Below are 55,567 nucleotides of genomic sequence, written 5' to 3'. Positions count from 1 at the left end.
GCCTTCGTGCTGGGCAATTCCATCGCCGGCGTGCTGATGCGCCATACGCGGGCGGCGATGCTGACGGCGCTCTCCCAGGACTATGTCCGCACCGCCCGCGCCAAGGGCCTGGCCGAGCGCGTCGTGGTGGCTAAGCACGCGCTGCGCAATGCCCTGATCCCCGTGGTCACGCTCGGCACCATCGAGTTCGGCCGGCTGCTGGCCGGCGCCGTGCTGACCGAGCAGATCTTCACCATCCCCGGCTTCGGCAAGCTGATCGTGGATGCCGTCTTCAACCGCGATTATCCGGTGGTGCAGGGCGTGGTGCTAGCGACGGCGCTGATCTTCGTGCTGCTGAGCCTCGTCGCCGATCTGCTCTACATGGCGATCAACCCGCGCCTGAGGACGGCATGAGCGCGACCACCCTGGCCGCGGCGGAGCGCGGCGAATCCCCGGCCCGCCGCGCGGTCCGGCGCTTCCTGCGGCACCGTCTCGCGGTCTTCGGGCTGGCGGTGGTGGTGCTCTTCGTCCTGGCCGCCATCCTCGCGCCGCTGCTGGCGCCGGCCGATCCGCTCGCCACCTCCTGGACCGCCATCCGCAAGGCGCCCTCGGCGGCGCACTGGTTCGGCACGGACGAGAACGGGCGGGACGTGCTGGCCCGCGTGCTCTACGGGGCGCGCGCCTCGCTGCTCGCGGGCGTGGTCTCGGTGCTGGTGGCCTTGCTGATCGGCGTGCCGGTCGGGCTGCTGGCGGGCCTCGCCGGCGGCTGGACGGACACGATCATCTCCCGCGTCGCGGATGCGATGCTCTCCGTGCCCTTCCTGATCCTGGCGATCGCGCTGGCCGCCTTCCTCGGCCCGGCGCTCGAGAATGCCATGCTCGCCATCGCCATCACGGCCTCGCCGGTCTTCGTGCGCCTGGCGCGCGGCATGGCGATGGAGGCGCGGGCGACCGACTGGGTGGAGGCGGCGCGCGCGCTCGGCAATCCGCCCTGGCGGCTCGGCCTGTTCCACGTCCTGCCGAACATCGTCCCGCCGCTGCTGGTGCAGGCGACGCTCGCCATCGCGGAGGCGATCATCGCCGAGGCCTCGCTTTCCTTCCTCGGCCTCGGCCAGCAGCCGCCGGCGCCGAGCTGGGGCAGCATGCTGAACAGCGCGCAGCGCTTCCTGACCCAGGCGCCCTGGCTGGCAATCTTCCCGGGCCTCGCAATCTTCCTGGTGGTGCTGGCCTTCAACCTGGTCGGCGACGGGCTGCGCGACGCGCTCGATCCGCGGAGCGACCGGCGGTAGCGGCTCAGCAGGCTTTCGCGGCTTGGGCCACACTTCGTGCGGCCCAACCCTTCGAAGCGAAAGCCTGCTTAGGGTCTTGTTGCAGCGCAAACCCCGAGGGGTTTGCTTAGGCCGCCATCCGGTCGATGCGGTCGCGCAGCTTGTACCACTCGCCGATGAAGGGCAGCACCCAGTTGGGGTTGCCGCGGTAGAAGGGCCGCGTCGGGAAGGGCAGCCCGTCCAGCGCGAAGCGGGCATTCGCGGCGCCCGCCAGCTTCAGCGCCACGTTGTGCCCGAGCCAGGTGGCCATGGCGACGCCGCTGCCCTGGCACCCCGCGGCATAGTGCACGCCGCGCTCCACGCCGATATGCGGGAGGTGGTCGAAGGTGAAGGCGACGTTGCCCGTCCAGGCGTGGGTGACCTTCACGTCGCGCAATTCCGGGAAGCAGGCCGTCATGTAGCCGTGCAGCGCCGGTGCGGACTGCTCCGCGGTCGCGGCGCGGAAGCTGGCGCGGCCGCCCCAGAGCACGCGCTTCCCGTCCGGCGAGGGGCGGAAGTAGTTCAGCACCCGCTTGCTGTCGGAGACCATGCGCCGCCCGGGGAAGAGCCGGTCGATCACCGCCTCGCCCAGTTCCTCCGTCGCGATGATGTAGCTGTTGAGCGGCACGAGGCGCCGCGCCAGCCAGGGCAGCGCCGTGCCGCGCCGGTCCAGCGAATAGCCATTGGTCGTGACCAGCACCGCATCGGCGCGCACCTCGCCCCGGTCGGTGGCGATGCGGAAGCCGTTGCCCTCCTCCCGGATCCCCTGCACGCGCACGCCATCCACCAGCCGCGCGCCGGCGCGCTCGGCCGCCGCCGCCAGGCCGCGGGCATACTTGCCGGGATGCAGGCTGCCGGTCGCCGCCACCAGCATGCCGCCGTGGTAGTGGTCGCTGCCCAGCGCCTCCCGCTGCCGCGCCTTGGGCAGCATGCTGGTCGGCAGGCCGGTGATCTCGGCCAGCGCCTCGGCGCGGCGCGCCATGGCGTCGTAATGCGCGGGCGACCAGGCGGCGGAGAAGCGGCCGCAGCGGAGATAGTCGCAGTCGATCCCCTCCCGCGCGATGGTCTCCTCGATGAAGGGCAGGCTGGCGGCAGCGGTGCGGGTGATGGCCTCCGCCTGTGCCTTGCCGAAGGCCTTCTCGAGCCCGGCGCCCGCCACCTTCAGCCCGCCCGAGACCATGCCGCCATTGCGCGAGGAAGCGCCCCAGCCGATCCGCTCCGCATCCAGCACCACCGCCTGATGCCCCAGGCGCTGCAGGGTCAGCGCCGCGGAGAGCCCGGCATAGCCGCCGCCGACGACGACCACGGGCGCGCGGCCCGGCAGGGTGTTGTCGCGCTGGGGCGGCTCGGCGGCCTCCCACCACCAGGGGCTGGTCTTGAAGCCGGCGGCAAGCAGCGGATGGGCCATGCAGGGTCTTTCCCGGTCGGGCTGGAATGGGCTTTGCTACGCAAGGGTCACGCCGGCGGCCGCCGACCGCAAGAGGGGACCGGAGATGCAGACATTCCAGCAGGATTGCGTGGCGCTGGCAGGGGAGCTGCACGCGCGCGGGCGCATCACGCGCCGCGGCCTGATGCAGGCCCTGGCGGCGCTGGGCGCGACCGGCGCGCTGGGCCGCGAGGCGCTGGCGCAGGCCGCGAAGCAGCTCGTCATGGTCAACTGGGGCGGCCTGGCGAACGAGGGCTTCGGCAAGTTCTACGGCGCGCCCTTCGCCGCCGAGACGCCGGGCGTGACGGTGGTGCAGGACAGCACCGGCCCCTCCACCGGCCGCATCCGCAGCATGGTCGAGAGCGGGCGCGTCACCTGGGACCTCTGCGACAGCTCGGCGAGCGGCGCCAACCTGCTGGGCAGGCTCGGCCTGGCGACGAAGCTCGACTACGCCATCCTGAACCGGGAGAACGTGATCGCCCCCGGATTCGCGCTGGACTACGGCGCGGCGCCCTATTCCTTCAGCAGCGTGCTGGTCTACGACAGCGCCAAATTCCCGACGCCGCCGACGGGCTGGGCGGATTTCTGGGACCTGAAGCGCTTCCCCGGCACGCGGCTGCTGCGGCGCGACGCCACCTGCACGCTGGAAGCCGCGCTCATGTCCATGGGCAAGCCGCCGGGCGCGCTCTACCCCATCGACATGCGCGCCGGCATCAAGCGCGTCGCCGAGCTGCGGCGCAACCTGGTGTTCTGGAACAACGGCTCGGAGAGCGAGCAGTTGATGCGCACGGGAGAGGCGGTCATGGGCCAGATCTGGCACACCCGCGCCTCGGTGCTGGAGCGCGAGACCAAGGGCCGCATCAAGTTCATCTGGAACCAGGGCGTCCTGCAGCCCGGCATCTTCGTCATCCCGAAGGGCAATCCGGGCGGCGAGCTGGCGCAGCGCCTGCTGGCGAGCATGCTGGCCAAGCCCGAGCCGCAGGTCGGCCTGCTCGGCCTGCTGGGCAATGGCCCGACCAACCCGAAGGCGGCCGCCATGGTCCCGGCGGAGCTGAAGCGCTTCAACCCGACGGATCCGGAGAACGAAAAGCAGCAGGTGATGATCGATGGTGGCTGGTGGGGCGAGCGCTACCAGGAGATCAACCAGGAGTTCCTGGACGCGGTGACGGGCTAGGCCTCCGCGCCCGTGCTGCTGGCCCGCTTCCTGCTAGACTGCGGCGCATGAGGTACGCATGACCGATCGCCGCGTGATGGCCGTGAAGTCGGGCGGGCGGGAAGGCTTCGCCGAATGGCAGGCCTGCTTCGCCAGGCTCGATCCGACGCTGGAACTGGTCTACTGGGAGGAGGCGCTGCAGCGCCCCGACTCCATCGACTACGCCCTGGTCTGGGACCCGGATCCGGGATGCCTCGCCCGCATGGCGCGGCTGCGCGTCATCTTCGGCTCCGGCGCCGGGGTGGACGGCATCCTACTCGACCCCGACCTGCCGCGGCACGTCCCGCTGGTGCGCATGGCGATCCCCGAGGCGACGCAGCGCATGGGCGAGTTCTGCTGCTGGGCGGTGCTGTCGCTGCTGAAGGACGCCCGCCGCATGGCCATCGCCCAGGCGGCGCGGGACTGGGACTATTTCGAGGCGCCGGGCCGCGCCGACCTGACGACCGTCGGCATCATGGGCCTCGGCACCATGGGCGCGCGCAGTGCCGCCATGCTGCAGGGCATCGGCTTCCGCACCATCGGCTGGTCGCGCCGGCGGAAGGACCTGCCGGGCGTCGAAAGCTACGCGGGCGAGGCGGAACTCCCGGCCTTCCTCGCCCGCACGGATATCCTGGTCTGCCTGCTGCCGGCGACGCCGGAGACGCGGCGGATCATTCGCGCGGAAACGCTGGCGCTGCTGCCGCGCGGCGCGGGCTATGTCGGGGTCGGCCGCGGGATGCATCACGACCTCGGCGACATCCTCGCCGCCCTCGACAGCGGCCAGCTTTCCGGCGCCATGCTGGACGTCTTCGAGACGGAGCCGCTCCCCGCCGACCATCCGCTCTGGGCGCATCCCCGGGCGACGATCACCCCCCATGTCGCCAGCCTGCCGACGCGCCTGGAGCGCGCCGGCTATGTCGCCCGCAGCATCGCCGGTTTCGAGCGCGGCGAGGCATTGCCCAACCTCTACGACCCAGCGCGAGGCTACTGACATGCCCTTGCCGCCTCCCCCGAAGCGCCCCGATCCCGACCATGTCCCGACCGAGCAGGAACTGCGCGAGGACCTGGCCGCGGCCTACCGGCTGATCGCCCTGTATGGCATGACCGACCTGGTCTTCACCCATCTCTCCGCCCGCCTGCCCGGAGAGGGGCACCGCTTCCTGGTCAATCCCTACGGCCTGCTCTTCGAGGAGATCACGGCGTCCAGCCTGGTGGTGGTGGATGCCGAGGGCGAGCCGGCCCAGCCGACGGCCTGGCCGGTGAACCCGGCGGGCTTCGTCATCCATTCCGCCGTGCATATCGGCCGCGCCGATGCGCAATGCGTCATGCATACCCACACCCTGGCGGGCATGGCGGTCGCGGCGCAGCAGGGCAGCATCCTGCCGCTGAACCAGATGTCGATGGAGTTCGACGGCCGCGTCGCCATCCACGACTACGAGGGCGTGGCGGCGGACGACAACATGTCCGAGCGCGAGCGGCTGGTGAAGGACCTGGGCGATGCGCCCTGCATGATCCTGCGCCACCACGGGCTGCTGACCGTCGGCCGCACGGTGGCCGAGGCCTTCTACTGGATGTGGTACCTCGAGCAGTCCTGCCGCATCCAGCTCGCGGCGCAGGCGGGCGGCGTGCCGCTGGCCATCCCGTCGCGCGGCACGGTGGAACGCACGCGGGCGCAGTTCAGCACCGGGCCGACCAAGGGCTGGCTGCCCTGGCAGGCGCTCAAGCGGAAGCTCGACCGCGAGCAGCCGGACTACAAGGCGTGACGGTCGTCTCGCGCCCCGGCGCGCTGGCGCCCGATACGGCGGTCGGCACGGCGGCGCATGCGCTGGAGCTGCGGGACATCACCAAGCGCTACGGCGCCTTCACCGCGGTGGACGGCGTCTCGCTGCGAGTGGATCGCGGGCAGTTCCTGACGCTGCTCGGCCCCTCCGGCAGCGGCAAGACCACGATCCTGATGGCCATCGCCGGCTTCGTCGCGCCGAGCGCGGGCGCCGTGCTGCTGGACGGCCGCGACATCACCGGCCTGCCGCCGGAGCGGCGCGACTTCGGCATGGTCTTCCAGGGCTATGCCCTCTTCCCGCACATGACGGTGGCGGAGAACGTCGCCTTCCCGCTGCGGGTGCGCGGCCTGTCGCGCGCGGCGCGCGAGGAGAAGGTGCGCGCGGCCCTTGACCTCGTGCAGCTCTCCCGCTTCGCCGGGCGGCGGCCGGCGCAGCTCTCCGGCGGGCAGCAGCAGCGCGTGGCGCTGGCCCGCGCGCTGGTCTTCGACCCGGACCTGCTGCTGCTGGACGAGCCGCTCTCGGCGCTCGACAAGAAGCTGCGGGCGGAGCTGCAGGAGGAGCTGAAGGCGCTGCACCGCCGCATCGGCCGCACCTTCGTCAACGTCACGCATGACCAGGAGGAGGCGCTCTCGCTCTCCGACCAGGTCGCCATCCTGAACCATGGGAAGCTCGTGCAGGTCGGCCCGCCCGAGGCGCTGTATGAGCGGCCGCGCACCCGCTTCGTCGCCGACTTCCTCGGCAAGTCGAACTTCCTGCACGGCATGGTGCGGGAAGTGCGGCCGGACCATATCGCGCTGCAGGCCGGCGGCACGCGCCTGGTGCAGGCGATGCGCGAGGGGCATCCGGCGCCCGGCATGCCCGCGCTGCTGTCGCTGCGGCCGGAGAAGATCGCCCTGCTCGGCGAGGAGGACGGGGCGGAGAACGAGGTGACGGGCCGCATCGCCGCCTGGGCCTATCTCGGCGCCGGCTATGGCCTGACGGTCGCGACCGCCGATCTCGGCGAGATCCGCGTCGCCCTGCCCGCCTGGCGCGCGCCGATCGCGCCGCGCGAGGGGCTGCCGGTCCGGCTGGGCTGGTCGGCCGATGCCGCGGTGCCGGTGCTGGAGGATGCCGATGGCGGCTGAGGCGACGGCCCTTGCGGCCGCCGGGCCGCGCGCCGGCCTCGCCCTGCCCCGCGATGCCGGCTGGTATGCGCTGCTGCTGCCGGCCTTCCTGCTGATGACGGTGCTCTATGTCGCGCCGATCCTGCAGGTGCTGGCGATCTCGGTGACCGAGCCGGCGCCCGGCCTCGGCAATTACGAGCGGCTGCTGACCAATCCCGGCGTCCAGCGCGTCATCGGGACGACGCTGCGCATCTGCGTCATCACGACGGCGGTCTCGCTGCTGCTCGGCTATGCGCTCTCCTATGTCGTCACCCTCGCCTCGCCGCGGGCGCAGCGCTGGTGGCTGCTGGGCGTGCTGGTGCCGCTCTGGATCTCCGTCCTGGTCCGCGCCTTCGCCTGGGTCACGCTGCTGCGCCGCCAGGGGCTGGTGAACGAGGGGCTGCAATCCCTCGGCGTGATCGATGAGCCGCTGCGCCTGGTCTGGAACGAGTTCGGCATCGTCGTCGGCATGGTGCACTACATGGTGCCCTATGCCGTGCTGCCGATGCTGGCGGCGATGCGGGAGATCGACCCGCGGCTGCTCGCCGCCGCGCGCAGCCTCGGCGCCTCGCGCCTCGTCGCCTTCCGCCGCGTCTTCCTGCCGCTCTCCATGCCCGGGCTGGTCGCAGCGGGCGTGCTGGTCTTCATCGTCTCGCTCGGCTTCTACATCACCCCGGCGATCCTCGGCGGCGGCAAGACGCTGATGGCGGCCGAGTGGATCAAGCTGCAGATCCTCGACCTCGTGCGCTGGGGCATGGGGGCCATGCTGGCGACCGTGCTGGTGGCGGCGATCCTGGCGACGCTCGCGGTCTTCTCCCGCGTGGTGGATCTGCGGCGCATGTTCGGGGGCGGGCGGTGATGCGCGGCCATGGCGCCGGCCCCCTCGCCCGCACCATCGCCTGGGCGACGGTGATCTACCTGCTCCTGCCCATCAGCATCGTCGTGCCGGTCTCGCTGACCGACCGGCGCTACCTCTCCCTGCCGGCCGAATCGCTCAGCCTCCGCCACTACGCCAACCTGCTGGGCTCCGAGGCCTGGCTCGGCGCCATCTGGCAGAGCTTCTGGATCGCGACCGCCTCCACCCTGCTCGCCGTCGTCGCCGGCACGCTCTGCGCCATCGGCTGCTGGCGGCTCGCCCGCCGCAGCACCGAGGTCGTGCGGGCGCTGATGCTGCTGCCGCTGATCATCCCCTCCATCGTCTATGCCGTCGGCCTCTATCGCTGGTTCGGCAGGCTGGACCTGCTGGACCGCTTCCTCGGCGTGGTGCTGGCGCATGGCGTGACCGGCATCCCCTATGTCGTCATCACCGTCTCCACCGCCCTCGCGGCCTTCGACCCGCGGCTGGAGCAGGCGGCGCGCGGCATGGGCGCGAGCCTGCCGCAGACGCTGCGCTGGGTGATCCTGCCGCGGATCCTGCCCGGCATCGCCTCCGGCGCCATCTTCGCCTTCATCCATTCCTGGGACGAGCTGGTGCTGGTGCTCTTCATCGCCAGCCGCAACGTCTTCACCCTGCCCCGCAAGATCTGGGACGGCATCAACGAGAACCTCGACCCCACCATGGCGGCGGTCGCGGTGCTGCTGATCCTCTTCACCCTGCTGCTGCTGCTGCTCGACGGCGCGCTGCGGGCGCGGCGCGACCGCTAGGCGCCGCGCCGCCGGCGCGGCGGCGCGGCGGGCCGCACCCATCGGCGGCCCGATAATCCACTATAAGTTGAATATTCGGCGCGATCCTCCTCGCACGCGTTCTGCCAGGTCGCGTCATGGATAATGCACGCTCCGGTTTACGATCCGGTCACCTGTCCCCGGCACGGTCCAGTCATCGGACGCGGAGTCATCCTCTGCGGGACCGTTTTATTGATCTTGTATTTGCACATGGCGCGGCTCGTCGGCGGCATTACTGCCGCCTCGGCTGGCCACTGCGCAACCGGCTGACGGAGTGTCGAGCGACGTGGCCTTCCCTGGCATTCCCTCCCTGATGCCGTCGGAGCCGGCGCGATGAGCGCCGCCCAGTCCGCCATCCTGTCGGCCAGCGCCGAGGGGCATCGCGGCCGCATCGAGGCGGTCGAGATCGGCACGCGCTTCCTGCTGGTCAGCGGCTGGGTCGCCGGCCCGCAGGGCGGCGCGCCGGGCGTCGCCATCGCCCTCGACCTGCCCGATGGCAGCACGCGCCCGATCACCCGCTTCCTCCGCCGCAAGGACCTGGCGCAGCGCGGCATCGCCACCGAGCCCTGCGGCTTCCTGCTCGACCTGCCGCGGCCCGAGGGCGATGCGGAGGCGATCGCCCTGACGCTCCGCGCCGGCGAGGCGCCGCTGCTCTCGCAGCGCATCGCCGAGCTCGCCCCGCGGCATTTCCGCCCGCGCGGCCATCTCGACCATGTCTCGCCGGAGCGCCTGGCGGGCTGGGTCTTCGACCCCGCGCAGTGGCACGGGCCGGAGGAGGAGGCGCTGCTCGAGCTGGTGGTCGACGGCACAGAGCGCATCACCCTCCCCCTGAACGCCACCCGCCCGGACCTGCCCTTCAGCGGCGCCGCCGCCGGCCGCAGGCTCGGCTTCGAGCTCGGCCTGCAGGAGGTCGCGCGGCTGGTGCATGCGGCGGGGCTGGAACGCACGCTGCTCGAGGGCGAGCACGAATACGCGCTGCTCGCCGGTGGCCAGCGCATCGGCCTGCTGCAGGGCAGCAGCGCGCGGCGCGGCCGCATCATCCCGCGCGGCACGCGCCCGGCCGAGGCGCCGGCCCCGGCACCCGTGCAGACGGCGCCGGGCAAGCCCGAGCCCGACGGCTTCGTCGACTGGCACGGCTATTCCAAGGCGCTCGGCGGCTGGTTCTTCGGCGGCTGGGTGCGGGGCGAGACGCTGAAGGGCGTCGAGACCTGCCGCGCCGTCGCGCGCTTCGAGGATGCCGCAATCGAGGTCGAGGCCCCGGTCAGCGGCTATCCGCGCCCGGATGTCGAGAGCATCGGCATCGGCTACATCGCCTTCGTGCCCAGCGCCTCCGGCGATCCCGGGCTGCTGCAGGGGCTCGAGCTCAGCCTCGAGGCAGAGCGGAAGATCAGCCCCTCCCTCGGCACCGGACGGATGAAGGAGGCCGAGCTGCTGGCGCTGGTGCGCACGCTGCTCGGCGCCGAGACCCGCAAGCCGCGCACGCCGCTGCTGAAGGTGCTGGCCCAGCCCTCCTACCAGGGCGAGGACACGCTGGCGAAGCTGCCGGTGCCGGTGCATCTCGAGGTGGACGCGGTGCTCGCGGCACCCGGCGCCGGGCTGGTGCTGCAGGGCTGGTGCCTCGATCCGAACCGCGCCATCGCGGCGATCCGGCTGCGCGCGCGCGGCTTCCTCTCCGCCCCGCTGGCCGAGCGCTGGATCGCGACGGACCGGCCGGACATCCGCGACGCCTTCGCCGACCGCTACACCCTCGACCACGCGCGCCACGGCTACCTCGCCTACGTCGAGGCATCGACGCTCGAGTCGGGCGAGATGCATCTCGAGATCGAGCTCGAGAGCGGCGAGACCGGCTTCAAGCCGCTGCCGGCGCCGGGCGGCGGCGGCGCGGCGGCGATCCGCAAGCTGCTCGGCGGCATCCAGCTCGCGCCCGACGAGGTGGTGGACCGCTGCGACCGCGTGCTCGGCCCGCCGGTCGTCGCGCTGAACCGCCAGCGGCTGGCGACGGCCGGCCGGCCCTCGGTGGTCGAGGTCGGCACGCTGCCGGAGCGGCCGCGCTGCTCCATCATCATCCCGCTCTATGGCCGCATCGACTACCTGATGTACCAGTGCGCCCTGCTCTCCGAGCATGGGCTGGCGGCGGACGAGCTGGTCTATGTGCTGGACGATCCGCCGAAGAAGCAGGCGCTGATGGACCTGGCGCAGTCGGCCTACCGACGCTTCGGCATCCCGATGAAGCTGGTGCTGCTGCCGGAGAACCGCGGCTATGCGCCGGCGAACAATGCCGGCCTCGCGGAATGCCGGGGCGAGTACATCTGCTACCTGAACTCGGACGTCATGCCGCAGGAGCCGCGCTGGCTCGACCTGCTGATCGGCGCGCTCGAGGAGGATGCGACGCTCGGCATCACCGGCGGCTTCCTCACCTTCGAGGACGGCACGATCCAGCATGCCGGCATGACCTTCAAGCGCCTGCCGCAGCTCGGCAACTTCCCCTATGCCATGCATCCGGGGAAGGGCCGCAAGCGCGCGCCGTCGCGCGGGCTCAAGCGGGCGGAGGCGGTGACGGGCGCCTGCATGGTGCTGCGGCGCGACCTCGCGGCCGAGCTCGGCGGCTTCGACACCGACTACGTCATCGGCGACTTCGAAGATGCCGATCTCTGCCTGCGCATCCGCGCCAAGGGCCTGGACTGCGCGGTGCACGAGGATGCCGTGCTCTGGCATCTCGAGCGGCAGTCGCAGGGCACGCCGGGCAATTTCTGGCGGCACAACCTGACCCTCATCAACGGCTGGACCTTCGCCCGCCGCTGGGGCCACTGCTTCCCGGCGGCCTCGGCGGACACGACGGTCCTCCGCCTCGCATGACCCGCAAACCCCTGGAGGATGGCGCCGCGATGATCCGTGCCGCCCTGCGGAGCCGCCCGCGGCCCGCCGCCCTGCCGCCGGCAGGGCCCGAGTCCCGCACGCCGCCGGCGCCGCGGCGCACGCCGCTGCGCGTGCTGGTGATGTCGCACATGGACCCGCGCGTCTCCCGCGGCGGGGCCGAGATCGCGGCCTTCCAGCTCTACGAGTACCTGAAGGCGCAGTCCAACGTCACCGCCTGGTTCCTCGCCGCCGCGCCGGGCAAGATCGGCGAGCGGCTCGGCGTGCGCCTCATCCAGCCCTTCGGGCCGGACGACTATGCCTATGTCGGGCACGGCTTCGACCACTTCATCCATTCGAACTCCGACCCGGAATTCCCGCCGGAGTTCATCACCCTGCTGCGTGACCTGCAGCCGGACGTGGTGCACCTGCACCACTACACGAATTTCGGCATGGAGGCGCTGCTGCAGATCCGGCGCGCCCTGCCGGATGTGCGCATCGTCCTGACGCTGCACGAGTACCTCGCCATCTGCAACCACTTCGGGCAGATGGTGAAGCGGCCGAGCTTCTCGCTCTGCGACCGCTCGAGCCCGCGCGACTGCCACAAGTGCTTCCCCGAGATCTCCGAGCAGGACTTCTTCCTGCGCGAGCTCTTCATGAAGCGCTTCTTCCGGCTGGTGGACCACTTCGTCTCGCCCAGCCACTTCCTGATCGACCGCTATGTCCGCTGGGGCCTGCCGGCCGCGAAGCTCTCGATGATCGAGAACGGCATGCCGATCCGGCCGCAGGAGGACCGCCCGAACCGCTACCCGGACCTGAAGGACGGCCTGGTCGTCGGCTTCTTCGGGCAGATCTCGGGCCTCAAGGGCATCAATGTCCTGATCGAGGCAGCCGAGATGCTGCACGAGCAGGGCGTGACCAATGTCCGCATCGACGTCCATGGCGACCATTCCGGCCAGCCTGAACCCTTCCGCAAGGAATTCGAGGCCAGGCTCGCCAAGGCGCCGCCGAACTTCTCCTTCCGCGGCCCCTACGAGAACCGCCGCGTCGATGCGCTCATGCGCTCGGTCCACGCCGTGCTCGTACCCTCCATCTGGTGGGAGAACTCGCCCCTGGTGATCCAGGAGGCGCTGCTGAACCGCCGCCCCGTCATCTGCTCCGATATCGGCGGCATGGCGGAGAAGGTCCGCTACGGGCTGGACGGCTTCCACTTCCAGGCCGGCAGCGCCTTCTCCCTCGCCAACCTGCTGCGCAACCTCGCGGCGGAGCCGCAGCGCCTGCTCGCGCTGCAGGACACGATGGCGGTGCCGCCGACCATCGCCGAGACCGGCGCCGCCATGCTCGACCTCTACGACGCCACGCTGCGTCGGACAGCCAAGGAACAGGCCGCATGACCATTCGCGGATCCATCGACGCCCTCACGCCGCTCGACGCCACCGGCTGGTGCCATGACGACCGCCGGTCGGAGCCGCAGCTCGTCCAGGCCATGATCAATGGCGCGGTGATCGGCGAGGCGATCGCCGACCTGTCGCGGCCCGACCTCGCCGCGGCCGGCCTCGGCGACGGGCGCTGCGGCTTCCGGATCGAGTTCGGCGCCGCCATCGACCCGGCGCAGCTCGCCTTCGTCGTGGTCAAGCCGGACCATGGCGATGTCGAGCTGCCGCGGACCAACCTGACCGGCTTCGTCGATGCCTTCCGCGCCATGCGCGCGCGGCATCCGGGCGTCGGCTGGACGCGCAGCCTCTTCGGCGGCCTCTGGACCGACCGCGTCGATGCGCGCCGGCGCCTCGCCGGCCGGGTGGCGATCGGCGCCGTCTCGCCTCAGGCCGCCGGCCCGCTCGGCCGCTATATCGAGGCCGGGCATGTGGTGCTGCGCGACGCGCTGGCGCCGGTCGGGCTGGACGCGCGCACGGAGGAAGCGGTGGCCCGGCTGCCGGCCGGCGCGCTCTCCCCGCGCGGCAGCCTGGATGCGGCCGACGTGCTGACCGCCCTGCCGGGCGTGCTGTTCCGCGACGCCGCGCTCGGCCTGCTGCGCGGCGCCTTCGACGACAACCCGCTGGTCTGCCGTGCCGAGCTGGCGCGCGGCACCACCGATTTCGCGCAGCCGAGCACGGCGGAGCCGCTCCCCTCCCCGACCGAATGCGCCGCCATCGTCATGGGCATCGGCGAGGGCAGGCTGATGCTGGACGTGGTGCGCGACAGCCACGCCCTGCCGGAATTCACCACGGATGGCGTCTCCCGCTGGCTGGCCGGCGGCGTCGCCACCCTGGCGCTGGCCACCGCGACCGCGGCCTCGCTCGATACCGAACTGCTCGGCATGACCGACATGGCGGTCATCGCGCCGGGCACGCTCTACCGGCTGCGCGTGCCGGCGGGGATGACGGCGGTGGTGGCGCTGGCCACCCCGAACCGCCAGACCCCGCTGCGCTTCCTGACCGGCGAGTTCGGCGACTTCACGCTGCGGCACCCCTCCGGGGCCGTGCTGTCCCTGTGACGCGATCCGGCGGCCTGCCGCGCGGCTCCGGCCAGGCCGCCGGCTTCGGGGACGGCGTGCGGCCGCGCCGGCGCACTTCCACCGGCGGGCGGCACCGCCTAATTACACATCACCTCGACAGGCAGGGCCGCACCGCATCGGCCCGGCCGGCCGGACCTGCCCCGCTCCACGGCGCGCCCATGGCCATTGTTCAGTTCCTCAACCGGAAGGCGGAGGCCCGGTCCAGCCGGACCCGGTCCCGATAAGCGATGTCGAACAGAAAACCTGTCCTGGCTCCCTCCCCCGTCGTCGCGGCCGGCAAGGTCCGCTTCGCCAATGACGCGCCGATCGCCCTCATCGCCGGCCCCTGCCAGATGGAGAGCCGCGAGCACGCGCTCGAGATGGCGGAGGCGCTGAAGGGCATCTCCGAGCGGCTCGGCATCGGCCTGGTCTTCAAGGCCTCCTACGACAAGGCGAACCGCACCAGCCTCGGCGGCGCGCGCGGCATCGGCATGGCCGGCGCCATGGCGGTCTTCGCCGAGATCAAGGAGCGCTTCGGCCTGCCGGTGCTGACCGACGTGCACGAGCCCGGCCATTGCGGGCCGGCCGCGGAGGTGGTCGACATCCTGCAGATCCCGGCCTTCCTCTGCCGCCAGACCGACCTGCTGATCGCCGCCGCCGAGACCGGCCGCGTGGTGAACATCAAGAAGGGCCAATTCCTCGCGCCCTGGGACATGAAGAACGTCATCGCCAAGGTCACCGGCTCGGGCAATCCGAACGTGCTGGCGACCGAGCGCGGCACGAGCTTCGGCTACAATACCCTGGTCACCGACATGCGCGGCCTGCCGCAGATGGCGGCGATGGGTGCGCCGGTGGTGTTCGACGCCACGCATTCGGTGCAGCAGCCGGGCGGGCTCGGCGGCGCCTCGGGCGGGCAGCGGGAATTCGTCCCCGTGCTGGCGCGCGCCGCGGTCGCGGTCGGCGTCGCCGGCGTCTTCATCGAGACGCACGAGGCGCCGGAGCGCGCGCCGTCGGACGGGCCGAACATGATCGCGCTGCGCGACTTCCCGGCGCTCGTCCAGGACCTGATGGCCTTCGACCAGGTGGCCAAGGCCCGGCGGATCGTGCTGCCGGCATGAACCCGCTCGTCCTCATCCCGGCCCGACTGGCGAGCACGCGGCTGCCGGGCAAGCCGCTGCTCGACATCCACGGCCTGCCCATGATCGTGCATGTCCTGCGCCGCGCGCAGGAGGCCGATGTGGGCGCGGTCGCGGTCGCCACCGACACCCCGGCGATCGCCGAGGCGGTGCGCGACCATGGCGGCACGGCGGTGATGACGGGCGAGCACCACGCCTCCGGCTCCGACCGCATCTTCGAGGCGCTGCAGCGGCTGGACGCCGACGGCCGGCACGACGTGCTGGTGAACGTGCAGGGCGACCTGCCGACGATCTCCGCCGCGGCGATCTGCGCCTCGCTCGTGCCGATGGCGGAGCCGGAGGTCGCGCTTTCGACGCTGATCGCCGAGATTCACGAGGAGGCGGACCGCACCGCCTCCCAGGTCGTGAAGTTCATCGGCACCGCGCTCGGCGGGGGTCGGCACCGCGCGCTGTACTTCACCCGCGCGACCGCGCCCTGGGGCGAGGGGCCGCTCTGGCACCATATCGGCCTCTATGCCTGGCGGCGCACGGCGCTCTCGCGCTTCGTCGCGCTGCCGCCCTCCCCGCTCGAACAGCGGGAGAAGCTGGAGCAGCTTCGCGCGCTCGAGGCCGGGATGCGCATCGACGCCATGGAAGTCAACGGGGTCCCGCTCGGCGTCGACACGCCGGCGGACCTGGAGAAGGCGCGCCGTATGCTCGCGCCGCAGACGGGAATGTCAGCATGAACGCCCATATCGCCAATGCCGCGCTCCGCCGCAGCCCGGCCGATGCCAAGGCCATCCGAGCGGCGGGCCTGCGCACCCTCGAGATCGAGACCGCCGGCCTCGGCGTGCTGCAGCAGGCGATGCGCGGTCCGCTCGGCGATGCCTTCGTGCGCGCGGTGGAGACGATCCACGGCGCCGAGGGGCGGCTGATCGTCACCGGCATGGGCAAGAGTGGCCATGTCGGCAACAAGATCACCGCGACGCTGGCTTCCACCGGCACGCCCTGCTTCTTCCTGCACCCGGCCGAGGCGAGCCATGGCGACCTCGGCATGGTCACCCAGGGCGACGTCATCCTGGCGCTGTCCTGGTCGGGCGAGACCGCGGAGCTGCGCGACATCATCCACTACTCGCGCCGCCACCGCGTGCCGCTGATCGCCATCACCTCCGGCGCCGCCAGCGCGCTCGGCAAGGCGGCGGATATCCCGCTGATCCTGCCGAAGGTGGAGGAGGCCTGCCCGCACGGCCTGGCGCCCACCACCTCCACCACCCTCCAGCTCGCCCTCGGCGATGCCATCGCCGTGGCGCTGCTGGAGAAGCGCGGCTTCACCCCGGCCAATTTTCACCAGTTCCACCCCGGCGGGAAGCTCGGCGCGCAACTCCTGACGGTCGGCGATCTGATGAAGAAGGCGCCCGACCTGCCGCTGGTGCGCCAGGACATGGACATGGGCGCCGTCATCGTGGCGATGACCGGCCACAGCCTGGGCTGTGCCATCGTGGTGGACGAGGCCGGGGCGCTGGCCGGCATCATCACCGACGGTGACCTGCGCCGCCACATGGCGCCCGACATCATGCAGCGGAAGGCGACGGAGCTGATGACCCGCTCCCCGACCACGGTGGTGCCTGAGATGCTGGCGAGCGCGGCGCTGAAGGAGATGAACGACCGCAAGATCTCGGTCCTCGTCGCCCTCGACGGCAGCAAGCCGGTCGGCGCGCTGCACATGCATGCGCTGCTGCAGGCCGGCGTGGCCTGACGCGACGCCCGCAGACAAGACAGGTGGATTTCAGCATGACGGAACCGGCCGCCAAGGGCGCCGAATTGCGGTGGCGCGACCGCATCGTCCCGATCGCGGCGCTCCCGCCCGCGGGATGCGTGGAGCAGGTGAGGCTCGGCCTCGGCAGCTTCACCCTGTCCGGCTGGGTGCCGGCCCAGCCGGACGACCCTCTCCTGCCGCAGATCCTGGTGGTGCGCGCCGGCGTCGTGCGGGCGGAATGCCGCGCCGAACGCGCGGCGGGGGGGCGGCACGGCTTCGAGCTGCGCCTGCCGCTGGAGGTGGTCGCGGCGCCGATGGTCTTCGACTTCACCGTCTATGCCCTGCGGGCCGATGGCGCCGCGGTGCGGCTGCAGGCGGAGGGGCGCGCGGCGGCGGCGCTCGGATTGAAGCTCGCCTCGGTGCATGACTTCTATCGGCAGATCCAGACGCCCTCGACCCGGACCAGCGACCCGGAGATCCTGCTCTACGCCTCGGTCTATGCTTTCGAGCGCTTCGCCGGCGATTATCCGCTGAATGCCGGGGCGCTCTGCGTCCTCGGCTACCGGCTGCTGGACGCGCCCGGCCAGGAGCCGGAGCTGATGGCGCTCTTCGACGTGCAGAAGGAGCGGCTGCTCGGCCTCACGCCGACGCTGCCGGAGGGGCTGTTCCTCCGCTGGCACACCTCGATCCGCCTGGTCGCGGGCTACCTCGCCTATCAGCGCGGCCGCATCGCCGAGGCGATCGGGCATTTCGAGGCGATCGCGCATTTTGCCGGCGACCTGCCGAAATGGCCGACCGCCATGACCAATGTGCTGCTGGGCGGCTTCATCGCGGGCTACCTGCACTGGGAGCAGGGCGATGCGGCACGCGCCATCGCCTGCTGGTCGCAGGCGCCGGACATCCTGCGGCTGGGCGCGGGCCAGGCGCCGCTGCAGAATTTCTACGCCTATGGCGAGATCGCCAATGCCATCCGCGTGGCGCAGGAGAGCTTCGTCGCCCGCCGCATGGCGGAGGCGGGCGGTCCCATCGCCGATGCGGCCATCGGCCCGCCCGGCCGTCGGATCGAGCTGGAGAACCTGCCCTCCCCCATCGGGCGGCTGGTCCGGCAGCGCGCGGCGATTCGCAGCGCGGCCTGAGGGGCGCGAGGCCGACCCGGGACCGACCGGCCCCGGGTCATGCGCCATGCTACAGGGCGTAGCCGAGCCGGAGGCCGAGGCTGTTCAGCCCCTGGTTCCGGCGCGCGGTGCCGCCATTCGAGTCGTGGTCCACGAAGAAGGACACCGACCAGGTGCGGTCGATCTGATAGCCAAGCTCGCCGCCGACATGGAACAGCAGGTTGCCGCCGAGATCCTTGCGGTCCGGCAGGCGCCGGTCGTGCAGGCCGTCGTTGATCGAGCCGCCGAACAGGAAGTCGAACCGGATGCCGTCGCCGCGCCGGAACACGTCGCGCGCGAGCATGGTCGTCCAGGTCAGGCCGAAATAGCCCTTGCTGGTCTTGCCGTCGGTGTTCGCGGTGAAGCCGACATGCGGCCGCGGCTCCAGGACCCAGCGATAGAGCGGGTCCATCCCGGCGGTCCAGCGGGCCGGGACGGGGCTGGCGAAGAGCAACTCGCCGTTCACGGCGAAGCTGTCCTCCTTGGCACTCGGGTCGTGCCAGATGGCACCGCCGCGTATTTCGCTGAACAGCCCGCCCAGGCCCGCACCCGCATGGATTCGCGGCCCGGCCTCCTGCGCCAGGGCCACACCCGGCAGCCATAGGCCTGCCATGACCACGATAGCCGATCGCCGCACCGCCTTCTCCCCTGCAAGCATCATCATGAGCCTAGGGGAGCATGCCCCAGCGACCAATCAAGCACCAGCGAGGCGGTGCAACCGCTCGGGCGTCAGACGTGGAAGCTCTCGCCGCAGCCGCAGCGGCCCTTCTCGTTCGGATTGCTGAAGGTGAAGCCGGCGGACATCGCCTTCACCTCGTAATCCATGACGGTGCCGATGAGGAAGAGGCTGGCCTTGCTGTCCACCAGCACGGTCACGCCCTTGTCGGTCACCTGCTCGTCGCCCTTCTGCGGCCCGTCCACCCAGGACAGGTCGTAGGAGAGGCCGGAGCAGCCCTTGGTCTTGACCGAGATGCGCAGCAGCCGGCCTTCCTCGCCCGCGGCATAGAGCTTGCGCAGGCGCTCGGCCGCGCCCTCGGTCAGCGACATCAGCGGCGGCAGCGCCCGCTTCGGCCGGGCGGGCGGCGTGGTCGTGGTGCTCATGGCTCTGCGGCCCCCGTCAGTACATGTTGAGCGCGAGGCGGGCATCCTCGCTCATCCGGCCCTGGTCCCAGGGCGGATCCCAGACCACCTCGACCGCGACATCGGTCACGCCCGGGACCATGCGGATCGCCTCCTCCACCTGGCTCGGCAATTCCTGGGCCGAGGGGCAGGAGGGCGTGGTCAGCGTCATCTCGACCTTGACCTTGCCGTCATCGGCGATCTCGACGGCGTAGATCAGGCCGAGCTCGTAGATGTCGACCGGGATCTCCGGGTCGAAGACGGTCTTCAGCATGGTGATGACGGCATCCTCCTCCACCTTGGGGGTGGCGGGCGGCGTCTCGCCTTCCGGCGTCCAGGACCCGTGCGTCGCGGGCGTGGTGGTGGTGTCCTCACTCACTGCTCGCCTCCTTCGCCCCTTCGAGGGCGGCGTTCAGGGTGTGCCAGGCCAGCGTCGCGCATTTCACCCGGCTGGGAAACTCGTGCACGCCCGAGAGGGGCTGCAGCCGCTCCATCTCCTCCGACAGGTCGGCGCCGCAATCCGGGCAGGTGCCGGTCATGGCGAGTTCCCGGAAGCGGTCGGAGAGGGCATGCGCCTGCGCCGCCGTCTTGCCCTTCACCGTCTCCGTCAGGAGCGAGGCGCTGGCGGTCGAGATGGCGCAGCCGCGGCCCTGGAAGGCGGCATCGGCGATGGCGCCATCGGGCCCGAGCTTGAGGTAAAGCTCCAGCCGGTCGCCGCACATCGGGTTGTCGCCGCGCGCGGTGCGGTCCGCATCCTCGAGCCGACGGAAATTCCGTGGCTTGCGGCCGTGGTCGAGGATGACTTCCTGGTAGAGGTCGCGCAGGTCGTCGAACATCAGCAATCCTCCGACGGCCGATTCGCGGCGCCGGGCCACCCGGCCCTCCGCCGATCGGACGTCATGCAAAGAACTCCCGGGCCTTGGTCAGGGCCTCGGCGAGATAGTCGATCTCGCCCTCGGTCGTGTACAGGCCGAAGCTGGCGCGCACCGTCCCGCCCTCCACGCCGAAGCGCTGATGCAGCGGCTCCGCGCAGTGGCGGCCGGCGCGCACGGCGATCCCGGCGCGGTCCAGCAGCGTCGCCAGGTCGTGCGCATGCGCGTTGTCGAGCGAGAAGCTGAAGACGCCGCCGCGGTCCTGCGCCCGGCCGAGCAGGCCGAGCCCCTCGATATCCGAGAGGCGCCGCATGGCATGGTCCACCAGCGCCCGCTCATGCGCCTCGACCGCCGGCATGCCGATGGCGGAGACGTAGTCGATGGCGGCATGCAGCCCGATTGCTTCCACGATCGGCGGCGTGCCAGCCTCGAACTTGGCGGGCGGCGGGGCCCATTCAACCCGGTCCAGCGTGACCATGGAGATCATGTCGCCGCCGCCCATGAAGGGCGGCATGCGCTCCTGGTGCTCGAGCCGCGCCCAGAGCACGCCGATGCCCGTCGGACCATAGAGCTTGTGGCCGGTGAAGGCGTAGAAATCCGCGCCCAGGGCCTGCATGTCGACGCGCCGGTGCACCGCGGCCTGCGACCCGTCGAACAGGATCTTCGCGCCCGCGTCATGCGCCATGCGCACCAGCCGCTCGGCCGGCGTCACCGTGCCCAGCACGTTGGACATGTGGGTGATGGCGACCAGCCCGACCTTGCCGTCCGCCAGCTTGGTCGCGACGTCCTCGAGGTCCAGCTCGCCCGCATCGGTGACGCGGGCGATGCGCAGCTCGATGCCCCTGCCTTCATCCCGCAGCATCTGCCAGGGCACCATATTGGCATGGTGCTCCATCTCGCTGATCAGCACGGCCTGGCCGGGCCGCAGGACGCCACGGCCCCAGCTATGGGCGACCAGGTTGATCGCCGCGGTGCTGTTGCCGGTGAAGATCACCTCGCGCGGGTCGGCCGCATTGATGAAGCGCGCCACGGCGCCGCGCGCCGCCTCGTAGGCCTCGGTCGCCGCCTCGCTCAGGAAATAGGCGCCGCGATGGACATTGGCGTAGCGCTCCTCCATGCAGCGGACCATGGCATCGATCACCGCGCGGGGCTTCTGCGCGGAGGCGCCGCTGTCGAGGAAGACCAGCGGCTTGCCGCGGATCTTCTGCGAGAGGATCGGGAAGTCCTGGCGGACCCGTTCGACGTTGAAGCTCACGCGGCCGCCTCCTGCTCGCGGTCCCACCAGCCGGTCACGGCGGCGTCCAGCGCCGCGCGGGCGGCCTCGTCCTGCACGCCCTCGATCGCCTCGCGCAGGAAGGCCTCGACCAGCATGGCGCGGGCGCGTGCCTCCGGGATGCCGCGGGCGCGGAGGTAGAAGAGCTGGTCCGCATCGATCTCGCCGACCGTCGCGCCGTGGCTGCACTTCACGTCGTCGGCATAGATCTCGAGCTGCGGCTTGCTGTCGATCTCCGCCTCCGGGCTGAGCAGCAGCGCCTGGTTCATCTGGTAGCCATCGGTCCGCTGCGCGACCTGGTGGACATGGATCTTGCCCTGGAAGACACCGCGCGACCTGCCCATCAGCACGGTCTTGTAGGTCTGCCGGCTGGCGCAATCGGGCGCCGCATGGTCCAGCACCGTCGTGGTGTCGGCATGCTGGCCGTCGCGCAGAAGCTGCGCGCCGTTCATGTGGCAGGCGGCCTTGGGCCCGGCGAGGACGGCGTGGATCTCGTTGCGGACAAGCTTCCCCCCGGCATTTAGGGTGAAGTTGTCATAGGTGCCGCCCTCGGCGACGCGGGCATAGACGGTCGAGAGCTGGAAGGCCCTGGTGCCCTCCTGCTGCAGCCGCGCATGCGTCAGGGTCGCGCCCGCCCCGACCTCGATCTCGTAGACCGGGTTGTGCAGGTAGCGCGCGCCCTCGGGGCCGGTCGCGGTCTCGATGATGGTCAGGCTCGCGCCCGCCTCCAGCCGGATCAGGTGGCGCGGGTGGAAGGCTTCCGGCCGCTCCGACGCGGTGCCGACGGAGACCAGGTCCAGCACGCCGGCGGCGATACCAGCGGGCACGGTCACCACCAGCCCGTCTTCGAAGAGCATCGTGTTCAGCGCCGCCATGGGCTGCGCCTCGACCCGCGCGAGCGTCCCGATCCGCCCGTCGAGGCCGGGCAGCGCCGCCGCCAGGCTCTCGACCGAATAGCCGATGCCATCCAGCACCGAGAGGTCCGGCCGCACCCGGCCATCGACGAAGACCACGCGCGCAGCGCCATGTGCCGGCGGCAGGTCCGGCGCGCTGTCCACCGCGGTCAGCGCCTCGTCGAAGCCGGCATCGGTGACGGGGCGGAGGTCGGTGTATTTCCAGGCCTCGACGCGGCGCGTCGGAAAGCCCTGGGCACGGAAGGCCTCGGCCGCCTGCTCGCGCAGGCGCTCAACGAAGGGGATGCGCACACCGGGCAGGCGCGCCCGCAGCCCTTCGAAGCGATGGAGGAAGCCGGCCGCGCCGGCGGGATGCGCCGTCATGCCGCCGCCTGCACCGAGGCGTAGCCCGATTCCTCGAGTTGCTTCGCCAGCTCCGGCCCGCCGGTCTGCACGATGCGGCCGTTCATCAGGACGTGGACCTTGTCCGGCACGATATAGTCCAGCAGGCGCTGGTAGTGGGTGATGACCAGCGCCGAGAAGCCCGGCGCCCGGAGGGCGTTCACCCCGTCCGAGACGATCTTCAGCGCATCGATGTCAAGGCCGCTGTCGGTCTCGTCCAGGATGGCGAGCTTCGGCTGCAGCAGCGCCATCTGCAGCACCTCGTTGCGCTTCTTCTCGCCGCCGGAGAAGCCGACATTGACGCCGCGCTTCAGCATGTCCTCGTTGATGTGCAGGGCCTTCAGCCGCTCCCGCGCCACCTTCAGGAACTGCATGGCGTCCAGCTCCGGCTCGCCGCGCGCCTTGCGCACGGCGTTGAGCGCGGTGCGCAGGAAGAGCGCATTGCCGACGCCGGGCAGTTCCACCGGGTACTGGAAGGCGAGGAAGAGGCCGGAGGCGGCGCGCTCCTCCGGTTCCATGGCCAGCAGGTCCACGCCGTTGAAGGTCACGGCGCCGCCGGTGATCTCGTAGCCCTCGCGGCCCGAGAGGACGTAGGAGAGCGTGCTCTTGCCCGAGCCGTTCGGGCCCATGATGGCATGCACCTCGCCGGCCGGCACCTCGAGGTCGATCCCCTTCAGGATCTGCTTGCCCTCGACCTCGGCGGTCAGTCCTTCGATACGCAGCATATCAACCAACGCTCCCTTCGAGCGAAATCTGCAGCAGCTTCTGCGCCTCGACCGCGAACTCCATCGGGAGCTCCTTCAGCACCTCGCGGCAGAAGCCGTTGACGATGAGGCCGACCGCGTCCTCCTCCGACAGGCCGCGCTGGCGGCAGTAGAAGAGCTGGTCCTCGGCGATGCGGCTGGTGGTCGCCTCGTGCTCGACCTTCGCCGTCATGCAGCGATTCTCGATATAGGGCACAGTATGCGCGCCGCACTGGTCGCCGATCAGCAGCGAGTCGCACTGCGTGAAGTTGCGCGCGCTGCTCGCGGTCGGCGCCACGCGGACCAGGCCGCGATAGGTGTTCTGGCCACGGCCGGCCGAGATGCCCTTGGAGACGATGGTCGAGGTCGTCCGCTTGCCGACATGGATCATCTTGGTGCCGGTATCGGCCTGCTGGCGGTTGTTGGTGATGGCGACCGAGTAGAACTCGCCCACCGAATCATCGCCGAGCAGCACGCAGGACGGGTACTTCCAGGTGATGGCGGACCCCGTCTCCACCTGCGTCCAGCTCACCTTGCTGCGCTTGCCGCGGCACTGGGCGCGCTTGGTGACGAAGTTGTAGATGCCGCCCCGGCCCTCGGCATCGCCGGGATACCAGTTCTGCACCGTGCTGTACTTGATGCTGGCATCGTCCAGCGCGACCAGTTCCACGACGGCAGCGTGAAGCTGGTTCTCGTCGCGCATCGGGGCGGTGCAGCCCTCGAGGTAGGAGACGGTACTGCCCTCATCGGCGATGATCAGCGTGCGCTCGAACTGGCCCGTGCTCTTGGCATTGATGCGGAAATAGGTGGAGAGCTCCATCGGGCAGCGCACCCCCTTCGGGATGTAGACGAAGCTGCCGTCGGTGAAGACCGCGCTGTTCAGCGCGGCGTAGAAATTGTCGCCCTGCGGCACGACGGTGCCGAGGTACTGCCGCACTAGGTCGGGATGGTTCTGCACCGCCTCGGAGATGGCGCAGAAGATGATCCCCTCCTTCTCCAGCCGCGCCTTGAAGGTGGTGGCGACGCTGACGCTGTCGAAGACCGCGTCGATGGCGATCGGCATGCGGCCGGCATCGGCCGGCGACTCGCCGGCGCCCTCGACGCCCGCCAGGATCGCCTGCTCCTTCAGCGGGATGCCCAGCTTTGCATAGGTCTTCAGCAGTTCCGGGTCGACCTCGTCCAAAGACTTCGCCTTCGCCGTCTGCTTGGGCGCGGCGTAGTAATAGGCATCCTGGTAGTCGATCGGCGGATAGGTCACCGCGGGCCAGCGCGGCTCCTCCATCTTCTGCCACATGGCAAAGGCCTTCAGCCGCCACTCCAGCAGCCACTCCGGCTCGTTCTTCTTCTTCGAGATGAAGCGGACGATGTCCTCGTTCAGCCCCTTCGGGGCGAATTCCATCTCGATCTCCGTCTCGAAGCCCCACTTGTAGGTGCCCTCGGTGACGGACTGGACGGTGTCGATCGTCTCGGTAACGGCGGGCATGCGGCGTCCCTATACGGCAGCGATGGAGGCGTAGGCGGCGGAGACCCGGGCAGCCGGGCAATGACAGGGGCCGGCCAGGTCGGCGACGGTGATCCCGTTGAGCGCGTTGCGGATGGCTTCGTTCACCGGGTCCCAGCGGCCGCGGACGGCGCAGACGCCCTCCGCCTCGCAGGTGCCCAGCGTGCCGTCCACGCAGGCGGTGAGGGCGATCGGGCCGTCCACGGCAGCGATGACCTCGGCCAGCGGCACCGCCGGCAGCGGTCGGGTCAGGCGGTAGCCGCCGCGGGCGCCGCGGACGCCCTCGACCAGGCCGGCCTGGCCGAGGATCTTCAGGACCTTGGCGACGGTCGGCTCGGCGATGCCGGTGGCAGTGGCGAGCCCCGGCGCGGTCTGCACCCGGCCATTCGGCCCCGCGCCATCCAGCGCGAGCCGGGCCAGGACGACCACGGCATAATCGGTCAGCTTCGACAGCCTCAGCACGGCATCCGTCCCTTTCGCTGCCGACAAATAGGACCGATTGGGTCCTCTTTGAAGGCATATCCTGTTCGCGAAGCCATGCAAATCGCTCGGGGCCGCCTTCCCGCCCCCGCGGCCCCCGCCTAGCCTGCGCCGGGACAGGCGGGAGAGCGGCCGATGCCGGTGGTCACGACGGATGACGGGGTGGACCTGCACTACGAGGAGGCGGGCAGCGGCACGCCCATCGTCTTCGTCCATGAATTCGCGGGCGATGCGCGGAGCTGGGAGCCGCAGCTCCGCTTCTTCGCCCGGCGCTACCGCTGCATCGCCTTCAATGCCCGGGGCTATCCGCCCTCCGCCGTGCCGCATGAGGCCGCGGCCTATTCGCAGGACCGGGCGACGGACGACATCGCGGCGGTCATCACCAAGCTCGGGTTGGGGCCGGCGCATGTGGTCGGCCTCTCCATGGGCGCCTTCGCCACGCTGCATCTCGGCCTCCGGCATCCGCAGCTCGCGCGCAGCCTGACCGCGGCCGGGGTCGGCTATGGCGCGGCGCCGGGCAAGCGCGACCAGTTCCGCGCCGAGGTGGATGCGACCGCCGACCGTATCGCCCAGGAGGGCATGTGGAAGATGGCGAAGACCTATGGCCGCGGCCCGACCCGCCTGGTCTTCGAGGAGAAGGATGCCCGGGGCTATGCCGAGTTCCTCTCCCAATTGTCGGAGCACGACACGGACGGCGCCGTGCTGACGATGCGGGGGGTGCAGCGCGAGCGGCCGAGCCTCTTCGAGCTCGAGGACCGCTTCCGCCAGCTCAAGCTGCCGACCTTCATCATCTGCGGCGACGAGGACGACCCGACCCTGGAGCTGGGCCTCTTCCTGAAGCGGACCATCTCCACCAGCGCGCTGCTGGTCATGCCGCGCTGCGGCCATGCCATGAACATCGAGGACCCGGACGCCTTCAACCGCGCCGTGCTCGACTTCCTCACCTGGGTCGATGCCGGCCGCTGGTGGGAGCGGAACCCGGAGACCCTGTCGGGCGGCATCATCGCCGGCAAGCCGAAGGGCTGAGCGGACCCGCGACCAGAGCCGGGCTCAGAAGGCGAGCTGTACCTTCATCGCCCGGCTGCGGTCGCCAGCCAGCTCGAAGGCGGCGACCGCCTCCTCCAGCGGCAGGCGCGCGGTCAGCAGCGGCATCGGGTCGATGGCGCCGCGCGCGAGGAGTTCCACCGCCAGCGGGAATTCCTCCTGGAAGCGGAAGGTGCCGCGCAGCGCGATCTCCTTCGCCACCAGCGCCGAGAGCGGCAGGGCGGCGTCGCCGCCGAGGCCGAGCTGGACGATGGTCGCGCCCGGCCGCGCCACCTCGATCGCCGTCCGGAGCGCGGCGGCGCTGCCGCTCGCCTCGAACACCACGTCGAAATGGCCCTTGTCCAGGGCATAGCCGCGCAGCGCGTCCGGATCCTCGGCGACCGCGACGGTGCGGTCGGCGCCCATGCGCCGGGCGGTCAGCAAGGGGGCGGAGAGCAGGTCGGTCACCACGATCTCCCGCGCCCCGGCATGCCGCGCGACGGCGACCGCCAGCGTGCCGATCGGCCCGGCGCCGGTGACCAGCACCCGCGCGCCCATCAGCGGCCCGGCCTGCTTCGCCGCATGCAGGCAGACCGAGAGCGGCTCGGCGAAGGCGGCGAGCGTGGTGTCCATGCCCTCCGGCAGCGGCACGGCGCGCGCCGCCTCGCAGACCAGGGTCTCGGAGAAGCCGCCCTGCACATGCGGCAGCCGCATGGCGCTGCCGTAGAAGCGCATGTCGAGGCAGTGGTTCGGCCGGCCGGCCAGGCAGTAGCGGCAGGCGCCGCAGGGCAGGCTGGGGTTCACCGCGACCGCGACGCCGGGGGCGAGGTCCGCGACGCCCTCGCCCAGCGCCTCCACCTCCCCCGCGACCTCATGGCCCAGCACCATGGGCTCGCGCAGCCGGACGGCGCCGAAGCCGCCATGCTGGTAGTAGTGCAGGTCGGAGCCGCAGATGCCGCCGGCGCGGATGCGGATGCGCACCTGGCCCGGCCCGGGCTCGGCCGGCGCGCGCGCCTCGACCCTGAGGTCCTTCGCGGCATGGATGACGACCGCGCGCATCACTTCACCTCCGTCGGCAGCGGGCGGCCGGCGAAGAAGGCATCCAGGTTGTCGCGCATCAGCCGGCCCATGGCCTGGCGCGTCTCCACCGTGCCGCTCGCGGCATGCGGCGCCAGCACGACATTGGGGAAGCCGGCGAATTCCGGCGCGATGGCCGGCTCGTTCCAGAAGACATCGAGGCCGGCCAGGGCGATGCGGCCGCTGCGGAGGGCCTCCAGCAGCGCCGCCTCGTCGCAGCAGGAACCGCGGGAGACGTTGACGAAGATCGCGCCGGGCCGCAGGGCCTCGAAGGCCGCGCGGTCGATCAGCCCCTGGGTGGTCGGGCCGCCCATGGCGCAGCAGACCAGGATGTCCACCTCCGGCGCCAGCGCGGCCGGGGTCGGGTAATGCGGATAAGGCAGATGCGGCTTCGGCGCGCGGCCGCTATAGGCGATGGACATCCCGAAGCCCTCCGCGCGCCGCGCCACCGCCTGGCCGATCCGGCCGAGGCCCACGATGCCCATGCGCTTGCCCCAGACCCGGGTGGTCAGCGGCATCGAGCCTTCCCGCGCCCAGGTGCCGTGGCGCACCCAGGCATCGGCGCGCGGGATCTCCCGCGCCGCGGCCAGGAGCAGGGCGAAGGCCATGTCGGCCACGTCCTCGGTCAGCACGTCCGGCGTATTGGTGACGGGGATGCCGTGGGCAGCGCACCAGCCCCTATCGATCGCATCGATCCCGACGCCGTAGCAGGCGACCAGGCCGAGCTTCGGCAGGCGTTCCATCAGCGCGGCGGAGGCGCCGATCTCGCCCTTGGTGACGATGGCCCGGATATCGGCGGCATGCGCGGCGAGGAAGGCCTCCGGGTCCGGCGCCTCGTAGAGCAGGCGCAGGGTGTAGCGCTCGGCCATCGGCGCCAGGTCCCAGTCCGGCAGGACACCCATCACCAGAAGCTCCGGCTTGTCCATGCCCGCATCCCCTGCTTGTCTCGGCGGCCTGTAGGGGATGGACGCATGTCGCTCAAGCTCTTCGACCTCTCCGGCCGCCGCGCCCTGGTCACCGGCTCCAGCCAGGGGATCGGCCTGGCGCTCGCCCGTGGCGTCGGGCTGGCGGGCGCCAGCGTGGTCCTGAACGGCCGCGACCTGGCGAAGCTGGAGAAGGCCGCCGCAGGCCTGCGGGCCGACGGCGTCGTGCAGGTGGACATCGCCGGTTTCGACGTCACCGACAGCGCGGCGGTCGAGGCCGGGGTGGCGCGGATCGAATCCGGGCTCGGCCCGGTCGACATCCTCTTCAACAATGCCGGGGTGAACCTGCGCGGCGCGCTGGACGCCATGCCGGACGAGACCTGGCACGCGGTGATCGCCACCAACCTGCACAGCGCCTTCTACTGCGCCCGCGCCGTGGCGAAGGGGATGATCGCGCGCGGCCGCGGCAAGATCATCAATACCTGCAGCGTGATGAGCATGCTCGGCCGCCCGACGACCGGGCCCTATACCGCGTCGAAGGGCGCGATCGGCATGCTGACCAAGGCCATGTGCGCCGACTGGGCGAAGCACGGCATCCAGTGCAACGGCATCGCGCCGGGCTATTTCAGCACGGAGCTGACGGCGCCGCTGCGGGCGAATGCCGAGTTCAACGACTGGCTCTGCAAGCGCACGCCGGCGGGCCGCTGGGGCGAGCTGCCGGAGCTGGTGGGGGCCGCGGTGTTCCTGGCCTCGGATGCGTCCAGCTATGTCAACGGCCACCTCCTCTATGTGGATGGCGGGCTGACCAGCGTGGTCTGACCGGCCCCGAAGGCCACGGCAGGGCCCGCCTGCCCCCGATTGTTGGCCACCTCGCCCCCTCGCCGGGACCCGCGGCGTGCCCGGCCGCACCATGTTGACGTTCCCGGAGCCGCATGGTCAGAGGCACCGGAAGACCTCCGGGAGGAAACCGATGATCTCGCGCAAGCACCTGTTCCGCGGCGCCGCGCTGCTGCCCGGCCTCGCCTTCCTGGCGACGGAGGCCAAGGCGCAGCAGGCCGGCCCGATCACCACCGCCGACATCGTCAAGCGCGGCAAGGTCCGCATCGGCGTCGTGACCGGAGCGCCGCCCTTCGGCATGGTGGATGCACAGGGCAATGCCGTGGGCTACGACCTCGACGTCGCCGCCCGCCTGGCCTTCTACCTCGGCGTCCCGGCGGAGGTCTCCCCCCTCACCCCGCCCTCGCGCATCCCGGCGCTCGAGGCCGGGCGGGTGGACTTTCTCTGCGCGACGCTCGGCGCGACGCCGGAGCGGGCGCGGACGGTGATGTTCACCATGCCCTACAGCGCCTTCCGCATGATGATCATGTCGAAGAAGGACAGCCCGATCGCGAAGATCGAGGACCTCGCTGGGAAGCGCGTCGGCGTCCCCCGCGGCACGCCGCAGGAGCAGGCGCTGGTCCGCAAGGCGCCGAAATCGACGCAGGTCGTCCGCTTCGAGGATGACGCGACCTCCGCCCAGGCGCTGATCGTCGGGCAGGTGGACGCGGTCGGCATCCCCGACACCATCGGCGCCGACATCGCCAAGACCCGGCCGGAAGCCGGCCTCGAGAACAAGTTCCTGCTGTTCAACCAGCCGAACTGCATGACCGTCCGCAAGGACCAGTTCGAGCTGAAGCAGTGGCTGCAGAACACCATCTACTACATGAAGACCAATGGCGAGCTGGACGACATCGCCACCAAATGGACCGGCAGCCCGCTGCCCGCCGACCTGCCGGTGTTCTGAGGGAGCATGGGCTTCCAGTTCCAGTTCCAGCCCGTCCTGGCGCGCATGGACGCGCTGCTGGACGGGCTGTGGCTGACCCTGCAGCTCGCCGGGACGGGCATCCTGCTCGGCGCGCTGCTCGGCATCCTGCTCGCCATGCTGCGGGGCCTGTCGCCGCGGCCGGTGCGCCTGCTGGTCGACAGCTATGTCGAGCTGGTGCGCAACACGCCCTTCCTGGTGCAGCTCCTCATCGTCTTCTTCGGCGTCCCCTCCCTCGGCCTGCGGCTCTCGGCCGAGCAGGCGGCGCTGGCCGCCATCATCCTCAACCTCGGCGCCTATGCGACGGAGATCGTGCGCGCGGGCATCGAGAGCGTGCACAAGAGCCAGATCGAGGCGGGCCTCTCGCTCGCCATGACCCGCTGGCAGGTCTTCCGCCACGTGGTCCTCGCCCCGGCGCTCGCGCGGGTCTGGCCGGCGCTGTCCAGCCAGTTCGTGCTGATGATGCTCTCGACCTCGGTCTGCTCCTTCATCTCGGTGCAGGAGCTCTCGGCCCAGGCGGCCAATGTCGAGTCCGAGACTTTTCGCAGCTTCGAGGTCTATATCCTCGTCACGGCGATCTATCTTGGCCTCGCCCTGGTGTTGCGGGGGGTGCTGGCCGGGCTCGGCCTCATTCTCTTCCCGCCGGGCTCGGGCCTCGGGCGGCTGCGGGGGCAGGCCGGCCGATGATCCGGACCTTCACCCAGTCCGAGTTCCTCTTCATCCTGGCCTCGGTGCGCTGGACGCTGCTGCTGACGCTCATGGCCATGCTGCTGGGCGGGCTGCTCGGCTTCCTCGTCGCCATTGCCCGCACCTCGCAATTCGCACCGCTCAGGACGCTCGCCGCCGGCTGGATCGGGGTGATCCAGGGCGTGCCGGTGCTGATGCTGCTCTTCCTCTCCTATTACGGACTCTCGCTGGCCGGCTTCGACCTGCCGCCGCTGATCGCGGCGACGGTCTCGATGGCGCTTTATGCCAGCGGCTTCCTCGGCGAGATCTGGCGCGGCTGCATCCAGGCGGTGCCCTGGCAGCAATGGGAGGCCTCGGCCGCCCTCGCCTTCTCCCGGGCGCAGCAATACCGCTACATCATCCTGCCGCAGGCCATGCGGATCGCCATCCCGCCGACCGTCGGCTTCCTGGTGCAGCTGGTGAAGAACACCTCCATCGTCTCGATCATCGGGGTGGTGGAACTCGCCCGTGCCGGCAACCTCGTCAACAACGCCACCTTCTCCCCCTTCAAGGTCTTCGGGACGGTGGCGGCCATTTACTTCATCATCTGCTGGCCGATTTCGCTGCTGGCACGGCGTCTGGAAGGGAAGCTGCATGCCCGTCGTGCAGGTTGAGGGCGTCCACAAGCGCTTCGACGCGGTGGAGGTGCTGAAGGGCATCGACCTCAAGGTCGAGCGCGGCGAGGTCTTCGCCGTCATCGGCCGCAGCGGCTCCGGCAAGTCCACGCTGCTCCGCTGCATCAACGGGCTCGAGCCGATCCAGGCCGGGCGGATCGAGGTCTCGGGGCATGTCCTCGACGCCTCGGGCAAGGGCTTGCGCGACCTGCGCAAGGATGTCGGGATCGTCTTCCAGAGCTACAACCTCTTCCCCCACCTCCGCGTCGGCGAGAACATCATGCTCGCGCCGCGCGTCGTCCTCGGCGTCTCGAAGGCCGAGGCGCAGTCGCGGGCGCAGGAGACGCTGGCGGAGGTCGGCCTGGCCGAGCGCTTCGAGGCCTGGCCGGACAACCTCTCGGGCGGGCAGCAGCAGCGCGTGGCGATCGCCCGGTCGCTGGCCATGCGGCCGAAGGTCATGCTGTTCGACGAGGTGACCAGCGCCCTCGACCCCGAACTGACCGGCGAGGTGCTGGCGACCATGGAGCGGCTGGCCGAGCACGGCATGACCATGCTGCTGGTCACGCATGAGATGGCCTTTGCCCGGCGCGTGGCGACGACCACGGTCTTCATGCACCAGGGCAAGGTATGGGAGATGGGGCCTTCGGAGCGGATCTTCGGCGACCCGCAGACGCCGGAGCTCCGGCAATTCCTCGGCAGCGGGCTGAAATAGCCCGCCCCCGCTTGACGCCGAGGCGGGCCGGGGGAAACCTTGCCCGCGTATAGATAGCCTGCGAACCAAGGGAGGGCCGCGACGCCCATGAGCATCAACGGCAAGGCCTATATCGCCGGGGTCTATGAGCACCCGACGCGGAAGGCCGACGACAAGTCTGTGGCGCAACTGCATGCGGAGGTCGCCTATGGCGCCCTGCAGGATGCCGGCCTGACCAAGGACGACATCGACGGGTATTTCTGCACCGGCGCCGCGCCCGGCCTCGGCCCGCTGAACATGGCGGACTATCTCGGCCTGACGAAGCTGCGGCACCTCGACAGCACGGATGTCGGCGGCTCCTCCTACGTGCTGCATGTGGGGCATGCGGCGGAGGCGATCGCGCTCGGCCTCTGCAACGTCGCGCTGGTCACGCTGGCCGGGCGGCCGCGGGCGGAGGCGATGGCGACCGGCACGGCGCCGCGGTCCTGGGGCGTGAACGTCCCGGACGACCCCTTCGAGATCCCCTATGGCCGCACCGTCGCCAATGCCTATGCGATGTGCGCCATGCGCCACATGTACGAGTTCGGCACGACCTCCGAGCAGCTCGCCTGGATCAAGGTCGCGGCCAGCCACCATGCGCAGTGGAACGAGCATGCGATGCTGCGCAAGGTCGTGACCGTGGAGGAGGTGGTGAACTCCCCCATGATCTCCGACCCACTCCACCGGCTGGACTGCTGCGTCATCTCGGATGGCGGCGGCGCGCTGATCATCACCCGGCCGGAGATCGCCAAGTCGCTGAAGCGTCCGCTGGTCAAGGTGAAGGGCCATGGCGAGGCGACCAAGAACCAGAATGCCGGCTATACCGACCTGACCTATTCGGGTGCGCGCTTCTCCGGCCCCCGCGCCTTCGAGGAAGCGGGCGTGACCCCGAAGGACATCCAGTATGCCTCGATCTACGACAGCTTCACCATCACGGTGCTGATGCAGCTCGAGGATCTCGGCTTCTGCGAGAAGGGCCAGGGCGGCAAGTTCGTCGCCGACGGCAACCTGATCTCGGGCGTCGGCAAGCTGCCCTTCAACACGGATGGCGGCGGGCTCTGCAACAACCACCCGGCCAATCGCGGCGGCATGACCAAGGTGATCGAGGCGGTGCGGCAGCTCCGCGGCGAGGCGCATCCGAAGGTCCAGGTGCCGGGCTGCACCCTGGCGCTGGCGCATGGCACCGGCGGCCTGCTCGGCACGCGGCATGGCAGTGCGACCGTGATCCTGGAGAGGGAGTGATCACCATGGCGACCCCGGCATCCAACCGCCAGCTTCCCGCCATCCAGGTGGACCCGACCAACAAGCCCTATTTCGACGCGGCGCGCGAGGGGCGGCTGCTGATCGGCCTCTGCAAGGACACCGGCAAGCATTTCTGGTACCCGCGCGGCTGCTCGCCCTTCACCCTGTCCAACAATGTGGAGCTGGTGGAGGCGAAGGGGACCGGCAGCATCTACACCTATACGGTGATGCGGACGAAGGAGCCCTACTGCGTCGCCTATGTCGAGCTGGACGAGGGCGTGCGCATCTTCACCAACATCGTCGATTGCGACCTGGACAGCCTGAAGATCGGGCAGAAGGTCAAGGTCGTCTTCAAGCCGACCCAGGGCGATGCGCCGCCGGCGACGATGTTCACGCCGGCCTAAGCCCGAGGCTATAAGACTCGGAGAAATAGAAGGGGGTGCGGGGGAATACCTTCCCCCGCACTTCTTCGTTCCGGAGGTCCCGATGTCCGTGCCGAACACTCCCGCGGTCCTCCGCGCCGACGAAGGCGCCGTCGCCGTCCTCACGCTGAACCGCCCCGCCGCCCGCAACAGCCTCTCCCGCGTCATGATTGCGGCACTGCAAGAGACGCTGGACGGCATCGCGGCCGATGATGCCATCCGCTGCCTCATCATCACGGCCGAAGGCCCCGCCTTCTCCGCCGGCCACGACCTGAAGGAAATCACCGCCCATCGCGCGGACCCGGACGGCGGCCGCGGCTTCTTCGCCGAAACCATGCAGGCCTGCGCCGCCGTCATGCAGTCGGTCGTCACCCTGCCGCAGCCCGTCATCGCCGCGGTGGAGGGCGTCGCCACCGCCGCCGGCTGCCAGCTTGCCGCAAGCTGCGACCTGGTCGTCGCCGCGGAGGGCGCGAAGTTCTGCACGCCCGGCGTGGATATCGGCCTGTTCTGCACCACGCCCGGTGTCGCCCTCGCCCGCGCGGTGCCGCGCAAGGCGGCCATGGAGATGCTGCTGCTGGGCGAGATGATCCCGGCCGCCGAGGCGCACCGCATGGGCCTGGTCAACCGCGTCGTCCCGCGCGGCCAAGCCCTGGAGGAGGCGCTGGCCCTGGCGCGGCGCGTCGCCGCCCGGTCCGCGGTCGCGCTGCGGATGGGCAAGCGCGGCTTCAATCAGCAGTCCGCCCTGCCTCTGGCGGAAGCCTATGCCGCAGCCGGTACGGTCATGGTAGAGAACCTGCTGGCCGGGGACGCCGCCGAGGGGATCGGCGCCTTCCTCGGCAAGCGCACGCCGGAATGGCGGCATCGGTAGGATTCGACATGGCCGATTTCGAGACCGGGCTCGCCCGCACCCCCGCCAACCACCAGCCGCTGACGCCGCTGCTGTTCCTGGAACGCGCGGCGCAGGTCTTCCCGGAGCATCTCGCCATCGTCCATGGCGCGCTGCGCCGGAACTACCGGGAGTTGCGGGAGCGCTGCGTGCGCCTGGCCTCGGCGCTGGCGGCGCGCGGCATCGGCCGCGGCGACACCGTGGCGGCGCTGCTGCCCAACATCCCCGAGATGCTGGAATGCCATTACGGCGTGCCCATGGCCGGCGCCGTTCTGAACACGCTGAACACCCGCCTCGATGCGGCGACCATCGCCTATATCCTCGACCATGGCGAGGCGAAGGCGATCGTCGTGGACCGGGAATTGGTCCCCCTGCTCCGCGTCGCGCTGGCCCAGTGCCGGTCGCAGCCCCTGGTGATCGAGGTGGACGACCCGGAGGCGGGCGAGCAGGCCCGCGCCAATACCCTCGGCGCCCTGGACTACGAGGCGCTGCTGGCCAAGGGCGACCCCGGCTTCGCCTGGCTGCTGCCGCGGGACGAATGGGACGCGATCACGCTCAACTATACCTCCGGCACCACCGGCAAGCCGAAGGGCGTCGTCTATCACCACCGCGGCGCGCAGCTCCTCGCCACCGGCAACGTGCTCTCGGCCAGCATGGCGCGGCACCCGGTCTATCTCTGGACCCTGCCGATGTTCCACTGCAACGGCTGGTGCTTCCCCTGGACGGTCACCGCCGTCGCCGGCACGCATGTCTGCCTGCGGGCCGTGCGTGGCGCGGCCATGTGGTCGCTGATGGCGGAGCATGGCGTGACGCATATGTGCGGCGCGCCGGTCGTCATGGCGACGCTGCTGGACACGCCGGCGGCGCAGAAGCGTGACCTCAAGGGTCAGGTGCAGTTCGTCGTCGCCGGCGCCCCGCCGCCGGAAGCGGTGCTCGCCGCCATGCGCGCCGCCGGCTTCGCCGTGCTGCATGTCTATGGCCTGACGGAATGCTACGGCCCCGCCGTGGTCAACGAGTGGAACAGCGCCTGGGACGCCCGGCCGGCGCCCGAGCAGGCGAAGCTCATGGCCCGCCAGGGCGTGCGCTACCAGGCGCTCGAGGCGCTCGACGTCATGGACCCGCTGACCATGCAGCCCGTCCCGCCGGACGGCGCGACCATGGGCGAGGTCATGATGCGCGGCAACGTCGTCATGAAGGGCTACCTGAAGGACGCGAAGGCGACCGACACCGCCTTCGCCGGCGGCTGGTTCCACACCGGCGACCTCGCGGTGAAATACCCGGACGGCTATATCCAGCTCAAGGACCGCTCCAAGGACATCATCATCTCGGGCGGCGAGAACATCTCCTCCATCGAGGTGGAGGACGCACTCTACAAGCACCCCGCCGTCGCGCTGGCCGCCGTCGTCGCCAAGCCCGACGACAAATGGGGCGAAGTGCCCTGCGCCTTCGTCGAACTGAAGCCCGAAGCCAGCGCGACCGAGGCCGAGCTGATCGCGCATTGCCGCCAGCACATGGCGCCCTTCAAGGCGCCGAAGCAGATCATCTTCTCGGAACTGCCGAGGACCAGCACGGGGAAGATCCAGAAGCACATGCTGCGGGGACAGGTGCGCGCGTAAGAGCAGGGGGCGCTGCCCCCTGCAACCCCCGCCGGGGGGCGGAGCCGCCCCCCGGACCCCGGCCTGAGTCAGCGGGCCAGCAGACGGCGCGCCAGCAGGCCGAGCAGGCCGCACACTGCAATGAGAGCGGCCATGGGCAGGGCCGTGCCGTTGTGCAGCGCGCCGACCAGTGCGCCAGTGATCGCGCCCAACCCGAATTGCAGCGTGCCGATCAGCGCGGAAGCGCTGCCCGCCGCCCGCCCCTGCGGCGCCATGGCCAGGGTCGTCGCCAGCGGCATCACCGCGCCGATGCAGGCGATGAAGCAGAAGAGCAGCGCAACCATCGCCCAGAAGCCGCCGAGGCCGCTCGCCACCACCGCCAGCAGCAGCACCCCCGCCGCGGCCATCCAGACCTGCACCCAGGCCAGCAGCCGCTCCGCCGCCACGTGTCGTGCCAGCCGGGCATTCACCTGCCCCACCAGGATCAGGCCCAGCGCATTCAGCCCGAAGAACCGCGCATAACCGCCCGGCGAGACATGGAAGAGCTCCATGTAGACGAAGGGCGAGCCGGCGATATAGGCGAACATGCCCGCCGTCGGCAGCGCGCCGGCCAGGGCATGGCCCAGGAACTGCCGGTTCCGCAGCAGCCGCGCATAGGTCAGCAGGATGCCGGCCAACCCCTCCCGCCGCCGCCGCTCGGCCTCCAGCGTCTCCGGCAGCAGCAGCACGACCAGCACTGCGAGACCGGCGCTGTAGGCCGCCAGCACCCAGAAGATCGCCCGCCACTCCGCCACCGACAGCAGCGCCCCGCCGAGCGAGGGCGCCAGGATCGGCGCGAGGCCCATGACCAGCATGAGTTGCGACATCAGCCGGATCGAGCCCGCCCCCTCCGACACGTCCCGCACGATGGCCCGCGCGACCACCATGCCGGCGCAGCCGCCCAGGCCCTGGCCGAGCCGCAGCCAGATCAGCGTGTCGATGCTGCGCGTCAGCGCGCAGCCGATGGAGGCCAGGGCGAAGACGAGGAGGCCCAGCAGCAGCGCCGGCTTCCGCCCGACGCGGTCGGCCAGCGGCCCGTAGCCGAGTTGCCCGATCGCCGTGCCGGCGAAGAAGGTGGCGAGCGTCACCTGCACCGCGGCAGGATCGGCCGGCAGGCCGGCGGCGATGGCCGGGAAGGCCGGCAGGTACATGTCGGTCGCCAGCGGCCCGAAGGCCGCGATGGCGCCGAGGATCAGGGGCAGGAACCAGGGAAGCGACGGCATCCCGGGGGATTACCACCCCATGCTGCACCGCACCATGCGGCGGATCAGAAAACCATGCCCTCCTCCCGCAACCGGTCCTGCACCAGCCGCTTCGGGATCTTGCCGTAGCCGGACTTCGGCAGCGCGTCCCAGACCACGACGCGGAGCGGCTGCTTGTAGCGCGCCAGCCGGTCCTGCAGATGCGCGAGCACCTCCGGCTCGGTCACCGCCAGGCCGGGGCGGGGCACCACGGCGGCGACGCCGCTCTCGCCCCAGCGCGGATGCGGCATGCCGACCACGGCGCATTCTAGCACCGCCGGATGCGTCAGGATCGCCTCCTCCACCTCCCGCGGATAGACGTTGCTGCCGCCCGAGATGTACATGTCCGAGGCCCGGCCGGTGACGTAGAGGAAGCCTCGCGCATCGAGGTGGCCGAGGTCACCGGTGTGGAACCAGCCGCCGCGGAAGGCCTTCGCATTGGCTTCCGGATTCTCGAAATAGCCGGCGAAGACCGCGGGGCCGCGGACGCAGATCTCGCCGGTCTCGCCCGCCGGCAGGCGCTTGCCGACATCGTCCAGGATGGCGATGTCCATGCCCGTGCGCGCACTGCCGCAGGAGCCGATGGGGAAACGCGCGTCGTCCTCGACCGTGTGCTGGTCCGGCCGCAGCACGGTGATGTTGCCGGTCACCTCGCCCAGGCCGAAATACTGGACGAGGCATGGCCCGAGCTTCTCGAGCGCCCGCTTCTGGTCGGCGCGGTACATCGGCGCGCCGGCATAGATCACATGCTTCAGGGAGGAATGGTCATAGCGGTCGACGCTCGGGTGCTCGACGAGCGCGGTCAGGATGGTCGGCACGGTGAACATGTTGGTCACCCGATGCGCCTCGACCAGCCGCCAGGCCTCCTCGGCATCCAGCCGCTCGGTCGGCAGCAGCACGGTGCGGGCGCCGCGCGCGACCTGGCCGAGCTGGTGGATGCCCGCACCATGCGAGAGCGGCGCGACCACCAGGGAGGCATCGCGCTCCGTCACGCCGGGGAAGAGATCCGCCAGGTGGTTCGTCACCACGAACCCCATCTGGCCATGCGTCAGCACCGCCGCCTTGGGCCGCCCCGTGGTGCCGGAGGTGAAGAAGAACCAGAGCGGGTCGGCATGCGCCACCTCCGCCTCGTGATCCGGCGGCGGCGGCGCGGCGGCCTCCAGCACCGCCTCGTAGTCCAGCTCGTCGCCGCGGGCGTCGCCTGTGGCCAGCACCAGCTCGCAATGCCCGGCCGCGCGCACCGCATCGGCATGGCCGGCGAAGCCGCGGTCCCGCAGCATGACCCGCGCGCGGGAGGTCTCGGCGAGGTAGCCGACCTCCGCCGGCGTCAGGCGGAAATTGGTCGGCACCCAGACGGCGCCGAGCTTGAACGTCGCCCACATGCTCTCGAACATCGCGTTCGTGTTGCGCGAGTGCACGAGGATCCGATCGCCTTTCCCGATCCCGCGGGCCCGCAGCGCGGCGCAGAGCCGGTCCACCCGCGCATCCAGGGCGGCGAAGCTCCATTGCCGCTCGCCCCAGACCAGAGCGACGCGGTCGGGCAGGCGGCGGGCCGTCTGCGTCAGCAGCCGGCCCAGATTCATGGCGGTGGCGGGACCCATGGCGTTTCCTCCGCCGCCAGGGATACACCAAGCGGCGGCGCGGAAAAGGGCCTCAGGCCGGCGCCAGGGCCCGCGGCTGGAAGCTATGGGCCTCCGCGATGTCCCAATAGGGCGCGAAGCGCGGGTCGCTCGTGCCGCGCAGCAACTCGCCCGGCGCCAGGGCCGGATAGAGCTCGGCGAAGCTCTTCACCTCCTGCGCCGAGACCCGCTTGCGGAAATGCTCCAGCCGGAAATCCCGCGGATGCGCGAGACCCGCGGCCGCCACCAACTCGGCCAGCGCCTCCAGCGTCGCCTCGTGGAACTGGAAGACCCGCTGCGCCTTGTCCGGCACGTTCAGCGCCCGCGCCCGGGTCGGGTCCTGGGTCGCCACGCCGGTCGGGCAGCGGTCGGTGTGGCAGGACAGCGACTGGATGCAGCCGAGGGCGAACATGAAGCCCCGCGCCGCATTGCACCAGTCGGCCCCCAGCGCGAAGGCGCGCGCCATGTCGAAGGCCGAGGCGATCTTGCCGCTCGCGCCCAGCCGGATGCGGTCGCGCAGGCCGATGCCGACCAGGGCATTGTGCGCGAAGGACAGCCCCTCGCGCAGCGGCATGCCGAGATGGTCCATGAACTCGAGCGGCGCGGCGCCCGTGCCGCCCTCCGCCCCGTCGATGACGATGAAGTCGGGCGTGATGCCGGTCTCCAGCATCGCCTTGCAGATCGACAGGAACTCCCAGGGGTGGCCGATGCAGAGCTTGAAGCCGGCCGGCTTGCCGCCCGAGAGCCGCCGCATCTCGGCGATGAAGCGCAGCATCTCGACCGGCGTGGAGAAGGCCGAGTGGCGGGAGGGCGAGATGCAGTCCTGCCCCATCGGCACGCCGCGCGTCTCGGCGATCTCCCGGCTCACCTTCGCCGCCGGCAGCACGCCGCCATGGCCCGGCTTGGCACCCTGGCTGAGCTTGAGCTCGACCATGCGGATCTGCGGCTGCGCCGCCGTCGCCGCGAAGCGCTCCGGCGAGAAACTCCCGTCCGGGTTGCGCGCGCCGAAATAGCCGCTGCCGATCTCCCAGATGATGTCGCCGCCGCCCTCGCGGTGATAGGGGCTGAACCCGCCCTCCCCCGTGTCATGCGCGAAGCGGCCGAGCTTCGCGCCGCGGTTCAGCGCCCGCACGGCATTGGGCGAAAGCGCGCCGAAGCTCATCGCCGAGATGTTGAGGATCGAGGCATCGTAGGGCTGGGCGCAGTCCGGCCCGCCGATGACCAGCCGGGGCGGCTCCTGGCCCGGGGCGGCGGCGAGGACGGAATGGTGCAGCCATTCGAATCCGGTGCCGTAGACCTCGTACTGCGTGCCGAAGGGCCGCTTGTCCAACTGCATCTTGGCCCGCTGGTAGACCACCGCGCGCTTGTCGCGGCTGAAGGGCGTGCCGTGCTTCTCGTCCTCGAAGAAGTACTGCCGCATCTCCGGCCGGATCTCCTCCAGCAGGAAGCGGAGATGCGCGGCGATCGGGTAGTTGCGCAGGATCGCGTGCCTGGTCTGCGTCAGGTCGCGGAGGCCGAGGCCGACGAAGCCAGCGCAGAGGACCGTCAGCGGCGCCAGCCAGCCCGCCTGGTCCCAGGCAAGCAGCAGGGACAGCAGCCCGGCGAGGGTGGCGATGACGAAGCCCGTGAGGGTCGCGAAGCGTGCGGTGAAGGCGAGGTGCAGCGGCGGCATGGCGTTCCTGTCCCGGCGCGGATCCCGCTCGCGCCGGCGCCAAGCTAGCCGATGCAGCCGTGGAACGGCGCCGTCCTTTGCCTGAAACCTCGATGACGGTGCCCGCGCGACGATGAACCGATCTCACGCAGATGTCGGGTGCCCTCCCTTCGCAGCCGCAGCATGGGCTTCGGTGCCATCGAGCGACCCGAGGATCGACCGCCATGCATCTCTCGCGTGCCGCGGGCGCGCCACCGCGCGCCGCCGCCACGGCCGCCTTGCCCGCCTGGGCCATCGCGCTCGGCGCCTGGGCCCTGCTGGTGCTGGGCATCGCGGGCGCCATGCTCGCCCTGCCGCATGGCGCGATCTTCTACACGCTGGATGATCCCTACATCCACCTGGCGCTGGCCGAGCGGATCGCGCTCGGCCATTACGGCATCAACCTGGGCGAGGTGACGGCGCCCTCCTCCTCGGTCCTCTGGCCCTTCCTGCTGGTGCCCGGCGCCGGCGAGCCCTGGCATGTCTGGCTGCCGCTGGGGATCGACCTCGCCTGCGGCGCGGCGACGGCGGTGCTGCTGGGCCGGCTGGTGGACCGGCTCCCCTGGGGTCCCGGCACGCTCTGGGCCCGCGCGGCGCTGGCGGTGCTGCTGGTGCTGGCGGGCAACCTCGCGGCGCTGGCCTTCACCGGCATGGAGCACAACCTGCAGGTGCTGCTCGCGGCCGCCTGCGCCTGGGGCGTGGCGGAGGCCATGCGCGGCCGGCCCGTCCCCCTCTGGTGCCTCGCCGCCGCGGCGATCGGCCCGGCGGTGCGCTACGAGATGCTCGCCCTGGTCGGCGCGCTGATGATCGCGCTGGCGGGGCAGCGGCGCTGGGGCGCGGCCGCGGGGCTGCTGCTCGCCGCCCTGGTCCTGCCGGTGGGCTTCGGCGCCTGGCTGGTCTCGCAGGGGCTGCCGCCGCTGCCGAACTCGGTGCTGGCCAAGGCCGATGCCTATGCCGGGTCGGCGGGGCTGGCGGGCAAGCTGGCGGAGCTTCTCGGCAATCTTGGCGCGCTCTTCGTCAATCCGCGCCGCTGGCCCTACCTTGCGCTGACCGCCCTGCTGGCGGCGCTCGCGCTGCGGGCGCCGCCGGTGCAGCGCTGGCCGCTGCTGGGCGCGGTCGCGGCGCTCGGCCTGCATGCGCTGGTCGGCAAGTTCGGCTGGTTCTTCCGCTACGAGGTCTATGCGGCCCTCTTCGGCGCCCTGGTGCTGGTCACCGCGCTCGCTGCCGCATCGCGCCCCTGGCGGATCGCCGGCGCGCTGGTCGTCCTCGGCCTCGGCCTCGCCCAGGCGCCGGCGAATCTCCTCTCGCCGCGCGCGGCGCAGAACATCCAGGACCAGCACTACCAGATGCACCGCTTCGTCGCGGAGTTTTGGAAGCAGGACGTGGCGGTGAACGACCTGGGCTGGGTCAGCTACCGCATCGACCCGCATGTCTACGTCCTCGACCTCTACGGCCTCGCCTCCAACGAGGCGCTGCGCGAGCCGAACAAGGATGCCGCCTGGCTGGCACAGGTGGTGGGCCGGCACGGCATCCGCTTCGCCATGCTTTATCCCTGGTGGTTCAAGGGGATCCCGGACTCCTGGGTGGTGGTGGGGCGGCTCTGGCTCTCCGGCACCCGCGTCGCGTCGAACGGCGACAACGTCACCTTCTACGCGACCGATCCCGCCGCGGCGCCCGAGTTGCGGGAGAAGCTGGCCACCTTCGCCCGGACGGTGCCGGAGGGCGTGCGGGTGGAAATCCACTGACGCCCAGGCCTTGGGCAATCCGGCGCCGGATGCCCAAGGCTGCCTCAGCGCATGGTCGCCCGGCGGCTTTTTGCCGGGAAGGACGGCATTCACACCCGCCCGGCGCGGGGCAACATGCAGCCCCCGACCCCGCACCGGAGCGGCTTCATGGACATCGGCGTCTTCCTCCCGATCGGCAACAATGGCTGGCTGATCTCCACCACCAGCCCGCAATACCGGCCGAGCTTCGACCTGAACCGGGAGGTGACACAGAAGGCGGAGCGCTACGGCCTCGACTTCGCCCTCTCGATGATCAAGCTGCGCGGCTTCGGCGGGCCGAGCGAGTACTGGGACCACAACCTCGAGAGCTTCACGCTCATGGCCGGCCTCGCCGCCGTGACCACGCGGATCAAGCTCTTCGCCTCGGTCGCCGTGCTGACCATCCCGCCCGCGGTCCTCGCCCGCATGGCGGTGACGATCGATTCCATCAGCCATGGCCGCTTCGGGGTGAACATCGTCTCGGGCTGGCAGAAGGCCGAGTACGAGCAGATGGACATCTGGCCGGGGGAGCGGCATTTCGAGCGGCGCTACGAATACTGCTCGGAATATGTCGAGGTGATGAAGCAGCTTTGGGCCACCGGCCGCTCCGACTTCCAGGGCGAGTTCTTCCGGATGACGGATTGCCGGGTCAGCCCGCAGCCCGGCGCGAAGATCGACATCATCTCGGCCGGGCAGTCCAACCGCGGCATGCGCTTCGCCGCCGAGCATGCCGACTACAACTTCATCAGCGCGGGCGGGATCAACGACGTCTCCCAGGTGCGGCCGCATACCGAGCGGCTGCTGGCCGCCAATGCCGCGGCGGGGGCGGACTGCAAGGCCATGCTGCTGATGATGATCATCGCCGACGAGACGGACGAGGCGGCGATGGCGAAATGGCACCACTACGTCGCCGGCACCGACCTCGAGGCACTCGCCTGGCGCGACGGCCAGGCGGCGGCCGACGTGAAGGCGGAGGCGCACAGCACCGTCGGGCGCATGGTCCGCTCCGACCGCGTGCCGACCAACATGCTGCGCCTGATCGGCTCCTACGAGACGGTGGCGCGGCAGCTCGACGCCCTGGCGGAGACGCCCGGCCTCGCCGGCGTCATGCTGACCTTCGACGACTTCCTGGTCGGCATGGAGCAGTTCGGCCAGCGCATCCAGCCGCTGATGCGCTGCCGCCGGCACCTGCGCCAGGCCGCGTGAGGCCGCCCCGCCATCCCGGCGGCGGGGACCGTTGCGGACCGCCGCGAAAGGCCGCATGACGCCTGGCTGTACGAGATGGTGATGAACCCGGCGCCGCTGCGCGCCGACCGCACCGCCCTGCCCGCCACGTGACGGAGACGAGGATGATCGATCAGGCCGCCCTGGACGCGCTGTTCCTCAATGCGCGCACTCAGAACAAGTGGACGCCCGAGCCGGTGAGCGAGGCCGAGCTCCGCCAGCTCTACGACATCCTGAAGATGGGCCCGACCTCGGCCAATTCCTCGCCGGCGCGCTTCGTCTTCGTCACGACGCCCGAGGGCAAGGAGAGGCTGCGGCCCGCCCTCTCCTCCGGCAACCTCGAGAAGACCATGGCGGCGCCGGTCACGGTCATCATCGGCTACGACACCGCCTTCTACGAGAAGCTGCCCTTCCTCTTCCCGCATGCCGATGCGCGGTCCTGGTTCACCGGCAGCGCGGCGCTGGCCGAGGAGACCGCCTTCCGCAACGGCACCCTGCAGGGCGCCTACCTGATGATCGCGGCGCGGGCGATCGGCCTCGATGTCGGCGCCATGTCCGGCTACGACAAGGCGAAGGTGGACGAGGCCTTCTTCGCCGGCACGACCATCAAGGCGAATTTCCTCTGCAACATCGGCCATGGCGACCCGGCGGGCGTCTACGGCAAGCTGCCGCGCCTGCCCTTCGAGGAAGCCTGCCAGATCGCCTGACCCGGAGGGGTCGCGGGGAAGGCCAGGCCCTCCCCGCCCCGCCCCGCCGTCAGGAGGCCTTCAGCGGCAGCGCGATGAAGGCCCGGCCGCCCTCGCGCTCGACCTGCAGCGCGATCGCCGCCTTGCCGTCGTGCCGCGCGGCGCCGACCGCCTCCACCACGTCGCGCGGGCCGCGCACCGCCTTGCCGCCGGCGCGGAGGATGACGTCGCCCGGCTCCAGCCCCTGCTCGGCCGCCACGCTGTCCGGCCGGACCTGGGCGACGACCGCGCCCTCGCCGTGCTCGTTCGGCGCCAGCGCCAGGCCGAGATTGGCCTGGGACTGCCGCTCCTCGCCATTCGCCCGCGCCTCGCGCGTATCGGGCGCTTGGCCGAGCGTCACCGATTGGGTCACCGGCTTGCCGTCCCGCAGCAGGTGCAGGGTCACGCTGCCGCCGGGCTTCACGCCGGCCACGGCCTCGGCCAGGTCGCGCGGCAGGACCACCTGGCGGTCGTTCACCGCCGTCACCACGTCGCCCGGCTGCACGCCGGCCTTGGCCGCGGGCCCGTTCCGCTCGACGCCGCCGATCAGCACGCCCTTGCTCTCCTGCAGCGACAGGGCGGAGGCGAGTTCGCCGTCCAGCTTCTGCATGGAGACGCCGAGCCAGCCGCGCTCCACCTTGCCGCTGGCGCGGAGCTGCTCCACCACGCTCTGCGCGAGGTTGGCGGGCACGGCGAAGCCGATGCCGACATTGCCGCCGGAGGGCGAGAAGATCGCGGCATTCACGCCGACGACCTCGCCGGCCGTGTTGAACAGCGGGCCGCCGGAATTGCCGGGATTGATCGGCGCGTCGGTCTGGATGAAGTCGTCATAGGGCCCGGCGCCGATGGAGCGCCCGCGGGCCGAGACGATGCCCGCCGTCGCCGTGCCGCCGAGGCCGAAGGGATTGCCCATGGCCAGCACCCATTCGCCGACGCGGGTCCGGTCGCTGTCACCGAACTTCACGGTGGGCAGGTTGTTGCCGGCCTCGATCTTCAGCAGGGCGATGTCGGTCTTCGGGTCGGTGCCGATCACCTTGGCCGGCAGGTCGCGGCCATCGGCCAGCTCGATGCGGACGCTGTCGGCCTCGCCGACCACGTGGTTGTTGGTCACCACATAGCCGCTCGGGTCGATGATGAAGCCGCTGCCCTGGCCCATGGTGCGGTGGGGCCGCTCGCCCTGCATGCGCTGCTGGAAGAAGCGCTCGAAGGGCGTGCCGCGCAGTTCGGGCGGCAGGTCCGCGACGCCCTGGACGCGGGCATGGCCGGTGACGGTCACGCGCACGACGGCCGGGCCGACGCGGGCGGCGAGGTCGGCGAAGTCTGGGCCGGCCGGGCGCGGCAGGGCGATGGCGGTGCCGGGCGCGGCCGGCGCCGCGGGCTGCGCCTCGGCACGGAAGCTCCAGGGCGTCAGCGCGGTCGTCGCCAGCGCGAGCGCGAGGGCGCCGGTGGCGGCAAGCTTCACGCGGCGAGTCGGGGTGGGCATGGCGTGCTCCTTGGCTGGGCCGCCCGACCGGGCGGCATGGGGCCATGGAACACCCCGCCGCTTGCCCCGATGCTCGCCCGAGGCATACCAATCCGTATGCTCGGAGGCGTGCGGTGAAGATCCTGGTCGTCGAGGACGATGCGGAGACCGCTGATTATGTCGTGCGCGGCCTGACGGAGGCCGGCCATGTCGTGGATCGCGCGGCCGATGGGCGGGAGGGTCTCTTCCTCGCCAGCGACGGCGGCTACGACGTGCTGGTGGTGGACCGCATGCTGCCGAGGCTGGACGGGCTCGGCCTGGTGCGGGCGCTGCGCGCGGCAGGCGTGCGGACCCCGGCCCTGTTCCTGACGGCGCGGGCCGGTGTCGGCGACCGCGTCGAGGGGCTGGAGGCCGGCGCCGACGACTATCTCGGCAAGCCCTTCGCCTTCGCCGAATTGCTGGCGCGGCTGAACGCCCTCGCCCGCCGGCCGCCCCTCTCCGCCGAGCCGACGGTGCTGCGCGTCGCCGACCTGGAGATGGACCTGCTGAAGCGCGTGGTGACCCGCGGCGGCCAGCGGATCGAGCTGCAGCCACGCGAATTCCGCCTGCTGGAATACCTGATGCGCCGCGCCGGCCAGGTGGTGACGCGCACCATGCTGCTGGAGGGCGTCTGGGATTTCCACTTCGACCCGAAGACCAGCGTGGTGGAGACGCATATCAGCCGCCTCCGCGCCAAGCTGGACCGCGACGGCGCGCCGCCGCTGATCCACACCATGCGCGGCGCCGGCTACTGCCTCCGTGCGCCGGACTGAGGTGCCCCGGGCCGAGCCCCGGGGCGGGAGGGGCGCCTGGTGGCGCACCACCGCCTTCCGCATCACCCTGCTGCACCTGGTCCTGACGCTGCTCGGGACCCTCGCGCTCTCGGCCGTTGCCTGGTGGGCGACGACCGGCTTCGCCCTGAGACAGTTGGCGCAGGAGGTGGAGCGCGACTCGGGCGTGCTGCTGCAGGCGGCGCGGCTGGGCGGCCCGGCCTCGGCGGCGCTCTCGATCGAGGCGCGCATCGCCGCCGACCGCAGCGGCACGCAGTATTTCCTCCTGGCGGGGCCGGAGGGCCAGCGCCTCGCCGGCAACCTGGCCCGGGCGCCGCGCGCGCCGGGCTGGGAGAGGCTGAGCCTCTCCGGCGCCGGGGTGCAGGCGGAGCTGCTGGCGCTCGGCACGGCGCTGCCGGGCGGCGGCTTCCTGGTGGTGGGGCGGGATGTCGCGCCGGTGCGGCAGTTGGAGGGATTCCTGCTCGCCGCCGCCGGCTGGGTGGGCGGGGCGGCGCTGCTGCTCGGCCTGCTGGGGGGCGGGCTGGTCGGGCGCGGCGTCACCCGCCGGGCGGCGGCGATGGAGGCGGCGCTGGCGCGGGTGGAGGCGGGCGAGATCGGCCATCGCCTGCCGCTGCGGGCGGGCGGCGACGAGTTCGACCGGCTGGCGGGCCGGATCAATGCCACCCTCGACCGCGTGCATGCGCTGATGGCGACGCTGCGGCAGGTGACCGACGACATCGCGCATGACCTGCGCACGCCGCTGACCCGGCTTCGGCAGCGGCTCGAGGCGGCGCTGCGGAGTGCCGAGGGCGACGCGGCCTGGCGGGCGGCGACCGAGGCGGCGGTCGCGGATTGCGAGCACCTCCTCGACATCTTCGCCGCCCTGCTGCGCATCGCCCAGGTGGAGAGCGGGGCACGGCGGGCGGGCTTCGCACCCTTCGACCTCTCCGCCGTGGCGGAGGCGGTGGCAGAGGTCCACCTGCCGGCGGCCGAGGCGCGCGGCCAGGTGCTTGAGGCACGCATCGCCCCCGGGATCGTCGCACAGGGCGACAGGGATTTGGTAACGCAGGCCGTGTCGAATGTGGTGGACAATGCCGTGAAGCACGGGCGGCCGGGCGGCCGGATCGTGGTGGAATTGCAGCCCGGCCCGGCGGGCGGGGCGGTGCTCACGGTGTCGGATGACGGCCCGGGCATCCCGGCCGGGGAGCGGCAGGCGGTGCTGCAGCGGTTCCACCGGCTGGATGCGGCGCGGGCGACGCCCGGGACGGGCCTCGGCTTGGCGCTGGTCGCGGCCGTGGCGGAACTGCACGGGATGGCGCTCAGCCTGGGCGACAATGCCCCGGGGCTGGTGGTGAGGCTGGACATACCGGGCGCGCCACCAGGCCCGCCCGGCAAGGACGGGAAGGCGGCGTGATGCGGGGTCTTTGGCGGGGCGGCATGGTGGGCCTCATGGTGGGCCCTGTGGTGGGTCTGGGGCTGCTGCTGGCGGCCGGGCCGGGGCAGGCGCAGGTCTGGCCGCTGCATGTCGGGCCCGGCCTCGACGCGGCGAACAACGCCATGGCGGAGTTCGACCTGCTCCGGCGTGGCGCGCCGATCCAGGCGCAGCCGCCGGTGGTGCCGCTGCGGGCCACCCTCCCCGCCGTGCCGGCCTGGACCCCGCCGCCGGTCCAGCAGCCCCGTATCCGCCGCGCCGCCGCGCCACGGCCGGCGAATCGCGAGGTGGCCCAGACGGCCCCGGCGCCCGCGGCCGCCCCGGCGACGGAGCCGCCGGCCCGCAGCCCCGATATCGAGGCGGCCGAGCGGCGCCTCGCCGAGCGCGAGCGGCTCCTGCGGGATCTGCAGCGGGACGTGGAAGAGGAACGACGCCTGGTGAACGAGCGGCGCGGGTCGCAGCGCGCGGCGCGCTGAAGGCCACCCCACCGCGGGGGGGCGGAATGGTCGGAGCGGCGGGATTTGAACCCACGACCCCCAGTCCCCCAGACTGATGCGCTACCAGGCTGCGCTACGCTCCGACGCGAGGCGGGATAGCACCCCGGACGCCGCGCCGCCACCCCCCTGCCCGGGCTTTGCAGCAATCACGCAGCGGATCCCGGCCCGCTATTCGGGGCTGAGGCCCATCTGCTTCACCACCGCCGTCCATTTGGTGACCTCGGCGGCGACATAGGCGCCGAAGGCCTCGGGCGGGCCGCTCTGCGGCTGGATGCCCTGCCGGGCCAGCGCGCCGCCCACATCCGGGCGCGCCATGGCGATCCGCAGCGCCGCGTTCAGCTTGCCGATGATCGGCGCCGGGGTGCCGGCCGGCGCGAGCACGCCGCCCCAGCTGACCGTCTCGAAGCCCGGGATGGTCTCGGCGATGGCGGCGAGGTCCGGCGCCTCCGGCACCCGCTGGAGGGAGGTGACGGCGATTCCCCTCACCCGCCCCGCCCGCACATGCGGCAACAGCACGGGGACGGTGTCGAAATTGACCGGGATCACCCCGGCGATCAGGTCGGCGGTGGAGGGCGCGCTGCCGCGATAGGGCAGATGCGTGAGCTGGATGCCCGTCAGGCTCTTCAGCAGCTCCATCGCCATGTGGCCGGCCGAGCCGACGCCGGCCGAACCGTAGCTGAGTTTCCCCTGCTGCTCCCGCGCATGGGCGAGGAAGCCCGGGAAATCCTGCACCGGCACGCCGGGATGCACCGCCATGATCTGCGGCACGATGGAGACGGCCATGACCGGGGCGAAGTCGCGCAGCGCGTCGAAGGGCGTGCGCGGGCCGTAGAGCGCCGGGCCCATGCCGTTCGGCCCGGCATTGCCCATCAGCAGCGTGTAGCCGTCCGGGGCGCTGCGGGCGACGAGTTCGGCCGCGATGAAGCCGTTCGCCCCCGGGCGGTTCTCCACCACCAGGGTCTGGCCCAGCATCTCGGTCATGTGCGGCGAGAGGAGGCGGGCGATGATGTCGCTCGCCCCGCCCGGCGGATAGGGGATGACCATGCGGATCGGCCGCTGCGGCCAGTCCGATTGCGCCCATCCCCGGGAGATCGGCGCCGGCGAGGCCAGCGCGACGGCCGCCCCGCCGAGGATGGTCCGGCGGGGCAGCGTCACCGGGTCAGCCTGCGCTGGCGACCGCGCGCTTCGCCATGACGGTGACGAGGTGCGCGCGATACTCGGCGCTGCCGTGGATATCGCCGTTCAGGCCATCGGCATCCTGCTTGATGCCGCCGACCGCATCGGCCGACCAGTTGGAGGACAGCGCCTGCTCCATGGCCGGCTGGCGGAAGACGCAGGGGCCGGCGCCGTTGATGGCGACGCGCAGGCCGGACTTCGTCTTGGCGACGAAGGCGCCGGCCATGACGTAGCGGCTGGCCGGGTTGCGCATCTTGGCGTAGCCGGCCTTCTCCGGGATCGGGAACTCGATGGCGACCAGCAGCTCGCCCGGCTCCAGCGCCGTGGTGAACATGCCCTGGAAGAAGTCATCCGCCGCGATGCGCCGCTTGTCCGTGACGACGGTCGCGCCGAGCCCGAGCACCGCCGCCGGGTAGTCCGCCGCCGGATCGTTGTTGGAGACGCTGCCGCCGATGGTGCCGCAGTTGCGGACCTGGGTGTCGCCGATGGTGGAGGCCATCTGCGCCAGCGCCGGGATCGCCGCCTTCACCTCGGGGCTGTTGGCGACCTCGATATGCTTCGTGAGCGCGCCGATGACGATCTTGTCGCCATCCCGCTTGATGCCCTTCAGCTCCGCGATGCCGGAGAGGTCGACGATGGCCGAGGGCTTGTTGAGCCGGTGCTTCAGCGCCGGCAGCAGGGTCTGGCCGCCGGAGATCGGCCGCGCCTCGGGATCGGCGGAGAGGATCTTCACCGCGTCCGCGACCGAGCTCGGCTTGTGGTAGGCGAAATCGTACATGCGACGGACTCCTCCAGTCGTTTGCCGGCCGGTTCGCGCCTCCGGACCGCCGGGGGGGGAATCACCCCCGGGGCCCTCCGGCGACCGGCCAGCCGGTCCCTTACTCGGCGGCCAGCTTATGGCTGCCGTGGATGATGTTCCAGATCTTGGCCGGCGTCGCCGGCATTTCGATATGGCGCACCCCGTAATCCTTCAGCGCATCCACCACCGCATTGATGACGGCGGGCGGGGAGCCGATGGCGCCGACCTCGCCGCAGCCCTTCACCCCGAGCGGGTTGTGGGTGCAGAGCGTGGTGTGGGTGGCGACGCTGACCGGGGGCAGGTCGTTCGCCCGCGGCATCTGGTAGTCCATGAAGCTGGCCGAGAGGAGCTGGCCGCTCTCGTCATAGACCGCCGTCTCCAGCAGCGCCTGGCCGATGCCCTGGCAGACGCCGCCCTGCACCTGGCCCTCCACGATCATCGGGTTGATCACGCGCCCGACATCGTCGACCGCGGTGAAGTTCACCACATCGACATGGCCGGTGTCGGGGTCGATCTCGACCTCGCAGATATGGCAGCCGCCGGGGTAGGTGAAGTTCTTCGGGTCGTAGAAGGCGGTCTCCTCGAGGCCCGGCTCGAGCTCCTCGATCGGGTAGTTGTGCGGGACATAGGCGGTCAGGCAGACCTCGCCCCAGCTCTTGGTCCGGTCGGTGCCAGCGACGCGGAAGGTGCCGCGATCGAACTCGACGTCCTCGACCGAGGCCTCCATCAGGTGCGCCGCGATCTTGCGCGCCTTGGTGACGATCTTGTCCATGGCCTTGACGATGGCGGTACCGCCCACCGGCAGGCTGCGGGAGCCATAGGTGCCCATGCCGAAGGGGATCTTCGCGGTGTCGCCATGGACGATGTCCACCTGCGCCATCGGCACGCCGAGCCGGTCGGCGATCAACTGGGCGAAGGTGGTCTCGTGCCCCTGGCCGTGGCTATGCGTGCCGGTCAGCACCGTGACGCTGCCCGTCGGGTGGACGCGGATCGTGCCCACCTCATAGAGGCCGGCGCGGGCGCCGAGCGCGCCGACGGTGGCGGAAGGCGCGATGCCGCAGGCCTCGACATAGGTCGAGATGCCGATGCCGCGCAGCCGGCCGCGCGCCTTGGCCTCGGCGCGGCGCTGCTCGAAGCTCTCCCAGCCCGCCGACTTCAGGCCCATCTCCAGCGTCGCCTGGTAGTCGCCGCTGTCGTATTGCAGTGCGACCGGCGTCTGGTAGGGGAAGGCGTCGGCGGGGATGAAGTTGCGGCGGCGGATCTCGACGCGGTCCATGCCCATCTCGCGCGCCGCGACATCCACCAGCCGCTCGAGCAGGAAGGTCGCCTCCGGCCGGCCGGCGCCGCGATAGGCGTCCACCGGCGTGGTATTGGTGAAGACCGCCTTCACCTCGGCATAGATGGTGGGCGTGGTGTACACGCCGGCCAGCAGCGTGGCGTAGAGATAGGTCGGGACGGAGGTGGCGAAGGTCGAGAGATAGGCGCCCATGTTCGCCAGCGTCCGCACGTGCAGCGCCAGGAACCTGCCGTCCTTGTCGAGCGCCAGCTTCGCCTTGGTCACGTGGTCGCGGCCATGCGCGTCGGTGACGAAGCTCTCCGTCCGGTCGGCGGTCCACTTGATGGGTCGGGCGATCTTCCCGGCCGCCCAGGTGACGATCGCCTCCTCGGCATAATGGAAGATCTTGGACCCAAAGCCGCCGCCGACATCCGGGGCGACGACGCGCAGCTTGTGCTCGGGAAGCTGCAGCACGAAGGCGCCCATCAGCAGGCGGATGACGTGCGGGTTCTGGCTGGTGGTGTAGAGCGTGTACTCGCCCGTCGTCGGGTCGTAGTCGCCGATGGCCGCGCGCGGCTCCATGGCATTGGGGACGAGGCGGTTGTTGACCAGCTCGAACTCGACGACCTTGTGGGCGTTCTGGAAGGCGGCCGCATTCACCGCGGGGTCGCCGATATGCCAGTCGTAGCAGAGATTGCCGGCGACGCCGTCATGCACCACCGGGGCGCCCGCGGCGATGGCGGCCTCCGTCGAGGCGACGGCCGGCAGGACGTCGTAGTCCACCTCGATCGCCTCGGCCGCATCGCGCGCCTGGGCGCGCGTCCCGGCGATGACGACGGCGACCGAATCGCCGACATGCCGGACCTTGCCCTGGGCGAGCACGGGATGCGGTGGCTCGGCCATCGGCGAGCCGTCCTTGTTGTGGATCTGCCAGCCGCAGGGCAGCCCGCCGATGCCCTGCATGTCCTCGCCGGTGAAGATGGCGATGACGCCCGGCATGGATCGGGCTGCGGCGAGGTCGATGCCCCTGATCCGCGCATGCGCATGCGGCGAGCGCAGGATAGTGGCATAGGTCTGGCCCGGACGGTTGATGTCGTCCGTGTACTGGCCGCGGCCGGAGAGGAAGCGCAGGTCCTCCTTGCGCCTCACGCTCGCACCGATGCCCTCGAAGGGTGTCACCACATTCATTGCAACGCCTCCCAGGCATAGGTCGGCCCTGCCGGGGCGGCAGATCCGCTCGGCCCCGAGCCTTCCCTGATCCATGCTGATGTCGGGCGGGGCGCGCCGCGTGACGCGCCCGGCCAGGGATTACTCGGCGGCGGGCGCCAGTTCCGCGCGGCGGCCGTGCATCACGTCCTGCGCCGCGGCGATCGCCTTGACGATGTTGTGGTAGCCGGTGCAGCGGCAGAGATTGCCTTCCAGCCCCTCGCGGATCTCCTTCTCGGAGAGGCCGGCGGGATGCTTCTGCACCAGGTCGATCGCCGACATCACCATGCCCGGCGTGCAGAAGCCGCACTGCAGCGCATGATATTCGCGGAAGGCTTCCTGCATCGGGTGCAGCGTGCCGTCCTGCTTCGCCAGGCCCTCGATCGTCGTCACCTGCGCGCCATTGGCCTGCAGGGCGAGCATGGTGCAGGACTTCACGCTGTCGCCGTTCACATGCACCACGCAGGCGCCGCACTGGCTGGTGTCGCAGCCGACATGCGTGCCCGTCAGGCGCAGCTTCTCGCGCAGGAGTTCCACCAGCAGCGTGCGGCCTTCGACCTCAACCGTGTGGGTGGTCCCGTTCACGGTCAGTGTAACCTGCGGCATACCGCGTCTCCCCCGGTGGCTGCGGCCGGACGGCCGCGTTTCGGGGGCAAAGGTCGCCTCGCCCCCGGCTTCCGTCAAGCACTGGCGCGTAACCCCTTGGACGAAAGAAGCATTGGACCAAAGGCGGGGGACGGCGTGGCCGCAACGGAAGCCCGGCGGCAGCCGGAACGGGCCGGCCACCGACGCTGACGGCGCATCCTGCGGCGCCCGAACCGGTCACAGCGGAGTGCCCCCGCGCAGCCGGGCAGGCATTGTCGCGTCGGGCCGCAGGCCCGGCGCCGCACCGCGGCGGCACGGTCGCCTCACAGGCATGTGCGGGGCTGCAGCGCCCCGCGCCGGGCTGGCGCGGGGGAGCCGTCAGGCGGCGACCAGCGCCGCGCCCTTGGCGACGGCCAGCGGATTCTCCGCCTCCGGCCGGTCGTGCAGGTGGCAGGCCGCGACATGCCCGGAGACGAGGGCGGTCGGCACCTGCGCCAGCTTCGGCTCCTCCACCCGGCAGCGGTCGAAGGCATAAGGGCAGCGGGTGTGGAAGCGGCAGCCCTTCGGCGGGTTGATCGGGCTCGGCACGTCGCCCGTCAGGATGATCCGCTCCCGCTGCTTGCCCGGCATGGGCACCGGCACGGCGGAGAGCAGCGCTTCCGTATAGGGATGCTTCGGCGCGGCGAAGAGGCTGCGCTTCGGCGCCACCTCGACGATCTTGCCGAGATACATCACCGCGACGCGATGCGTCATGTGCTCGACGATGGCGAGGTCGTGGCTGATGAAGAGCAGCGCGAGGCCGAGCTCCTGCTGCAGGTCCTGCAGCAGGTTCACGATCTGCGCCTTGACCGAGACGTCGAGGGCCGAGACCGCCTCGTCGCAGACGATCAGGTCCGGCTCCGCCGCCAGCGCGCGGGCGATGCCGATGCGCTGCCGCTGGCCGCCGGAGAACTCATGCGGCCAGCGGTTCACCGCGTCGCGCGGCAGGCGCACGGTGTCCATGAGCTTGGCGACCCGCGCCTCCAGGTCCTTCGAATCCTTCGCCAAGCCGAAATTGCGGATAGGCTCGGCCAGGATGTCGCGCACCTTCATGCGCGGGTTGAGCGAGCTGAAGGGATCCTGGAAGACCACCTGCACCCGCCGGCGCATCGGCCGCAGCGCCGTGGTGGAGAGGTCGTCGATCCGCTTGCCGTCCAGCACCACCTGCCCCGAGGTGATGTCGAAGAGGCGGAGAATCGCCTTGCCGACCGTGGACTTGCCGCAGCCGGATTCGCCGACCAGCGACAGCGTCTCGCCCTTGGCGATGGAGAAGGAGACGCCGTCCACCGCATAGACATAGCCGGTGGTCGAGCCGAGCAGCCCGCCCTTCAGCGGGAAGTGCTTCTTGAGCTCGTTGACCTCGAGAATGGCTGCGCTCATGCCGCGATCGCCTCTTCCTTCACGGCGTAGTGGCAGGCCGCCACATGGCCGGGCGCCTTCGCCTCCAGCGCCGGCGCCACTTGGCGGCAGAGATCGGTCGCGTGCGGGCAGCGGCCGGCGAAGACGCAGCCCGGGATCTTCTGCTTGAGACTGGGGACGAGGCCCGGGATCTCCGCCAGCCGCGTCTCCTCTCCGTGCAGGGAGGAGCCGAGCTTCGGCATGGAGCCGAGCAGGCCCTGGGTATAGGGGTGCTTGGGGTCGTTGAAGAGCGGGCCGACCGCGGCTTCCTCGACCTTCTTGCCGGCATACATGACGATGACGCGCTCCGCGACCTCCGCCACCACGCCGAGATCGTGGGTAATCAGCACGATGGCGGCGCCGACCGTGCGCTTCAGGTCGCGCATCAGCTCCAGGATCTGCGC

Annotated in this window: 53 protein-coding genes and 1 tRNA gene (2 of these 54 running past the window's edge); 31 read left to right on the top strand and 23 right to left on the bottom strand. The window is 71.1% G+C overall.

The window, feature by feature from the left end; translation table 11 throughout:
• Both Q7A36_RS08135 and Q7A36_RS08130 read left to right on the top strand, forming a co-directional pair.
• Positions 1-393 carry the final stretch of an ABC transporter permease gene (locus Q7A36_RS08135; RefSeq protein WP_305103178.1) on the top strand. 555 nt of this gene lie to the left of the window's left edge, so only the last 393 of its 948 coding nucleotides appear in the window; its start codon lies beyond the left edge, outside the window; its stop codon occupies positions 391-393.
• On the top strand, positions 390-1,268 hold the full coding sequence (locus Q7A36_RS08130; RefSeq protein ID WP_305103177.1) for an ABC transporter permease: 879 nt from the start codon (positions 390-392) through the stop codon (positions 1,266-1,268). The genes Q7A36_RS08135 and Q7A36_RS08130 overlap by 4 nt, the downstream gene beginning before the upstream one ends.
• A 106-nt stretch (positions 1,269-1,374) precedes the next feature.
• On the opposite strand, the gene Q7A36_RS08125 is transcribed toward Q7A36_RS08130, so the two are convergent.
• Positions 1,375-2,694: an NAD(P)/FAD-dependent oxidoreductase gene (locus tag Q7A36_RS08125; RefSeq protein WP_305103176.1), complete on the bottom strand. Its 1,320-nt coding sequence runs from the start codon at positions 2,692-2,694 to the stop codon at positions 1,375-1,377.
• Between the two features lie 85 nt (positions 2,695-2,779).
• On the opposite strand from Q7A36_RS08125, the gene Q7A36_RS08120 reads away from it, so the two are divergent.
• The 13 genes from Q7A36_RS08120 (at position 2,780) to Q7A36_RS08060 (ending at position 17,843) form a co-directional block, all read left to right on the top strand.
• The gene (locus Q7A36_RS08120) at positions 2,780-3,886 is read left to right on the top strand and encodes an ABC transporter substrate-binding protein (protein WP_305103175.1); all 1,107 of its coding nucleotides are present in this window, start codon (positions 2,780-2,782) and stop codon (positions 3,884-3,886) included.
• Between the two features lie 58 nt (positions 3,887-3,944).
• Positions 3,945-4,895 carry a 2-hydroxyacid dehydrogenase gene (locus Q7A36_RS08115; protein ID WP_305103174.1) on the top strand — a complete coding sequence of 317 codons (951 nt, stop codon included), beginning with the start codon at positions 3,945-3,947 and terminating at the stop codon, positions 4,893-4,895.
• A gap of 1 nt (position 4,896) precedes the next feature.
• Entirely contained in the window at positions 4,897-5,667 is a 771-nt protein-coding gene (locus Q7A36_RS08110; protein ID WP_305103173.1) for a class II aldolase/adducin family protein, read from the top strand.
• Positions 5,664-6,809, top strand: a complete 1,146-nt coding sequence (locus tag Q7A36_RS08105; protein ID WP_305103172.1) for an ABC transporter ATP-binding protein — start codon at positions 5,664-5,666, stop codon at positions 6,807-6,809. Before Q7A36_RS08110 ends, Q7A36_RS08105 begins: the two co-directional genes overlap by 4 nt.
• The gene (locus Q7A36_RS08100) at positions 6,799-7,686 is read left to right on the top strand and encodes an ABC transporter permease (protein ID WP_305103171.1); all 888 of its coding nucleotides are present in this window, start codon (positions 6,799-6,801) and stop codon (positions 7,684-7,686) included. Before Q7A36_RS08105 ends, Q7A36_RS08100 begins: the two co-directional genes overlap by 11 nt.
• Complete coding sequence (locus tag Q7A36_RS08095) at positions 7,686-8,471, top strand: ABC transporter permease (protein ID WP_305103170.1); 786 nt, start codon at positions 7,686-7,688, stop codon at positions 8,469-8,471. Before Q7A36_RS08100 ends, Q7A36_RS08095 begins: the two co-directional genes overlap by 1 nt.
• 351 nt (positions 8,472-8,822) lie before the next feature.
• Positions 8,823-11,345 (top strand): glycosyltransferase family 2 protein, encoded by a 2,523-nt coding sequence (locus Q7A36_RS08090; protein ID WP_305103169.1) that lies wholly within the window; start codon positions 8,823-8,825, stop codon positions 11,343-11,345.
• Entirely contained in the window at positions 11,342-12,736 is a 1,395-nt protein-coding gene (locus Q7A36_RS08085) for a glycosyltransferase (protein WP_305103168.1), read from the top strand. Before Q7A36_RS08090 ends, Q7A36_RS08085 begins: the two co-directional genes overlap by 4 nt.
• Positions 12,733-13,836 (top strand): hypothetical protein, encoded by a 1,104-nt coding sequence (locus Q7A36_RS08080; RefSeq protein WP_305103167.1) that lies wholly within the window; start codon positions 12,733-12,735, stop codon positions 13,834-13,836. Before Q7A36_RS08085 ends, Q7A36_RS08080 begins: the two co-directional genes overlap by 4 nt.
• A gap of 248 nt (positions 13,837-14,084) precedes the next feature.
• Positions 14,085-14,954, top strand: coding sequence for a 3-deoxy-8-phosphooctulonate synthase (gene kdsA / locus Q7A36_RS08075; RefSeq protein WP_305103166.1), 870 nt, complete (start codon positions 14,085-14,087; stop codon positions 14,952-14,954).
• A complete protein-coding gene (locus Q7A36_RS08070; RefSeq protein WP_305103165.1) occupies positions 14,951-15,697 on the top strand; it encodes a 3-deoxy-manno-octulosonate cytidylyltransferase in 747 nt (248 codons plus the stop codon). Before kdsA ends, Q7A36_RS08070 begins: the two co-directional genes overlap by 4 nt.
• Positions 15,694-16,707: a KpsF/GutQ family sugar-phosphate isomerase gene (locus Q7A36_RS08065; RefSeq protein WP_305103164.1), complete on the top strand. Its 1,014-nt coding sequence runs from the start codon at positions 15,694-15,696 to the stop codon at positions 16,705-16,707. Before Q7A36_RS08070 ends, Q7A36_RS08065 begins: the two co-directional genes overlap by 4 nt.
• A gap of 35 nt (positions 16,708-16,742) precedes the next feature.
• A complete protein-coding gene (locus tag Q7A36_RS08060) occupies positions 16,743-17,843 on the top strand; it encodes a tetratricopeptide repeat protein (protein WP_305103163.1) in 1,101 nt (366 codons plus the stop codon).
• 49 nt (positions 17,844-17,892) lie between these two features.
• Here Q7A36_RS08060 and Q7A36_RS08055 read toward each other — a convergent pair whose 3' ends face one another.
• The 9 genes from Q7A36_RS08055 to Q7A36_RS08015 all read right to left on the bottom strand — a co-directional run bounded on the left by Q7A36_RS08055 (position 17,893) and on the right by Q7A36_RS08015 (position 25,126).
• Positions 17,893-18,474, bottom strand: a complete 582-nt coding sequence (locus Q7A36_RS08055; RefSeq protein ID WP_305103162.1) for an acyloxyacyl hydrolase — start codon at positions 18,472-18,474, stop codon at positions 17,893-17,895.
• Positions 18,475-18,590: 116 nt separating this feature from the next.
• Positions 18,591-18,962 (bottom strand): HesB/IscA family protein, encoded by a 372-nt coding sequence (locus Q7A36_RS08050; RefSeq protein ID WP_305103161.1) that lies wholly within the window; start codon positions 18,960-18,962, stop codon positions 18,591-18,593.
• A 16-nt stretch (positions 18,963-18,978) separates the two neighbouring features.
• On the bottom strand, positions 18,979-19,359 hold the full coding sequence (locus Q7A36_RS08045) for an SUF system Fe-S cluster assembly protein (protein WP_305103160.1): 381 nt from the start codon (positions 19,357-19,359) through the stop codon (positions 18,979-18,981).
• Positions 19,352-19,816 carry a Fe-S cluster assembly sulfur transfer protein SufU gene (sufU, locus tag Q7A36_RS08040; protein WP_305103159.1) on the bottom strand — a complete coding sequence of 155 codons (465 nt, stop codon included), beginning with the start codon at positions 19,814-19,816 and terminating at the stop codon, positions 19,352-19,354. Before sufU ends, Q7A36_RS08045 begins: the two co-directional genes overlap by 8 nt.
• A 61-nt stretch (positions 19,817-19,877) precedes the next feature.
• The gene (locus Q7A36_RS08035; protein ID WP_305103158.1) at positions 19,878-21,107 is read right to left on the bottom strand and encodes an aminotransferase class V-fold PLP-dependent enzyme; all 1,230 of its coding nucleotides are present in this window, start codon (positions 21,105-21,107) and stop codon (positions 19,878-19,880) included.
• Positions 21,104-22,402 (bottom strand): Fe-S cluster assembly protein SufD, encoded by a 1,299-nt coding sequence (gene sufD / locus Q7A36_RS08030; RefSeq protein WP_305103157.1) that lies wholly within the window; start codon positions 22,400-22,402, stop codon positions 21,104-21,106. Before sufD ends, Q7A36_RS08035 begins: the two co-directional genes overlap by 4 nt.
• Positions 22,399-23,145, bottom strand: coding sequence for a Fe-S cluster assembly ATPase SufC (gene sufC, locus Q7A36_RS08025; RefSeq protein ID WP_305103156.1), 747 nt, complete (start codon positions 23,143-23,145; stop codon positions 22,399-22,401). Before sufC ends, sufD begins: the two co-directional genes overlap by 4 nt.
• Before the next feature lies 1 nt (position 23,146).
• Entirely contained in the window at positions 23,147-24,646 is a 1,500-nt protein-coding gene (gene sufB, locus Q7A36_RS08020) for a Fe-S cluster assembly protein SufB (protein WP_305103155.1), read from the bottom strand.
• Between the two features lie 9 nt (positions 24,647-24,655).
• Entirely contained in the window at positions 24,656-25,126 is a 471-nt protein-coding gene (locus Q7A36_RS08015) for an SUF system Fe-S cluster assembly regulator (RefSeq protein WP_305103154.1), read from the bottom strand.
• 153 nt (positions 25,127-25,279) lie between these two features.
• Here Q7A36_RS08015 and Q7A36_RS08010 point away from each other — a divergent pair, with 153 nt between their 5' ends.
• The gene (locus tag Q7A36_RS08010) at positions 25,280-26,170 is read left to right on the top strand and encodes an alpha/beta fold hydrolase (protein WP_305103153.1); all 891 of its coding nucleotides are present in this window, start codon (positions 25,280-25,282) and stop codon (positions 26,168-26,170) included.
• A 24-nt stretch (positions 26,171-26,194) separates the two neighbouring features.
• Here Q7A36_RS08010 and Q7A36_RS08005 read toward each other — a convergent pair whose 3' ends face one another.
• Both Q7A36_RS08005 and Q7A36_RS08000 read right to left on the bottom strand, forming a co-directional pair.
• Positions 26,195-27,226, bottom strand: a complete 1,032-nt coding sequence (locus Q7A36_RS08005) for an L-idonate 5-dehydrogenase (RefSeq protein ID WP_305103152.1) — start codon at positions 27,224-27,226, stop codon at positions 26,195-26,197.
• A complete protein-coding gene (locus tag Q7A36_RS08000; protein WP_305103151.1) occupies positions 27,226-28,170 on the bottom strand; it encodes a 2-hydroxyacid dehydrogenase in 945 nt (314 codons plus the stop codon). Before Q7A36_RS08000 ends, Q7A36_RS08005 begins: the two co-directional genes overlap by 1 nt.
• A 45-nt stretch (positions 28,171-28,215) precedes the next feature.
• Here Q7A36_RS08000 and Q7A36_RS07995 point away from each other — a divergent pair, with 45 nt between their 5' ends.
• From Q7A36_RS07995 to Q7A36_RS07955, 9 genes are all read left to right on the top strand, one after another.
• Positions 28,216-28,986: an SDR family oxidoreductase gene (locus tag Q7A36_RS07995; RefSeq protein WP_305103150.1), complete on the top strand. Its 771-nt coding sequence runs from the start codon at positions 28,216-28,218 to the stop codon at positions 28,984-28,986.
• Between the two features lie 151 nt (positions 28,987-29,137).
• Positions 29,138-29,950 (top strand): transporter substrate-binding domain-containing protein, encoded by an 813-nt coding sequence (locus tag Q7A36_RS07990; RefSeq protein WP_305103149.1) that lies wholly within the window; start codon positions 29,138-29,140, stop codon positions 29,948-29,950.
• 6 nt (positions 29,951-29,956) lie between these two features.
• Positions 29,957-30,655 carry an amino acid ABC transporter permease gene (locus Q7A36_RS07985; protein WP_305103148.1) on the top strand — a complete coding sequence of 233 codons (699 nt, stop codon included), beginning with the start codon at positions 29,957-29,959 and terminating at the stop codon, positions 30,653-30,655.
• Complete coding sequence (locus tag Q7A36_RS07980; RefSeq protein WP_305103147.1) at positions 30,652-31,308, top strand: amino acid ABC transporter permease; 657 nt, start codon at positions 30,652-30,654, stop codon at positions 31,306-31,308. Before Q7A36_RS07985 ends, Q7A36_RS07980 begins: the two co-directional genes overlap by 4 nt.
• The gene (locus Q7A36_RS07975; RefSeq protein WP_305103146.1) at positions 31,289-32,020 is read left to right on the top strand and encodes an amino acid ABC transporter ATP-binding protein; all 732 of its coding nucleotides are present in this window, start codon (positions 31,289-31,291) and stop codon (positions 32,018-32,020) included. Before Q7A36_RS07980 ends, Q7A36_RS07975 begins: the two co-directional genes overlap by 20 nt.
• A gap of 87 nt (positions 32,021-32,107) precedes the next feature.
• On the top strand, positions 32,108-33,280 hold the full coding sequence (locus tag Q7A36_RS07970; protein WP_305103145.1) for a thiolase domain-containing protein: 1,173 nt from the start codon (positions 32,108-32,110) through the stop codon (positions 33,278-33,280).
• A 5-nt stretch (positions 33,281-33,285) separates the two neighbouring features.
• Complete coding sequence (locus Q7A36_RS07965; protein ID WP_305103144.1) at positions 33,286-33,684, top strand: Zn-ribbon domain-containing OB-fold protein; 399 nt, start codon at positions 33,286-33,288, stop codon at positions 33,682-33,684.
• An 88-nt stretch (positions 33,685-33,772) separates the two neighbouring features.
• The gene (locus tag Q7A36_RS07960; RefSeq protein ID WP_305103143.1) at positions 33,773-34,570 is read left to right on the top strand and encodes an enoyl-CoA hydratase; all 798 of its coding nucleotides are present in this window, start codon (positions 33,773-33,775) and stop codon (positions 34,568-34,570) included.
• Positions 34,571-34,578: 8 nt separating this feature from the next.
• Positions 34,579-36,204 (top strand): acyl-CoA synthetase, encoded by a 1,626-nt coding sequence (locus Q7A36_RS07955; protein ID WP_305103142.1) that lies wholly within the window; start codon positions 34,579-34,581, stop codon positions 36,202-36,204.
• Between the two features lie 68 nt (positions 36,205-36,272).
• Here Q7A36_RS07955 and Q7A36_RS07950 read toward each other — a convergent pair whose 3' ends face one another.
• The 3 genes from Q7A36_RS07950 to Q7A36_RS07940 are packed head-to-tail and all read right to left on the bottom strand — an operon-like array spanning position 36,273 to position 40,754.
• Positions 36,273-37,445 (bottom strand): Bcr/CflA family multidrug efflux MFS transporter, encoded by a 1,173-nt coding sequence (locus tag Q7A36_RS07950; RefSeq protein WP_305103141.1) that lies wholly within the window; start codon positions 37,443-37,445, stop codon positions 36,273-36,275.
• A gap of 44 nt (positions 37,446-37,489) precedes the next feature.
• Entirely contained in the window at positions 37,490-39,064 is a 1,575-nt protein-coding gene (locus Q7A36_RS07945) for an acyl-CoA synthetase (protein WP_305103140.1), read from the bottom strand.
• Positions 39,065-39,116: 52 nt separating this feature from the next.
• Positions 39,117-40,754, bottom strand: coding sequence for an FMN-binding glutamate synthase family protein (locus Q7A36_RS07940; protein WP_305103139.1), 1,638 nt, complete (start codon positions 40,752-40,754; stop codon positions 39,117-39,119).
• Positions 40,755-40,957: 203 nt separating this feature from the next.
• Here Q7A36_RS07940 and Q7A36_RS07935 point away from each other — a divergent pair, with 203 nt between their 5' ends.
• The 3 genes from Q7A36_RS07935 (at position 40,958) to Q7A36_RS07925 (ending at position 44,466) form a co-directional block, all read left to right on the top strand.
• A complete protein-coding gene (locus tag Q7A36_RS07935) occupies positions 40,958-42,517 on the top strand; it encodes a hypothetical protein (protein ID WP_305103138.1) in 1,560 nt (519 codons plus the stop codon).
• Between the two features lie 147 nt (positions 42,518-42,664).
• On the top strand, positions 42,665-43,741 hold the full coding sequence (gene rutA, locus Q7A36_RS07930; RefSeq protein ID WP_305103137.1) for a pyrimidine utilization protein A: 1,077 nt from the start codon (positions 42,665-42,667) through the stop codon (positions 43,739-43,741).
• Positions 43,742-43,884: 143 nt separating this feature from the next.
• Complete coding sequence (locus Q7A36_RS07925; protein ID WP_305103136.1) at positions 43,885-44,466, top strand: malonic semialdehyde reductase; 582 nt, start codon at positions 43,885-43,887, stop codon at positions 44,464-44,466.
• A gap of 49 nt (positions 44,467-44,515) precedes the next feature.
• Here Q7A36_RS07925 and Q7A36_RS07920 read toward each other — a convergent pair whose 3' ends face one another.
• Positions 44,516-45,967 carry a DegQ family serine endoprotease gene (locus Q7A36_RS07920; RefSeq protein ID WP_305103135.1) on the bottom strand — a complete coding sequence of 484 codons (1,452 nt, stop codon included), beginning with the start codon at positions 45,965-45,967 and terminating at the stop codon, positions 44,516-44,518.
• Between the two features lie 113 nt (positions 45,968-46,080).
• Here Q7A36_RS07920 and Q7A36_RS07915 point away from each other — a divergent pair, with 113 nt between their 5' ends.
• The 3 genes from Q7A36_RS07915 to Q7A36_RS07905 are packed head-to-tail and all read left to right on the top strand — an operon-like array spanning position 46,081 to position 48,663.
• The gene (locus Q7A36_RS07915; RefSeq protein WP_305103134.1) at positions 46,081-46,758 is read left to right on the top strand and encodes a winged helix-turn-helix domain-containing protein; all 678 of its coding nucleotides are present in this window, start codon (positions 46,081-46,083) and stop codon (positions 46,756-46,758) included.
• A complete protein-coding gene (locus Q7A36_RS07910; RefSeq protein WP_305103133.1) occupies positions 46,745-48,169 on the top strand; it encodes a sensor histidine kinase in 1,425 nt (474 codons plus the stop codon). The genes Q7A36_RS07915 and Q7A36_RS07910 overlap by 14 nt, the downstream gene beginning before the upstream one ends.
• Positions 48,169-48,663, top strand: a complete 495-nt coding sequence (locus Q7A36_RS07905; protein WP_305103132.1) for a hypothetical protein — start codon at positions 48,169-48,171, stop codon at positions 48,661-48,663. Before Q7A36_RS07910 ends, Q7A36_RS07905 begins: the two co-directional genes overlap by 1 nt.
• A gap of 27 nt (positions 48,664-48,690) precedes the next feature.
• Here Q7A36_RS07905 and Q7A36_RS07900 read toward each other — a convergent pair.
• From Q7A36_RS07900 to Q7A36_RS07870, 7 genes are all read right to left on the bottom strand, one after another.
• Positions 48,691-48,767 (bottom strand) — tRNA-Pro (locus Q7A36_RS07900).
• An 85-nt stretch (positions 48,768-48,852) separates the two neighbouring features.
• Positions 48,853-49,839, bottom strand: a complete 987-nt coding sequence (locus Q7A36_RS07895) for a Bug family tripartite tricarboxylate transporter substrate binding protein (protein WP_305103131.1) — start codon at positions 49,837-49,839, stop codon at positions 48,853-48,855.
• Between the two features lie 4 nt (positions 49,840-49,843).
• On the bottom strand, positions 49,844-50,638 hold the full coding sequence (locus tag Q7A36_RS07890) for an FAD binding domain-containing protein (RefSeq protein WP_305103130.1): 795 nt from the start codon (positions 50,636-50,638) through the stop codon (positions 49,844-49,846).
• 100 nt (positions 50,639-50,738) lie between these two features.
• On the bottom strand, positions 50,739-53,123 hold the full coding sequence (locus tag Q7A36_RS07885) for a xanthine dehydrogenase family protein molybdopterin-binding subunit (protein WP_305103129.1): 2,385 nt from the start codon (positions 53,121-53,123) through the stop codon (positions 50,739-50,741).
• 120 nt (positions 53,124-53,243) lie between these two features.
• On the bottom strand, positions 53,244-53,747 hold the full coding sequence (locus Q7A36_RS07880) for a (2Fe-2S)-binding protein (protein WP_305103128.1): 504 nt from the start codon (positions 53,745-53,747) through the stop codon (positions 53,244-53,246).
• 357 nt (positions 53,748-54,104) lie between these two features.
• Positions 54,105-55,145, bottom strand: coding sequence for an ABC transporter ATP-binding protein (locus tag Q7A36_RS07875; RefSeq protein WP_305103127.1), 1,041 nt, complete (start codon positions 55,143-55,145; stop codon positions 54,105-54,107).
• A protein-coding gene (locus Q7A36_RS07870; RefSeq protein ID WP_305103126.1) for an ABC transporter ATP-binding protein crosses the window boundary here: on the bottom strand, positions 55,142-55,567 show its 3' end. The gene runs 570 nt beyond the window's last position; only the last 426 of its 996 coding nucleotides appear in the window; the start codon falls outside the window, past its right edge; it ends in the stop codon at positions 55,142-55,144. The genes Q7A36_RS07875 and Q7A36_RS07870 overlap by 4 nt, the downstream gene beginning before the upstream one ends.

It is taken from the genome of Paracraurococcus lichenis (assembly GCF_030657435.1).
GTDB classification, from domain to species: domain Bacteria; phylum Pseudomonadota; class Alphaproteobacteria; order Acetobacterales; family Acetobacteraceae; genus Paracraurococcus; species Paracraurococcus lichenis.
This window is presented reverse-complemented; position numbering and strand designations above follow the sequence as displayed.

Bases quoted from the DNA above. Each gene is read 5' to 3' on its own strand.
- Q7A36_RS08130 (WP_305103177.1), top strand. From the start codon at position 390: ATGAGCGCGACCACCCTGGCCGCGGCGGAGCGCGGCGAATCCCCGGCC.
- Q7A36_RS08125 (WP_305103176.1), bottom strand. From the start codon at position 2,694: ATGGCCCATCCGCTGCTTGCCGCCGGCTTCAAGACCAGCCCCTGGTGG.
- Q7A36_RS08120 (WP_305103175.1), top strand. From the start codon at position 2,780: ATGCAGACATTCCAGCAGGATTGCGTGGCGCTGGCAGGGGAGCTGCAC.
- Q7A36_RS08115 (WP_305103174.1), top strand. From the start codon at position 3,945: ATGACCGATCGCCGCGTGATGGCCGTGAAGTCGGGCGGGCGGGAAGGC.
- Q7A36_RS08110 (WP_305103173.1), top strand. From the start codon at position 4,897: ATGCCCTTGCCGCCTCCCCCGAAGCGCCCCGATCCCGACCATGTCCCG.
- Q7A36_RS08100 (WP_305103171.1), top strand. From the start codon at position 6,799: ATGGCGGCTGAGGCGACGGCCCTTGCGGCCGCCGGGCCGCGCGCCGGC.
- Q7A36_RS08095 (WP_305103170.1), top strand. From the start codon at position 7,686: ATGCGCGGCCATGGCGCCGGCCCCCTCGCCCGCACCATCGCCTGGGCG.
- Q7A36_RS08090 (WP_305103169.1), top strand. From the start codon at position 8,823: ATGAGCGCCGCCCAGTCCGCCATCCTGTCGGCCAGCGCCGAGGGGCAT.
- Q7A36_RS08085 (WP_305103168.1), top strand. From the start codon at position 11,342: ATGACCCGCAAACCCCTGGAGGATGGCGCCGCGATGATCCGTGCCGCC.
- Q7A36_RS08080 (WP_305103167.1), top strand. From the start codon at position 12,733: ATGACCATTCGCGGATCCATCGACGCCCTCACGCCGCTCGACGCCACC.
- kdsA (WP_305103166.1), top strand. From the start codon at position 14,085: ATGTCGAACAGAAAACCTGTCCTGGCTCCCTCCCCCGTCGTCGCGGCC.
- Q7A36_RS08070 (WP_305103165.1), top strand. From the start codon at position 14,951: ATGAACCCGCTCGTCCTCATCCCGGCCCGACTGGCGAGCACGCGGCTG.
- Q7A36_RS08065 (WP_305103164.1), top strand. From the start codon at position 15,694: ATGAACGCCCATATCGCCAATGCCGCGCTCCGCCGCAGCCCGGCCGAT.
- Q7A36_RS08060 (WP_305103163.1), top strand. From the start codon at position 16,743: ATGACGGAACCGGCCGCCAAGGGCGCCGAATTGCGGTGGCGCGACCGC.
- Q7A36_RS08055 (WP_305103162.1), bottom strand. From the start codon at position 18,474: ATGGCAGGCCTATGGCTGCCGGGTGTGGCCCTGGCGCAGGAGGCCGGG.
- Q7A36_RS08050 (WP_305103161.1), bottom strand. From the start codon at position 18,962: ATGAGCACCACGACCACGCCGCCCGCCCGGCCGAAGCGGGCGCTGCCG.
- sufU (WP_305103159.1), bottom strand. From the start codon at position 19,816: ATGTTCGACGACCTGCGCGACCTCTACCAGGAAGTCATCCTCGACCAC.
- sufD (WP_305103157.1), bottom strand. From the start codon at position 22,402: ATGACGGCGCATCCCGCCGGCGCGGCCGGCTTCCTCCATCGCTTCGAA.
- sufC (WP_305103156.1), bottom strand. From the start codon at position 23,145: ATGCTGCGTATCGAAGGACTGACCGCCGAGGTCGAGGGCAAGCAGATC.
- sufB (WP_305103155.1), bottom strand. From the start codon at position 24,646: ATGCCCGCCGTTACCGAGACGATCGACACCGTCCAGTCCGTCACCGAG.
- Q7A36_RS08010 (WP_305103153.1), top strand. From the start codon at position 25,280: ATGCCGGTGGTCACGACGGATGACGGGGTGGACCTGCACTACGAGGAG.
- Q7A36_RS08005 (WP_305103152.1), bottom strand. From the start codon at position 27,226: ATGCGCGCGGTCGTCATCCATGCCGCGAAGGACCTCAGGGTCGAGGCG.
- Q7A36_RS08000 (WP_305103151.1), bottom strand. From the start codon at position 28,170: ATGGACAAGCCGGAGCTTCTGGTGATGGGTGTCCTGCCGGACTGGGAC.
- Q7A36_RS07995 (WP_305103150.1), top strand. From the start codon at position 28,216: ATGTCGCTCAAGCTCTTCGACCTCTCCGGCCGCCGCGCCCTGGTCACC.
- Q7A36_RS07990 (WP_305103149.1), top strand. From the start codon at position 29,138: ATGATCTCGCGCAAGCACCTGTTCCGCGGCGCCGCGCTGCTGCCCGGC.
- Q7A36_RS07985 (WP_305103148.1), top strand. From the start codon at position 29,957: ATGGGCTTCCAGTTCCAGTTCCAGCCCGTCCTGGCGCGCATGGACGCG.
- Q7A36_RS07980 (WP_305103147.1), top strand. From the start codon at position 30,652: ATGATCCGGACCTTCACCCAGTCCGAGTTCCTCTTCATCCTGGCCTCG.
- Q7A36_RS07975 (WP_305103146.1), top strand. From the start codon at position 31,289: ATGCCCGTCGTGCAGGTTGAGGGCGTCCACAAGCGCTTCGACGCGGTG.
- Q7A36_RS07970 (WP_305103145.1), top strand. From the start codon at position 32,108: ATGAGCATCAACGGCAAGGCCTATATCGCCGGGGTCTATGAGCACCCG.
- Q7A36_RS07965 (WP_305103144.1), top strand. From the start codon at position 33,286: ATGGCGACCCCGGCATCCAACCGCCAGCTTCCCGCCATCCAGGTGGAC.
- Q7A36_RS07955 (WP_305103142.1), top strand. From the start codon at position 34,579: ATGGCCGATTTCGAGACCGGGCTCGCCCGCACCCCCGCCAACCACCAG.
- Q7A36_RS07950 (WP_305103141.1), bottom strand. From the start codon at position 37,445: ATGCCGTCGCTTCCCTGGTTCCTGCCCCTGATCCTCGGCGCCATCGCG.
- Q7A36_RS07945 (WP_305103140.1), bottom strand. From the start codon at position 39,064: ATGGGTCCCGCCACCGCCATGAATCTGGGCCGGCTGCTGACGCAGACG.
- Q7A36_RS07940 (WP_305103139.1), bottom strand. From the start codon at position 40,754: ATGCCGCCGCTGCACCTCGCCTTCACCGCACGCTTCGCGACCCTCACG.
- Q7A36_RS07935 (WP_305103138.1), top strand. From the start codon at position 40,958: ATGCATCTCTCGCGTGCCGCGGGCGCGCCACCGCGCGCCGCCGCCACG.
- rutA (WP_305103137.1), top strand. From the start codon at position 42,665: ATGGACATCGGCGTCTTCCTCCCGATCGGCAACAATGGCTGGCTGATC.
- Q7A36_RS07925 (WP_305103136.1), top strand. From the start codon at position 43,885: ATGATCGATCAGGCCGCCCTGGACGCGCTGTTCCTCAATGCGCGCACT.
- Q7A36_RS07920 (WP_305103135.1), bottom strand. From the start codon at position 45,967: ATGCCCACCCCGACTCGCCGCGTGAAGCTTGCCGCCACCGGCGCCCTC.
- Q7A36_RS07905 (WP_305103132.1), top strand. From the start codon at position 48,169: ATGCGGGGTCTTTGGCGGGGCGGCATGGTGGGCCTCATGGTGGGCCCT.
- Q7A36_RS07890 (WP_305103130.1), bottom strand. From the start codon at position 50,638: ATGTACGATTTCGCCTACCACAAGCCGAGCTCGGTCGCGGACGCGGTG.
- Q7A36_RS07885 (WP_305103129.1), bottom strand. From the start codon at position 53,123: ATGAATGTGGTGACACCCTTCGAGGGCATCGGTGCGAGCGTGAGGCGC.
- Q7A36_RS07880 (WP_305103128.1), bottom strand. From the start codon at position 53,747: ATGCCGCAGGTTACACTGACCGTGAACGGGACCACCCACACGGTTGAG.
- Q7A36_RS07875 (WP_305103127.1), bottom strand. From the start codon at position 55,145: ATGAGCGCAGCCATTCTCGAGGTCAACGAGCTCAAGAAGCACTTCCCG.